Source organism: Bacillus sp. LUNF1 (assembly GCF_011008975.1).
Lineage (GTDB): Bacteria > Bacillota > Bacilli > Bacillales > Bacillaceae > Bacillus > Bacillus velezensis.
In genome coordinates, this window is record NZ_CP048876.1 from 3491955 (window position 1) to 3549169 (window position 57215).

Consider the following 57215-nt stretch of genomic DNA (forward strand, 5'->3'; position numbering starts at 1 on the left):
TTGAACAAGCGCCGTGTCTCTCGTTCTTGTCCACCCCTGGTCGAATACGAAGTTGCCCAGGCTGTAGAAAATAACGGTGCCGTGGTACATTTCGATCGGTTCTAGCACGTGCGGATGGTGTCCGACGATAATATCCGCTCCGGCATCTGACATTGCTCTTGCCAATTGGCGCTGTCTGTCATTCGGATCATTATCGTATTCCTGTCCCCAGTGTGTTTGAACAATGACAAGATCGGCTTTCTTTTTGGCTTTAGAAATCATCGGAATAAACAGCTCTGGATCGGCCGGAAGCACCCCCGGCGCATTTCGTTTAGCTGCAAAGCCTTTTCCGGAAACATCAGTGAAACCCAGTGTTGCGATTTTGATTCCGTTTACATCTTGATAAGAAATGTTCTGCTCGGCTTCCTTCAGCGTGAGGCCTGCGCCGACAAGTTCAAGATTTTGCTTTGAAAACTCTTCAACCGTATCCCGCATTCCTTGAGGGCCGTAATCCATCGCATGGTTGTTGGCTGCCGTGAGAACGGTGAAATTCATGTCCTTCAATACTTTTACGGCATCTTTGTTTGACTGAAGGTGGATATTTTTTTCTGCTTCTTTGTAGTTCTTTTTATATGTAACCGGGTTTTCAAAGTTCCCCGACACATAGTCGGATGCTTCGAAGAATGGCTTTGCGTAACGGAAGACACTCTCCGTGCCTTTATGCTTTGTCACTTTCTCGACATTCCGGCCCATCATAATATCTCCGACGAATGAGGCTGATACAAGGTCATCGGCATTTCTTTTCACACTCGGCGTTTCCGCCTTCCCTGTCAGAATGCAGACGAACATCAGACAAAAGACGATCGGCAGCGCGATAAAAACGTGAAGATTGGTCTTCTTTTTCTGCTGTTTGGTCAGCTTCAGCAGTTTTTCTTGAAAGCTTAATTGTTTTTTCATCGTTTGACACACCTTACATTAGATTAAGTAGTAAGCAAACATAATGGCAAAAGTTGCGCCGCTTAAGAACAGCGTGCTGGCAAATGTAATCGTTAATCCCTGTTTTTGAATGGTATTGGCGATCAGACCAGGTACGATGATACCGATTCCTCGGAATTCTGATATCTCAAACGGTACGATCGGGTAAAGGAAATCAAGGGCGATTTTTAAGCAGATTCCCGTTATCAGCATAGCTGCGAATTTTCTGCGTCCGTACAAAATCATAAATCTGGATAAACCGTATTTGACGATCACGTATGTAAGAAGACTCACCAGCAGTACGAGTAAAATAAAGACCGGCTGGTTAAAAACGAGCCCTAAATAACCCGGCACAACTAAACCGGCAGGTACGATACCTGTTTTTTCCGCGAAAATTAAACTGATTAACACGCCTAAAATAAGTGAGATGTATAAATCTGATCCGAACATTTATCCTTTTCCTCCTAGCTAACGAGCTGTTTCACCTTATACTCTTGAATTTTTTCAATTAATGGTTCCGCTGAACCGTGGATATTGCCGACGCCATATATGACACGGTTTTGCATTCTTGTTTTCAGCACGTCCATGATTTCGTCTGTTGATTTATATTCCAGATCGTGCAGTGTATCGGCAGGAATCTTGCCTTCTTCATAAGCTCTGACGATCGGTTCAGTCGTCTCGCCGATGAGTATGAGTTCCTTCGTTTTAATGTACGGAAGCACGTCGTTTGCGAACTGAATCGTTCTGTCCACACGGTCGGCGCGGCAGTTCATGATAACGATCGGTTCATCTGTCGGGTAGCCGATTTCCTTTACACGTTTCCATATATTTAAAGTAGAAGATGCATCATTTGCGGCAAAGCCGTTTACGAAATGACCGGGCTCCTTCGTGCTGAGCAGCGGCAGGATTCTCATGGCGCCAGGATCAGGCGGCGCATTCAGCATTCCTTTAAACGCCGTTTCTTCATCTATCCCAAGAGCCTGGGCAACGCCGAGCGCAAGGGAAGCGTTATCAGGAAAGACCATATATTCAAATTTACGAAGGTATTCATCTGTAATTTTAGAGTTATCCGCAATAATGACCTCGGTATTTCGCTCTGCGGCTTTTTCTTTAAAGAAGTCTGTGTATTCACTGTCTGTAATGACAAGGTGACCGTTATACGGGATCGTCGCGGTAAATGCTTCAGCGATTTCATCAAGCGTCGGCCCCATGACGTCCATATGGTCTTCAAGCACATTCACGATGACGCCGATGTTGGCTTGAAGGAGTTCTTCCTGAAAGATAATCTGATAATCCGGGTTTACCGCCATACATTCACTGACAATGGCATTGGCGCCCCGTTCTACGGTTTCCTTCATTACTTCTTTTTGCTCGCCGATATTCGGGCCCTGCGGTTTCCGTTTGATCGGTTTCTCCTCAGGTGTATCCCAATAAATCATCCTTGCATCTGTTCCCGTCGTTTTTCCGACTGTTTTGTAGCCCGCCTCCATCAGTATTCCGGTCGTCAGCCTCGTTACGGTTGACTTTCCGCGGATACCATTAATATTGACGCGTACTGGCAGAGCATCGATATTCTTCTGATGCCGCCTTTTTTCAATGATTCCGATGATTAGTACGGCAGCACAGGCTATAATGAGTAACCACATTGATTTTTGACATCTCCTTCTGTATTGATAAATTCATTCATCAGTATATAGCTTCACTATGAATTCTCAATCGGCATTATGTAACATAATGTTCCCGCTTTCACTGAGCCAAACTTCTCTATTAGTGACGCTATTCTTCCTATTATCGAATTGCTTTTTTTGGGAATAGGCAGGACTTCAACCTTACTTCAATTTTTCAAAAGAAAAATGAATGCGTTTACATTTGCACAAAGAAATTCATTTGGACCAATGGAACTATTCGCGTTCCGGAAGAAAAAGATGTAATGATAATCCATCTTTTCCAGCCCGTTTGTATCAGCGTTTTTCGCACTGCGCATACGTTTCGGGACTCTCTGTCCGCTGTGTGCAGACTGCCTGTTTTGTTAAGGATAAGGTCATAAAGTCATTCATTTTCCCCCGTATCCTGCTTTCAGTCCCATTCCAAAATAACTAGCGGAATGACTGGTACATGACAGAATAAGACGGGTCCGGAGTGTTTACAAGAAATACACATTTTATATGCGGAAAGCCTTTCTCCTTTTAAACCATTTACAGGACATTTATCCCTCTTTTGAAATAATTTTAATAAATCTTTATATTCGTTCAAGAAATATTCATCCATAAATGTGAAGTTCTTGGTAAAACATCGAGGAGCTCCTCTATTTTATAAAATGCATAAAAAAGGAATACCCGCTGAAAACTACAGATAACCGGGAAAGGAGGCGGTCTGATGTCTGCGGATAAACAAAACAAACGGATTCCCGGCGATTTTGAATCGGCTGTACGGGAAATGCAGGAGCTGATGTGTGTTTGCGGTGATTTTAAAATACGAAGGATCAAACTGCAGGACCGTCATACCGCTTTCTTTTATATTGAACAAATGATAGAAGAACAGAAGCTGAATGAGTTTCTGTTAAGCGACACCCTGCAGAACGGCCCGCTCGAGGAAACGATGAATGCCGTCAGCAGTGCGGAAACGGATGAAACCAGAAAACTCATTGACGGGATTTTGGCCGGGCAGGTTGTTTTTCTCAGCGATGCATCGAGGAAAGCGAAGCTGTTTTCCGTCGGGCAGAATCCGCTACGTTCCATTATGGAACCCGAATCTGAAAGTATCATCCGCGGCGCCCATGACGGGTTTGTGGAAAGTTTGGAAACGAACATTCATCAGCTGCGGTTTCACATACAGGACCGCCATCTCTCCGTTCATTATATGGATATCGGAGAAAGAGCCAAATCAAAAGTTGCGGTTATCTTTGTTGAGAATATCGCCAATCCGGAGATTGTGGAGGAAGTGAAGCGGCGCCTGTCATACCTGCGTATAGACAGCGTGCTTGCGCCCGGGATTATCGAGGAATCAATAGAAGATAATTCGTTTTCCATTTTTCCGCAGATCATTCATACGGAACGTCCGGATAAAGCAAAAGCATGCGTGATGGAAGGCTGTGTACTGATCATGATGGACGGGAGTCCGTCGGCTTTGATTGCGCCGATCACATTCTTTTCTTTTTTTCAATCTCCGGATGACTACAGCACGAGATGGATTTCCGCCAGTTTTTTAAGAGTGCTGAGATTTTTCGCCTTTATGATCGCGATTACGCTGCCCGCTTTTTATATCGCGCTGATTGCGTTTCATTTCGAAGTCATTCCCAACGATCTGATTATCACCATGAAAAATTCGATTGTTGATATTCCCTTCCCTCCGCTGATAGAAGCCATGATTATGGAGATTACAATTGAACTGATCCGCGAAGCCGGTATCAGGCTGCCGAAACCGATCAGTCAGACGATCGGCATTGTCGGCGGTCTCGTGATCGGTGACGCAGTCGTTCAGGCGGGACTCATTTCTAATATGATGATTATCGTCGTAGCCGTTACGGCCGTATCTTCTTTTGTGCTTCCTTCATATGAAATGAGCACGTCCATCCGAACGCTCAGGTTTCCGCTTATGTTTCTGGCATCGTCGTTCGGTTTTATCGGCATCGCACTCGGCTTCGGGCTTATTCTGATGAACCTGTGTAAGCTTGAATCACTCGGCGTTCCTTATTTATCATCTCTGACGCCGTTTCATTTCAGCGACTTGAAGGATGCATTTATCCGGCTGCCGGCTTGGTTTATTAAAAGAAGGCCGTTTTATTTGAGACCGCAAGACTCAAAGCAGATGAAACATGTTCGGGGGTGGAGAAAAGATGAAGCCTAAAAAAATAAGCCGGCTTCAAGGCGTGTTTTTCATTAATCAGACGCAGATCAGCATCGGCATTTTGGCGCTGCCCCATTTACTGATGATGAAATCGGGAAGCAGCGGATGGATTTCCATTCTGCTTACCGGATTGCTCGTCCAGCTTACATTCAGCCTGTATATGATATTATTTCACCGGTTTCCGAAGCTGAACCTGTACGAAATGCTGGAGGAGGTGTTCGGAACACTTGCCGGCAAAGGGGTGCAGGTGCTGTATATTTTATATTTCGCGTTTCTCTGCACGCTCATTCTTTCTGTATTTACACGGATATTGGATATCTGGGTGCTCCCGCAGACTCCGAATTGGGTGGTCAGCTTAATGCTGATCCTCGGTTCTGTCTATATCGCCCAAGCCCCGCTGAATGCGATCGCCAGGTTCAGCTTTATCTTAACACCGTTTTTGCTGCTGATCTCTCTGCCGATTTTATACACGCTGGGAAAAGCCGATATCACATACATTATGCCGATTTTTCACGGAACCGCAAAAGACATGCTTACCGGGGTGCAGCAAACACTTGTCAGCATTACCGGCTTTCAGGCGGCGCTCGTAATCGGGCCCCTTATCAACTGCACCGTCAGCCAGCGCTACAAAATACTGACGATTTCAAACATCTTGATTATCCTTTATTACCTGTATATCACCCTTGCTTGCTTTGTCACAATCAGCCCCGAAGAAATAAAAATGATCCCGGAGCCTGTGCTGTACCTGTTAAAAACCGTTTCATTCAGAATTATCGAACGGACGGATCTGCTCTTTTTGACGTTTTGGTTCGTGACCGTCTTTTCAACGCTGGCCAACGTGTTTTACTTGGCAAGCACCGGCATTGCCAAGCTGTTCAATCAAAAAGACCACAGCCGGTTTGTTTATCCGCTGGCCCTGCTCGTCTTCCTTCTGTCTATTTGGGCCACAAGCACAGATAAAACGATACAGCAGCTGGATCAGTTTTTCCGCATTTCCGATATTGTGTTTGTGTATTTGTTTCCGTTGTTTATGGTATTGATTGTCCTTGTACGCAAAAAGGGTGTCCGCCATGCGCATTAAAAAAGCGGTTCTTATCAGTCTCATGTGTGCAAGCCTGACACTTGCGGGCTGCTGGGATCAAAATTTGCTGAAAGATATTTCTCTCGTGCTGACCGCAAGCCTTGATGTTGATCATGACGGTAAAAATAAAATCGGCATCACCTATCGGAAGGTTCAGTCCTCCCAGGCGGAACAGGAAACGGGCGGCTCATTCATTACGACGGTGCTCAGCGCTTCCGGGCATACCATCCGTGAAGCGCGGTTTCAATTGGATAAGCTTGTCGATCAGCGCATTGACACGTCCAAGCAAAGAGTCTTATTAATCGGTGAGAAAATGGCGGAAAAACCGCTTTTTCCTTATCTCGATGTCTTTTACAGAGATCCGAAAAGCCCGCTTCTCGCTCATCCGGCGGTTGTCAAAGACGGTGAGGCGATTGAAGTGCTGAAGCTGATCGTCCGGCAGAAATTGATCGTCAGCAAGTATTTAACGAATTTATTAACAAGCGCTAATGCGGAATCAAATATCAGCATGGAAAATTTGCAATCCATCCGTTCAAGCATGCTGACGGCTGATAAGGATTTCGCCCTTCCTTATTTATCGATTAACGGACAGACGATAAAGATAGAGGGTTCTGCCCTGTTCAGCGGCCAGCGGAAAGTGACTGAGGTGCTCGGTCAGGATTCAACCCTCCTGACCCTTTTAAGCGGGCAATTTAATAAATCGGCTAATATTAATCTGAAGCTGTGGGACAAATACAAAATGGATATTGAAAATTATCTTTCTCTCGGCATCACGGATGCCACGCGAAAGATTGTATTTATAGATACAGATCCGCAGCATATAAAAGTGAAAATCCGTTTAAAACTGAATGCACGCGTCTTGGAATATCCAAAGGACAAGCTGAATTCTTATACGGCAATCGACCAAATGAACAAACAAGCATCAGCAAATTTGAACAGCCAGGCCAGATCGGTGATCAGCCATATTCAGGAGCACAACTCGGATATCCTCGGCATCGGCCGTAAATATCAAACCCATTATTATGAGCGGGGCAAGCGGCTCAATTGGCGTGAGGTCTATCCTTCCATCGAGATAATCCCTGATATCAAAGTGAATATCTCACAAATCGGCATCGTGAACTAAAAGAGACCCCGGTCTCTTTTTTTGTTGCCAACCGAAATGATTCGTGTTACTCTTTTTATGTAAACGGTTACATAAATGAAGGAGGAGTGTTTGTTGGCAACGATTAAAGATGTCGCAGGCGCTGCCGGCGTCTCTGTTGCCACGGTTTCGCGTGTCCTCAATGACAACGGCTACGTGCATGAAGATACACGAACGAAGGTCATGCTTGCCATGGAGAAGCTGAATTATTATCCGAATGAAGTTGCCCGCTCTCTTTATAAAAGAGAATCCAGACTGGTCGGGCTTTTGCTTCCGGATATTACGAATCCCTTTTTCCCTCAGCTTGCCCGCGGCGCTGAAGACGAGTTGCAGCGGGAAGGATACCGGCTGATCATCGGCAACAGCGATGAAGAATTGGAAAAAGAACTCGACTACCTGCAAACATTTAAACAAAATCAAGTTGCCGGTATTTTGGCGGCCACCCATTATCCCGACCTTCCCGAATACAGCGGCAGCCTTTACCCGGTCGTATTTCTGGACCGGACAAAAGAAGGCGCCCCATCCGTATTCAGTGACGGGCGGGCAGGCGGAAAACGGGCGGCTGAGGAAATGCTTCGCGGCAAAAGCACAAGCATCACGCTTGTCAAAGGCCCAGCCCACCTTCCAACCGCTCAGGAACGTTTTAACGGCGCACTTAACGTGTTGCAAAAAGCGGGCGCGCCGTTCAATGTCATCTCCGCCGCTTCATTTTCCATCAAGGATGCCGCCATTTTAGCAGAAGAATTGTTTGCAGCATACCCGGAAACCGACGGAGTCATTGCCAGCAACGACATTGCGGCGGCTGCCGTCCTCCATGAGGCGCTGCGGCTCGGCAAAAAAGTTCCGGAGGAGATTCAGATCATCGGATACGACGATATTCCGCAGAGCAGGCTTTTGTTCCCGCCGCTTTCAACCATCCGCCAGCCTGCATATGAGATGGGAAAAAAAGCGGCAAACCTGCTGCTGCAATTGATAAAGAAAGAGCCGCCGAAAGAGACGGCCATTCAACTGCCCGTGACTTACATAAGAAGACAAACGACGAGAAAGGATGATCACCATGAGTGAAATTTGTGTTATCGGAAGCTGTTCTATGGATCTGGTCGTCACATCTGAACGGCGTCCGAAAGCCGGAGAAACCGTACTGGGCACAGACTTTCAAACTGTGCCCGGAGGAAAAGGCGCAAATCAGGCCGTAGCCGCTTCCCGCCTGGGCGCAAACGTATATATGGTAGGAAAAGCAGGCAATGACAGCTACGGAAAAGCGATTATTGAAAACCTGAAGGCAAACGGTGTCAATACGGACTATATGGAAACGGTTACACATAAAAAAAGCGGAACGGCTCATATTGTGCTCGCAGAAGGAGACAACAGCATCGTCGTCGTAAAAGGCGCAAACGATGACATCTCCCCCGATTATGCCAAAAGTGCGCTGGCAAAACTTCCCGGCATTGATATCGTGCTGATCCAGCAGGAGATTCCTGAAGAAACCGTTGAAGAAGTGTGCAGCTACTGCCGCGCTCAGCAAATTCCGGTTATCCTGAATCCCGCGCCGGCCCGGCCGCTGAAACAATCGACGATTGAGGATGCCGCATATCTTACGCCGAACGAACATGAAGCATCCATTTTATTTCCTGACCGGACGAAAGAAGAAGCGCTCGCCGGCTATCCCGGCAAACTGTTCATTACCGAAGGAAAACAAGGCGTACGCTACTCAGACGGCACCGCGGAACGGCTTGTTCCCGCCTTCCCTGCAGAAGCGGTCGACACGACGGGAGCCGGCGATACCTTTAATGCGGCACTTGCCGTCGCACTCGCGGAAGGTCGGGACATCGAGCAAGCGCTCTTGTTTGCCAACCGCGCCGCCTCCCTGTCCGTGCAGCACTTCGGCGCCCAAGGCGGGATGCCGGCCAGAAAAGAAGTTGAGGAGCTGCTGTCATGAAAAAACACGGAATGTTAAACAGCCACATTGCCAAAGTATTAGCCGATCTCGGGCATACAGACCTCATCGCAATCGCCGATGCGGGTCTCCCCGTCCCTGACGGTGTCCCTAAAATTGATTTGTCTTTAACGGCGGGCGTTCCCGCCTTTCGGGACGTAACCAGCCTGGTAGCCGGGGAGATGGCAGTCGAAAAGGTGATGGCCGCCTCTGAAATCAAAGACGCAAACCCTGAGAATGCAAGTTTCATAGAAAGCCATTTCTCAGCGCAGACGATCGAGTACATGTCCCACGAGGAATTCAAACGGCTCACACAGAAAGCAAAAGCCGTCATCCGAACGGGTGAAATGACACCATACGCCAACTGCATCCTGCAGGCGGGTGTGATTTTCTAGAAAGAAGGGATCCAGCATGCACATCGGCATGACAGACATTCATAAAGCATTCGGCAAAAACCAAGTGCTCTCCGGCGTCTCATTTGAGCTTCTGCCGGGAGAAATCCACGCTTTAATGGGAGAAAACGGAGCGGGCAAATCGACGTTAATGAATCTGCTCACCGGGCTCCACCGGCTCGACAAGGGAAACATTACGATAAACGGAACAAATATGAGCTTCTCCAATCCAAAGGAAGCCGAAAAGCACGGAATCGCCTTTATCCATCAGGAACTGAATATATGGCCGGACATGACGGTGCTTGAAAACCTTTTTATCGGCAAAGAGCTGACGACGGCGTTCGGCGTTTTGGAAACGAAGAAAATGAAAGCGCTAGCAAAATCACAGCTTGAAAAACTGGGAGTCTCTCTTCCTCTTGACCGGGAAGCCGGACAATGTTCCGTCGGCCAGCAGCAGATGATTGAGATTGCCAAAGCGCTGATGACAAACGCCGAAGTCATTATTATGGACGAACCGACCGCGGCGCTGACCGAACGGGAAATCAGCAAACTGTTTGACGTGATGACGGCGTTAAAGCGGGACGGCGTATCCATCGTCTATATTTCACACCGAATGGAAGAGATATTTTCGATTTGCGACCAGATCACCATTATGCGGGACGGCCTCACTGTCGATACGACGCATATTAAAGATACTAATTTTGATGAAGTGGTCAAACAAATGGTCGGGCGGGAGCTGACCGATCGGTATCCGACTCGCACGCCGTCACTCGGCGATAAGGTGCTCGAAGTGAAAAACGCCTCAAAAAAAGGAAGCTTTTCACAGATCAGTTTCCATGTGAGAGCCGGAGAAATCCTCGGCGTTTCCGGCTTAATGGGTGCCGGACGGACAGAAATCATGAGGGCGCTGTTCGGAATTGACCGGCTCGATTCCGGAGAGATCTGGATTTCCGGCCGAAAAACCGGCATTCGGGGTCCGTACGATGCCATCCGCAAGGGACTCGGCCTGATTACGGAGAACCGCAAAGATGAAGGGCTGCTGCTGGATACGTCCATTCGTGAAAATATCTCATTGCCGAACCTGACCAGCTTCTCTCCGAAAGGCATCATTGACCGAAAACGCGAGGCGGAGTTCGTTGAGCTGCTCATCAAGCGTCTGACCATTAAGACCGCATCTCCTGAAACCGCCGCCCGGCATTTATCAGGAGGGAACCAGCAAAAAGTCGTCATTGCCAAATGGATCGGAATCGGCCCGAAAGTTCTCATCCTTGATGAACCCACAAGAGGCGTCGACGTAGGCGCGAAAAGGGAAATCTATTCATTAATGAATGAACTGACCGATCGCGGAGTCGCCATCATCATGGTGTCTTCCGAGCTGCCGGAAATTCTCGGCATGAGTGACAGAATCATCGTCGTCCACGAAGGGCGCATCAGCGGAGAAATCAATGCGGCCGGCGCAACACAAGAACACATCATGACACTTGCCACGGGAGGGCAGCAGAATGAAAACTGAACCAATGACATCAACTGAACAAAAGCGATTTTCCATTCATACCTTTACGCAAAAACTCGGTCCGTTTCTCGGCTTACTGATTCTTGTGCTGATCGTTTCCGTTTTAAACCCGAGTTTTCTTGAACCCCTCAATATTCTCAACCTTCTTAGGCAGGTTGCGATTAACGCTCTGATTGCTTTCGGAATGACGTTTGTCATTTTAACGGGAGGCATTGATCTCTCTGTCGGAGCCATCCTCGCCTTATCGAGCGCATTGGTCGCAGGTATGATGGTCTCAGGCATCGACCCGATCTTAGCCGTCATCATCGGCTGCGTGATCGGCGCCGTACTCGGCATGATAAACGGATTATTAATCACAAAAGGAAAAATGGCGCCGTTCATCGCCACTTTGGCGACAATGACCGTCTTTCGCGGACTGACCCTCGTCTATACGGACGGAAATCCGATTACGGGGCTCGGTTCAAATTACGCATTTCAATTGTTCGGGCGCGGTTATTTTCTCGGCATTCCCGTACCTGCCATTACGATGCTGATTGCATTTGCGGCCCTGTGGGTTCTTCTGCACAAAACACCGTTCGGCCGCCGGACATACGCCATCGGCGGCAATGAGAAAGCGGCGCTGATATCGGGAATCAAAGTGTCCCGCATCAAGATCATGATCTATTCTCTGACAGGTTTATTATCGGCGCTGGCGGGAGCGATTCTGACATCACGCTTAAATTCCGCACAGCCGACGGCCGGGGAATCATACGAGCTGGACGCCATCGCGGCGGTCGTTCTCGGCGGAACGAGCCTGTCCGGCGGTCGAGGGCGCATCATCGGTACGCTGATCGGGGTTTTGATTATCGGTACGCTGAACAACGGCTTGAACCTTCTCGGCGTATCATCTTTTTATCAGCTCGTCGTCAAAGGAATCGTCATTTTAATCGCGGTGCTGCTGGACCGCAAAAAATCGGCATAATAGGAGGACCATTATGAAGAAAGCCATCATCACGATCGCGGCATTATCACTGTTTTTGCTGTCCGCCTGTTCACTTGAACCGCCGCAATGGGCAAAACCGTCAAACACAAAACATAAAAAAGAATTCACTATCGGGCTCTCCGTCTCCACATTGAACAATCCGTTCTTCGTTTCATTAAAAGAAGGCGTTATAAAGGAAGCCAAAAAACGGGGCATGAAGGTCATTATTGTCGATGCTCAAAATGATTCATCTAAACAGTCAAATGACGTAGAAGATTTGATACAGCAAGGAGTCGATGCGCTGCTGATCAATCCGACCGATTCATCAGCGATTTCAACAGCCGTCGAATCGGCAAATTCCCTCGGCATTCCTGTCATTGCGCTTGATCGTTCAGCCGAACACGGCAAAGTCGAAACGCTTGTCGCCTCTGACAATGTCAAAGGAGGAGAAATGGCGGCCGACTACCTCGCCGATCAGCTCGGAAAAGGCGCCAAAGTGGCTGAATTGCAAGGGGTGCCGGGCGCATCCGCGACACGGGAACGCGGAACGGGCTTTCATCATATTGCCGACAAAAAGCTGGATGTCGTAACAAAGCAAGCGGCGGATTTTGACCGTACAAAAGGATTGACCGTCATGGAAAACCTGCTGCAGGGACAGCCGGATATCAAAGCCGTGTTCGCCCATAATGATGAAATGGCACTCGGGGCGCTCGAAGCGATTAACAGCTCGGGCAAACACATTTTGGTCGTCGGTTTCGACGGAAATAAAGATGCGATTTCTTCCATTAAAAACGGAAAGCTGACAGCCACGGTCGCCCAGCAGCCGGAGCTGATCGGAAAACTGGCGGCCGAAGCGGCGGAGCAGGTGCTCAAAGGAGAAAAAGTCAAAAAAACCATTTCCGCTCCATTGAAACTTCAAACACAAAAATAACCGGCCGATGTTTAGACTTCCGGTAAAACGTGAAAGGATGTAGTAAAAGGAGAGATACAGATGAAGAAAACAGCCAAAGCGGCATCCATTCTGACCCTTGCAGCGGGAATATCAGCGGCTTCAGCTGCCGGAATAACGCCTCTTCCGGAGACACACGCGCAAGAAGCGGTCAAAATTGACGATCTGTACAGCTACCCGCTTGACTCTTATCTCGTTTCCGCGGAAGCATTGAACGTCAGAACAAAAGCATCAGCAGCCAGTCCGAGAGCTGATACCCTTCATTTAGGCGACAGCTTAAAGATCGTTTCGTTCCAGAACGCTGACTGGGCAAAAGTACATTATAAAAACGGAAAAACAGGATTTGTATCTACTCATTATATTGTTAAAGAAGCAACAACCGTAAAAACGACGGCAAAAACAAAAGTATATACAGACAAACAAGCGGTCAAAGCTTCCCTTGCCAAAAACACGAGCGTTTCTTTCCTCAGATGGAAAAAGACAGCCGGCGGCGGCATTGACTTCGGCTGGGCGCTTGTCGATTACGGGGGCGCCACGGGATATATCAGCACAAAAGATCTGCAAAAACTGACATAATATCAAAACGGATTTCGCAAATTCAGCGCGAAATCCGTTTTTTTCTTTCTTGGCAGTCAGAAGCGTCTAAGGTTCGAAATATTTCTCAGGAAATATTGTCGGATGAAGATGAATGCATACGACTCTAAAATGGCTTCTTTACGTAATCCGCCAGGCGTTTGGCATTGTCACGGATAGCCGCAGCATCGGCGCTGCTTACCCCGTACATCGCGAAAGCCGGCAAATAGGTCATACCCGTAAAATTAGCCATTGCCTGAAACGGCCTTAAGAGCTCGCTCAGTGAAAAATGGTTGGACCCGCCTGCCTGATATGCATCCTCTCCGGCACCTACGGAAACAGCCAGCAGCAATTCTTTGCCGTGCAGCGCCTTTCCTTTAGAACCGTAAGCCCAGCCATACGCCAGCACATGATCCATCCATGTTTTTAAAAGCGGAGGCGCACTGTACCAGTACAGCGGGAATTGAAATACGATCCGGTCATACTGTTCACACAGCTGCCGTTCCTTTTCCGCATCTATTTTCCCGTCCGGATATTCTTTATAAAGCTCACGGACCGTGATTTCATCATGATTTTTTAATTCTTCTGTCCACGCCTTATTGACCGCTGAGTTGTCCATGTCAGGATGAACCGCTAATACCAATACTTTCACAGCTACCACACCTTTCCCTTTTGACTGTATTTTACCTAATCTTTGCCGGTTCAGCCAAATAAAAAGAAAGCCCCCGAGAAAAATGAGGCTTTCTTTTTTAATTTATTCCGGGCTTCCTTCGGTTGTTTCGATATCCTTCGCAAAATTCGGATTATCTAAATTTGCGTTGAAAAAGTCCGCCGTATTCGGAAGCTTGAGGTTCATATTCATTTTTTGAGAAATGGTCACTTTACAATCTTTAATGACATAGTCAAACACGTGTCCGCCGGAATTGCGTCCTTCATCAATGAAGTGCAGGTGATATCCGGAAACAGCGATGCCGTTTGCGTAACCCGGCGTCCAGAAGCCGGCGATTGTCCCCTGAATGTCGTCAAAGTTGAACACAGGCTGTGTTTTCACCGCTTCGATCATCGGAACGTACGGTTTCTCCTGGCGTTCTACCGTTCTTGTCTGCACCTTTTTAAATACGCCGTCTAAACGGATCGCATAAAATAAGTTTTTACTAGGCAGAAGGCTGGCGATTTCCTGCTCGAATTCTTCACGGGTCATTTCGCCGTCGATCGTATGCGTCATATCCGGCGTGAAAAATGTGAATGAGCAGAATGGTGACAGGTCTCCGCCTTTAACAGGCGTAGCCGTTCCGTCGCCGCGCAGACGGTAAAATTCTCCGTCAAATCCGATTAATTCGCCGTCCAATTTGTTGAACGTGCCGATTCCGAAATCACCGAACTTCGGAATGTCAGCCATATCAAAATCTCCGTCATATACTCCGTCCAGCAGAGATGTCATTGTTGAGACTTGATAGATCTGATCCTCAGGTGAGCCTTTTTCTCCGCGGCTCATCATATGGATGTCGCTTGCGTTTTTCATATTCCCTTCACTCCTTTTAAATTGGGCTGTTTTAGAAAACAGGTCATGGTGCGCAGAGTGCTAGAGAGCTTTTGCTTTCATTTTTTCTTTGAATTGCTTCGGAAGCATGTCGCTTGATAAATGGACATTGTCACTGTAATCGACAGGAATGTCAATGATGACAGGGCCTTCTGTGTTCAAGCCTTTTTGCAGCACGTCTGCCAGCTGTTCCGGTGACTCAACGCGCAAGCCGGTGGCGCCGAAGCTTTCTGCATATTTTACGATGTCAATGTTTCCGAAATCTACGCATGATGTACGGTTATATTTTTTCATTTGCTGGAATGCGACCATATCATATGTGCTGTCATTCCATACAAGGTGAACGATCGGCGCTTTTAAGCGGACTGCCGTTTCCAATTCCATTGCAGAGAACAGGAATCCTCCGTCTCCTGAAACGGATACGACTTTTTCACCCGGATTCACCAATGTGGCGGCAATCGCCCAAGGAAGCGCTACGCCCAATGTCTGCATGCCGTTGCTGATCAACAGTTTCAGCGGCTCATAAGCGCGGAAGTAGCGGGACATCCAGATCGCGTGAGAACCGATATCGCAAGTGACGGTTACGTCGTCGTCAATTGCATTGCGCAGTTCTTGGACGATTTGCAGAGGATGCACTCTGTCAGATTTATGGTCGCTTGGCGCCTTCTCGCTGTCTGTGAGCATCTGTTTTAATTCGCTCAGCACTTCTTGTTCACGGCTGCCCATATCAAATGTCACAGCGTCGTGTTCAATTTGTTTAACCGTAGCGGCGATATCGCCTAATAATTCTAATTCCGGCTGATAGGCATGATCGATATCGGCCTGGATTTCGTCAAGATGGATAATAGCACGGTCGCCGTTTACGTTCCAGAACTTCGGATCGTATTCAATCGGATCATAACCGATCGTTAATACGACATCCGCCTGTTCAAGCAGAAGATCGCCCGGCTGGTTGCGGAACAGTCCGATCCGGCCGAAATATTGGTCTTCCAGCTCTCTGGACAATGTGCCGGCCCCTTGGTACGTTTCTACGAAAGGCAGTTTTGTTTTGGCAAGCAGTTTGCGGATTTGTTTTACCGCTTCCGGTCTTCCGCCTTTCATGCCGACTAACAGAACGGGAAGTTTCGCCGTCTGGATTTTCGCGATAGCCGCGCTGACCGCTTCTTCCGGTGCAGGGCCTTGTTTCGGCGCCGGCACGTTGCGTACGTTTTTCACGTTTGTGATTTCATTCACAACATCCTGCGGAAAGCTCACAAAAGCCGCGCCTGCCTGACCTGCTGACGCTGCCCTGAAGGCGTTTGTTACCGCTTCTGGTATATTCCCTGTTTCCTGTACTTCTACACTGTATTTTGTAATCGGCTGAAATAGTGCCGCATTGTCCAATGATTGGTGTGTCCGTTTTAACCGGTCTGCGCGAATTACGTTACCCGCCAGCGCCACTACCGGATCACCTTCTGTATTAGCCGTTAACAAGCCGGTCGCCAAGTTGGATGCCCCCGGGCCTGAAGTAACGAGACAAACGCCTGGTTTTCCAGTCAGTCTTCCGACAGCCGCAGCCATAAATGCAGCGTTCTGTTCGTGACGGCATAAAACCAGTTCAGGTCCTTTATCTTTTAACGCATCAAATACTGCATCAATTTTTGCACCCGGAATGCCAAAAACATGTGTGACACCTTGCTCCACTAAGCAATCAACAACAAGCTCCGCCCCCCGATTTTTTCCAGAGGTTTTTAGTTCATTTGTTGCTTTTGCCAACACCCTCACTCCTTATTATGCATATTAAATATAAAATTTTAAGTAATTTGTGATATTATTCACTATACACTCTTTGGAAATTGACCTCCAATATCAATTCGCCGTATGATTAATATGTTTCACGAATAATTAACAAAGAGAAAGGAATGGATAAGGATGGAGCTTCGCCATCTTCAATACTTTATTGCCGTTGCCGAAGAACTTCATTTCGGCAAAGCTGCGCTTCGGTTAAATATGACACAGCCGCCTCTCAGCCAGCAGATCAAACAGCTTGAGAAGGAAGTCGGCGTGACCTTATTAAAGCGCACGAAACGGGTTGTAGAGCTTTCAGCTGCCGGAGAAAGTTTTTTAAAACACAGCAGAAACGCGATCGAAGAAATAGACAAAGCGATTGAAATGGCGCAGAGAACGGCGCGGGGAGAGCTCGGCCGCCTTGTCGTCGGTTTTGTCGGCTCGGCCACATATGAATTTCTGCCGCCGATCATTCGGGAATTCCGCGAAAAATTCCCCTCCGTCAAGCTTGATCTGCGTGAAATTTCTTCTTTCAGACAGCAGGAAGAACTTCTGAAGGGGAACATTGATATCGGCATCCTTCATCCGCCTTTACAGCATTCCGCGTTACATATGGAAAAGGTGCAGAGCAGCCCGTGCATTCTGGCTTTGCCGAAGCAGCACCCGCTTACCGCTAAACAGACAATCGACATTCAGGATTTAAAAAATGAACCGATTATCACACTGTCGAAAGAAACATGGCCGACTTTATACCTAGAGTTTGTAAACTACTGCGAGCAGGCGGGCTTCAAACCGAAAATCGTTCAGGAAGCGACGGAGTATCAAATGGTGATCGGATTGGTTAGTGCCGGCATCGGTGTGACCTTCGTGCCTTCTTCTGCTAAAAAGCTGTTTAACCTCGAAGTCGCCTATCGCGGCATTAATCAGGTGCAGCTCACAGCCGAATGGGTCATTGCCTACCGCAAGGATAATCAAAATCCGATTCTGAAACATTTTCTGGATATTATGAATAAGCGCCAGGCTTTATTGCAGGCGGATAAGGAAAATGCATAAAAAAGAGTGCCGCCGAAAGCAGCCTCTTTTTTTTGTGCTTTTATGGATTTTTACTAAATTGGTAGAAACGCTCAGTACACCTTACGACCTGTACCCGTATACATACAGTACAACTGATCAGGAGGGATAAAAATAACGGGGCGGCAATGACCCATCTAAAAGGAGGCAGAACACATTACACATATTACCGTCATTTTGACCCTGATTTCTTTCTTTGTGACCATTATCTTTATATTTTGGAGACCCGGGGGATTAAATGAAGCCGTTCCGGCGTCGCTGGGCGCCATTCTCGTTTTGTTATGCGGAACCGTTTCCTTTCATGATTTGGGGGATATAGGGTCAAAAGTCACCGGAGCATCAATCACCATTATCTCCACAATGATTATGGCAATCGCGCTGGAAAGCTTCGGTTTTTTTAACTGGGCGGCGGCCAAACTGCTTCACCGCGCCAAGGGATCGGGCATCCGGCTTTTTTGGCTGACCAACCTGCTCTGTTTTTCAATGACGCTCTTTCTGAATAATGACGGCAGCGTCTTAATCACCACTCCTATTTTACTGTTGGTCTTACAATATCTCGGACTTAAAAGACATCAGAAAACACCGTATTTAATTAGCGGCGTATTAATTGCGACGGCGGCAAGCACCCCGATCGGCGTCAGTAATATCGTCAATTTGATTTCTCTCAAAATGATAGGCATGGACCTTTATTTGTACACCAATATGATGTTTATCCCCGGCACGCTGGGACTGGTGTTTATGGCCTTTCTGCTGTTTGCCGTTTTTTACCGCCGTTTGCCGAAACAGCTCCCCGATATTCCGGTTCACTTTGACTCGCTGGAACACAAACGATATCATCCGCTTCAGCCTCCGCCAGACCCGACCCAAAACGGCCGTACGAACATCATGTTTTGTGTTTTGGTATTTGTATTGTTCGTCCGGATCAGTCTGTTTGCAGCTTCTTACAACGGCATACCCGTTTCGCTCGTGGCTGTCATCAGTTCAGTCATCCTGCTTGGCTGGAGATGGTTTTATTTAAAAATCGGACCGGCAGACTTATTAAGGAAAGCGCCTTGGCATATCTTTATTTTTGCCTTCACGATGTACATTATCATCTACGGACTGCATAATATCGGACTGACGGCGCTGCTTGTTCAGTCTATTGAGCCGTATGTCTCACAAAGTATTGCCCACGCTGCATCTATTATGGGCATTGCTACATCCGTCCTCTCTAATTTGTTCAATAACCATCCCGCCTTAATGATCAGCACTTTGACATTAACTGAAATGTCCATCGACCCATTAACCGTAAAAATCATTTATCTGGCTAATATTATCGGCAGTGATATCGGATCATTGCTTCTGCCGATCGGGACATTAGCCACGCTGATCTGGATGCATATCATCAGACAGCACGGCGAAAAAGTTTCTTGGTCAGAATATATCAAAACGACCATTATCGTTGTCCCTCTCACCGTCGTGTTTACCATTACCGTTTTATATGTTTGGATCAGTTGGATTTACCTTTAGCCCCCATGAAAAAAACTGCCTGCTGTATAAGAGAGGCAGTTTTATCATTTATGGCAGGTGCATGGTTTTTAAATGATTCAATTTCCAAAAAACAGTATCGCCGTCTGCATTGGTCAGTTCAAGAATATTATCTGAGACATCCTGCAACAGCCCCACTTTATTCGGTATATCTCCTAAATCCAGAATAATCAGCTTCCCGATATATCTTTTTAATTGCTCCTCAAAATTCCGGACAAGGGGCACATTAGCGGGAACAACCGGCAGCTCTGAACTGTTTAATGTATACGGCGTCTGCTCATCGGAATAGGGTGTCAGCCATTTCAAATGATGCATCGAGATGAAAAGAGTCTTATAAACCGGAGAGAAGAAAACAAAATAATCATTTAAAACACTTGTCACATACCCATGAATGGAACGGTCTCCCGTAACAAATATTTCTGTGAATCTGCCTTTTATATGCTGGAGGGTATTCCGGTAAGAAAAGGAATGTTCCTGTTTTTCGGGATGCGGACTTTTTTTTCTTGCGTACGGTTCTTTATTCTCTTCGTCCGGGAGCGTCAATGTCATCCTCTGAAGATGCAGCAGCGGAATATAAAGAAACGTCCGGCCGTCATGAATCACAATGATATCCTGACCGATATCCAAAAGAGTTCCTGAAAATGTCGTATTCCCCGATATCTCAATATCGACTTGTTTATCCAGAAATCTGCTTAATCCAGCCATTTCATTCCCCCCTCTCCCGCGTTTACGGACAATCTTTCCAATCATTTACGGCCGTGTTTCCACCGATAATCTATTGTCCTTAATACAGTGGCGTAGCTATAAGAGTTCTCTTCCTCCCGTTTTGAGGATCGAACGGATCTTGATGATCTTTTCGACTTTTTAGAGGAAGTACGCTGCTCTTCGCGTGATTCTTCTTCATGCGGCTTTTCTTCTTCGGCGCTCTCTTTCTCACCTTTATTCTCGCCGTCTTTATTCTCCTCTTTTTTAGCTGCTCCTTTTGCCCCTTCGCTGATGCTCTTGATATGAAAAGGATAGATCCGCAGCACTTCTTTATCTTTCACAAGAGTGTAGTGGCCGTCGGAATTATCCACAAGTATACCTTCAACGGCTTCAGGACCTCCGCGGTTGATGGATACCCATTTGTGGATCAGGCGTTTAAATATGCCGTGAAAATCATCAGCCATTTCAAATTCCGGGCGCTCCTCCTCTTGGCCGTCCTCTTCTTGTTCCGCGCTGATGCTTTTGACATGGTCGGCGTTAAAATATACAATTCCGTCATCTTCCGTTTCCAGCACGAGAAAATCATCCCCTGTTTCGTGAAGCTTTCCTCTTTTCGATTCCGGACCTCCCTGATTCAATTGCACCGTGCGATTGGTCATCCGGCTGATCAGGTCTTGAAAATCATCAGCTTTTTCACATTCTGCCGCTTCGGCCGGCGATATGGTTTCACTCGTATTTTCCGTCACACTTTTCACATGTTTCCATTGATAATAAACGATTTTATTATCAACCTGAAGAGCGATATAATCCGATTGAATGTCTGCTAATCTCCCTGTCTTGGACTCCGGGCCTCCCCGGTAGACAGTAATTACTTTTCCTTCCATCGCATGCAAAAAGTTGTCATCAGACCGCTGCCGCTTCGTATTGCGTTTCATCTATTGTCCTCCTAGTCATTTTTCTCATAATGTAAAAAGCATAATGCATATATACGTATCACGATTATTTTCGGGAACTGATTCACCAGCCTATTTGTAAAAAATCTTGCTTCTTTCCCAAATCAGATATTCCACCGCTCTAACTCACTGCTGATGAAGGCGGACCGCTCCTTAATGTATTCGCAAATCACTTCAGGCTCCCGGTCAAAGCTATCAATCTCCTCTTTCTTATAAGGATCCTTCGCGACATGCGGCCTGATCTGCTCATACAGTGACATGACCTTCGGCTTCATATGTTCAATGGTAAACCGGGTCTGAAGCGTCTCTTCCAAAAGCCGTTTGTACGCTTTGCGGAAATACGGTTCATCCAGAAGCCTTGCAGTCAAGGTATTAAACCCTTGTATTCTGACATAATCGGCCTCCATCCGATCACCATGAATGTCTCTTCCCCACGTCGCATCGTAATCCCACGGAATGACTTCAAAAAGTCCCGTTTCATGATTCCGGTACAAAGCGTAATTATGAACAAATCCATCGTAGTTTGAGGTAAACACGATGCCCGCAAGCCACCGCAAATACTTATCGGCGTCCAAGTGTTTGACGATCTCCCCCTTGAACTCTGACTTCGGCACGGTATTAATTTTATAGATCATATCCTGCAAGTATAAATCGTCTTCTTTCGTTCCCGTTTTCTTTTCATAACCAAGTTCGAGCGATGTTTTCGTATCCCGCTCCAGATCACTGACGAGGGAGAAATTGGCGTCGTCATCAACCGCGTAAAAAACAGCGCCGTCCGCCAAATTCCGTTTCGCCAGAAAATATTCATCCACTGACTCCAGCTCAAGATACACCCCCTCATGTCTGCCATTGATTTGCAAGGTTACGAAATTCGCCTTTGGTGACAGCGTCCCAAGCTCCGCGAAGAAATCGAGAGACAGCTTATTCCGCATCATCGACGGATCTTTGTATTCAGCGTTTAAATGTATCTCTTTCGCCCTGCGAAATGTTTTCGGCGAATAAAAAGCGATGTGATACGATTTTTTCTTGAAATCTCTTATATGAGAGCCGCGGTACGCCAGATCAATGTCAAGCCGTTTTTGATTCACTCTCAGCACCGCGGGCACCGGATCCTCATCCCAAATGTCTTTTTTCAGCTCCATTAAGTCTTTCGGGTGAATAAACAGCTGGTATAGAGGCAATGTTGATTGGTCTTTCATCAGTAACCCTCCCTGTATTAATTTAGGCTGTGCTTTTTATATAAAACTCAGCGAATCACACATACACTTTTTTCATTCATGCGTACTATGTGGTAGTAAGGATCGCATCCTTAAAACATATATCATGAGGAGGTTTCAAAATGGGCCACTATTCCCATTCTGATATCGAAGAAGCAGTAAAGTCCGCAAGCAACGAGGGATTGGAAGATTATTTGTACCAAGAACCAAAAAGCAGTAAGAAGAGAAAATCTCGCAGCCGTAAAAAATCATGCCGCTCTCACAAAAAATCTCGCAGTCATAAAAAATCGTGCCGCTCTCACAAAAAATCTCGCAGCCATAAAAAATCCCGTTCTCACAAAAGATCTCGCAGCCATAAAAAATCCCGTTCTCACAAAAAATCTCGCAGCCATAAAAAATCCCGTTCCCACAAAAAATCTCGCAGCCATAAAAAATCCCGCTCTCACAAAAAATCTCGCAGCCGTAAAAAATCATGCCGTTCTCACAAAAAATCTCGCAGCCACAAAAAATCATGCCGCCGCAAGAAAAAACGCACGCAGAAAAAACCTTATCGTCCTCATAAAAAAGACCCTTGCAAAAAAGACGATTACTGCAGCAAAACAGAGTACTGGAAAGACGGGAACATCTGGGTTGTAAAGAAAAACTACAAGTAACACCGTTCGTAAATAGGCTGCCGGCTAAACGGAAGCCTTTTTCCTCAATCAGATATATGCCACGTGATAAGATATGCAGCCGGTTTTCTTTTGTTGTGTTTCCGAATTTTCTTTCTGTATAATCAGGTCATACGATAAAGAAAGGCGGCCGAAATCATGCATATCTTACGAGCAGACGAACTGAACGCAAAAGACACTTACAAATTGCTTTCGGGCACAGTCGTTCCCCGGCCGATCGCATTTGTCACTACGCGGTCATCCATCAACGGCGCCGTAAACGCGGCGCCCTTCAGTTTCTATAACGTTGTCTCCGCAGAACCGCCGCTTCTGGCCATCTCAGTCAGCCGCGCGGACGGACGGCAGAAAGACACCGCGAGAAACGCAATCGCTCATCGGGAATTCGTCGTACACGTCAGTGATGAGTCCATTATTGAAGACATTAACAAAACGGCGGCAAGGCTTGATCCTGATGTCAGTGAGCTTGGCATGACAGACCTTTCTGTGACAGACAGCGCTTGCATCAGCGTTCCCGGTATAAAAGAAGCAAAAGTCAGGTTTGAATGTATACTCGAACGCCATCTTACGTTCCAAAATGACAGCGGAGAAACGACGACAGACCTCATCATCGGCAGAGTCGTTTGTTTTCATTTGAATGACCAAGTATATGACGCCGATAAAGGCTACATACGGACAGATGAGCTGAAGCCTGCGGCAAGGCTCGCGGGGAATGAATACGCCAGACTCGGGAAGACATATACGCTTGTCCGCCCGACCTGAAGCAGGAACCTTTATAATAGAAGAAACTAGTCAAAAAGACCCCTTTCAAAAGGGGTCTTTTTGAGTCTTTTACCATTAAACTCAGCCTAATGTCTTATAGAATGGCGAAACTTACAAGCCCCTCACCCGTATGAAACGAGTGACACATTTTTAGGAGGCAGACAGTTACTGATTTTTTCAGCCGTATTTATTTTGCTCAGCCTTATGTTTCAAGTATTTGCCGTCAAAGTTCTCAATTTGCCAAAGCCTGTTAAAAAGCAGAAGCCGATAAACGGCACACATCGATTAATCGAAATCACACTGCTTATTACGGGCATCGCAGCGGTGAATTTTTTCAATGAAATGTACGTATTTGCGGGAGTTGTTTTCATGCTATTTTGCTGCACCGGCATAATGGAATGGCGGCACCGGCGGGAGGAAAAGCAATATGTGTACGATTCGTTTTACGCGGGTCTTTCTGCCGCGCTTGGCGTGCTTATTTTTTTATCAGTTAGCGCAGCTCTATACTCCTGCGGCCGCTCCGTCGCCGCGCGGGTCGGCACCGCCTTGGAGAAAGCCTTCTTCATCAATGACGATCGCTGCCGCATGGCCCATAAGCCCGTCAAAATCACCAACGGTCTCGACGCGGTGGCCGCTCTGCCTTAGGGCTTCTCTCGTTTCAGGGCTGATTCTGCTTTCAACCCTCAGCCCTTCATACTCCTCTCCCCATGTCCGTCCCCAGACCCAGCGCGGCTCATTGATCGCCTGCTGGGGGTCCATTTTGTAATCAATGATGCGCGTAATCATCGCTGTCTGAGTTTGCGGCTGGCCTTCTCCTCCCTGGGTTCCGTACAGGATGTGAGGCTTTCCTTCTTTACAGGCCATCGCCGGCATGAGGGTGTGGAACGTCCGCTTGCCGGGTTCAAGTGTATTGACATGGGATTCATCCAGCGAAAAAAATGACCCGCGGTTTTGCAGCAGAATGCCCGTCTCCCCCGCTGTAACGGCAGATCCGAACTCGAAATAGAGGCTCTGAATAAAGGAAACGGCATTTCCTTCCGCATCGGCGACGGCGGCATAAGCTGTGTCGCTTCCGACCGGCCGGCTTACCGCCGGCGCAGCCACGTCACCGATTTCTTCCGCAAGCTGCTTTGCATACCGTTTATCAAGCAGCCGATCCAGCGGAATATGAGAAAATGCCGGATCAGTCAGCACTTCATTCCGGTGCTGAAAACTCTTCTTCAGCGCCTCGATCAGCAGATGATAATAGTCAAAGGAACCGTGTTCGATCTGAGAAAAATCATAGTTTTCCAATATATTGAGCGTCATTAAGCCTGTAAAGCCCTGTGAATTCGGCGGAGCCTGATAGATTTTGCACCCGCGGTAATCGGAGGATACCGGGTTCGTCCACTCGCCGCGGTGGGCTTTAAAGTCATCAAGTGTCAGACGGCTGCCGTTGTTTTGCAGAAAGGATATGATGCGTTGAGCGAGATCTCCTTCATAAAAAGCGCTTCTGCCTTTCTCGGCAAGCTGCTCCAAGCTGGCCGCCAGATCCTTCTGGACAAACCGTTCACCGGGCATGGGCGCTTTTTTGTTTCTCGTAAAAATGGCCGAGGTGTAAGGCGTCGAGGCTAAAAGAGCGAGATTGCGTTCTGTGTGGACGCACTGGTCGGCGGACACCGGAAATCCGTTTGCCGCATAATCAAGAGCTGGCTTCAGCACCTCAGCGAGAGAAAGACGCCCGTACGCCGAAAGCACGGCATCCCAGCTGTCCGCCATGCCCGGAACGGTAATGGCGCTTTCTGTCCCGCGCAGAGGGATCGCTTCTCTGCCCCGATACAAGTCTCTCGTCACATGCTTCCCTGAACGTCCGCTCCCGTTATAAGCTTTGATTCGTCCCGTTTCTTTATGGTAAGTGAGCCAAAATGAATCCCCGCCAAGACCCGTCATATGCGGATACACGACTGCCAGACAGGCGCTGACCGCCACTGCCGCGTCAAACGCGTTTCCGCCCTTTTCCAGAATGCCGGCCCCCGCCTGAGAAGCGAGATAATGCGGACTGACGACCATTTGTTTCGTTCCGATGGTTGAAGTATTCATGACAAGCCCCTTTACAAATTTTCTCAATTATAAAAAGCGGCTTCGCGGCCATCCACATTCCTGAAAGAAAATCTCACACACTATTTACTTTTCGATAAGAAATGATTCTAAGTTATTACATATCGAAAACAATAAAAAATTTCTCCCTTCATACCGTAATGTTTCATGATACAATAATGTCTACCAAATGAAGGAAGGTGAAGCGGGTTGGAACATGAATACAGCATTCCGAATCTTGTCCTTGATGAAACGGATAAACAGATTCTTTCGATTTTGCACGAGGAAGGGAGGATTTCCTATACAGACGTAGGAAAGCGGGTTAACCTGTCGCGAGTGGCGGTTCAGCACCGCATTCAGCATTTACTGGATGCCGGCGTAATTGAAAAATTCACCGCTGTCATCAACCCGGCGAAAATCGGCCGTCATGTGTCCGTGTTTTTTAATGTGGAGGTGGAGCCGCAGTATTTGGAGGAAACCGCATTAAAGCTTGAAAAGGAGCCGGCCGTGACAAGCCTTTATCATATGACCGGACCGAGCAAGCTGCATATGCACGGCATTTTCGCAAATGATCAGGAGATGGAAGAGTTTTTGACAAAACGGCTCTATACGCAAAAAGGCGTCGTCAGTGTCGACTGCCAAATGCTGATTAAACGGTATAAAAGCAGAACGGGCATGAAGCTGTAAGGAGGACATAGCCATGAAACATCCCTATTGGGACATTACGGCGGCGATGGTCCGAACGGGCATTCTCGGATTCGGGGGCGGCCCGTCGGTGATCCCGCTCATCCGCCATGAAGCCGTCAATAAATACAAATGGATAGATGATGATGAATTCGGAGAAATATTAGCGATCGCTAATGCGCTTCCCGGACCGATTGCCACAAAAATGGCTGCGTATCTGGGCTTCAAGCTGAAAGGCACGTTAGGCGCAATCTTGGCAACCCTCGCCCACATTCTGCCTACATGCCTTGCTATGGCGGGCTTGTTTGCGGCTGTCAATGTCTTAAGCCGCTCAGCAATTGTTGCCGGCATGATTGGCGCTGTAACACCGGTGATCGCCGTCATGCTCGGCATTATGGCGTACGAGTTTGGCCAAAAAGCGCTTAAAGGTTTCGGCTGGGTCACGGGCATCCTGTTTTTTATCATCGCTTTTATCGGCCTGCAAACGCTGCAGATCAATCCCGGCTTTGTCATTATCATTTTCTTGGCGTACGGCGCGTTTCATTTTAAATTAAAGGACAAAATCACAAATAAACGTTCAAAAGATAAAGGAATGTCGGCCTCATGATCATGATCTATTTATTTATGGCGTTTTTTGTCGCAAACGTACTCGGATATGGAGGCGGACCGGCGTCGATCCCGCTGATGTTTGAAGAAGTCGTCAACAGATACAGCTGGCTCTCAAACGATCAGTTCTCAAATATGCTCGCACTTGCGAACGCATTGCCGGGCCCGATCGCAACCAAAATCGCGGCGTATGTCGGCTACAGCGCAGGCGGGTGGCCCGGGTTCCTGATTGCGCTGATCGCTACCGTCGTACCGTCGGCGCTCGCATTGATCGTCCTCTTGCGCATCATTCAGCGCTTCCGCCAATCCCCCGTCATCAAAGGTATGACGCTGTCCGTCCAGCCTGTCATCGCCGTCATGATGCTCATTCTTACCTGGCAAATCGGCGCAGACGGCATCAAAGCGATCGGCTGGGTTCAAGCGATAGTGATTGCGGGGATTTCCCTCCTTGCCTTGACAAAATTCAAGATGCATCCGGCCTTCCTGATTATCGCGGCGTTTTTGTATGGAGGGCTTGTGGTTCCTCATTTATAAAGAAAAGCACCTGGACAGGTGCTTTTTTATTTTGGCCCGGAAATACCATTTGATATGACAACTGTTTCTTCGCCTGCATCACTCTTGATGATTTGCTTAACTTGCAGCGTTGCGCCTGCCATTCTCACAAATTGCTGAACCTGAGGCGAATTGGTTTCAGCCTGTATCCAAACAGAAGTCGGCGCTTTCCAAGCTAAAAAGAGTGCAAGAATCAACATACCAGAGATAACCAGCAGCAGCTTCATAGAGCATCACTTCTTTTCAATAAGCTGCTCGCCGCGCTCAGCGCCTGATGATCGTGAAGAATATCACCGGGACGATTGCCTTCTCCCAGCACATAGCCTTTAAAGGACATCCCCATAAAATGAAAAATATGTTCAAATTGCTGAATCAGCGGCAGCCCTTTTAGTTTAGGATTGTCTCCTCCCACTGCTGTTACATATGCCTGCTTCGCTGACATTTGCTGTTTAAAATCAGGAAATCTCGGATCTCTCAGCGTCTGTGACCAGCGATCAATAAACAGCTTTAATGTCCCTGACATGCCAAACCAATAAATTGGGGTGGCGAATACAAGAATATCGCACGGCAATATCCGCTCAATAATAGAATCGCAGTCATCTTGAACAGGACGAAAGCCGCCTTGAGCGTGACGCAGATCTTCAATTGGCTGAAGCCGATATTTCCGCAAATGAATGTGCTCCGCATCGAATCCTTGAACAGCCTTCTCCGCAAGAATATCCGTATTTCCGCCAGGCCGAGTTCCGCCGTTAATAACCGCAATTTTCATGATGCATCTGCTCCTTTGTTTACGAATGATTTTCTTCATCATATAATGGATTCATCAATCAATACAGATGATTATTTCGATTATTCCAATCGGAAAAACCGATTTAGAAAGGGCGAGAACTTATGGAATTGAAGCAGCTGATCACCTTTATTACCGCAGCAGAACATGTAAACTTCACCCTAACCGCCAAGATGCTTAACTATGCACAATCAAGCGTTACCTCTCAGATCAAATCACTTGAAGAAGAAATCGGGACTCCTTTATTTGAACGGCTCGGCAAGCGGCTCATCCTGACAGAAGCCGGCAAAACATTCAAATCCTATGCGGAGAAGATCATTGCGTTAACAGAAGAAGCAAAAATGGCCGCAAATCAAGTAAGAGAAACAACCGGAACCTTGAAAATCGGCGCGACGGAAAGCCAATGCACATACCGTCTTCCGCCTATCATAAAAGAATTCAAACAGGCTTTTCCTCAAGTAAAGCTCATATTCAAACCGTATATTTCCAACGAACAAGCGAAAGAACAGCTCTTACAGGGCCAGCTTGATATCACTTTCATTTTGGATGTGAATCGGACGGAAGACGCACTGCACGTTGAATCTTTGATTCAGGATGAAATCAAAATGGTAGCCGCCAATGACCATCCTTTTCCAGCAGACTCACCAGCAACATTGAAGGATCTTCAAAATGAAACCCTTCTGCTGACAGAGGACGGCTGTTCATACCGCACGCTCTTTGAGAACACTTTACATGACGCCGGAGTCTATCCTAACAAATTAGAATTCGTCAGCATAGAAGCCATCAAACAATGCGTGATGGCCGGACTTGGAATTGGACTATTGCCTGAAATGACAGTAAAAGACGATATTGCCGAAGGACGGATGAAAGAACTCAATTGGCAGAATGAATGCCCTGTTTTTACTCAACTAGCATGGCATAAGGACAAGTGGATGTCTGCGCCATTAAAGGCTTTTATCGATTTGACGCGAAAAACATTCAAATAAAAACCTATCTGCAAGGACGACAAAGTTTTTAATAAAGCAGACACCAGGCATACAAAAAAAACACTTGGTGGCTTAAAGCCCCAAGTGTTACACGTGATTTTCCCGATAAAACGTTCGCAAAACATGCGTTTCAAGGTCAGCCAGACGGACAGGGATCGGCAGCCTGCTTTCTCGATTGATCATTTTCATTGTGATCTGATAGCTGCTTTCTAAATCAATGTTATGTCCGCAAGACAAGAAGATAGGCTTCACGTCCCGCCGTGTCCGAAGCGCCCGGCCATATACCTCGCCGTCAATGAGAATATCGGTGTAGGCGCCGACTTCATTTTCAGGCATCTTGAAATCGCAGCCTTTGATTTTGAGATAGGTTTTCGCAATCCCTATCGTCGGCTTACCCAGAAAAAAAGCCGCATGGGTGGCAACGCCCATATGATTGTAATGCAGATACCCGTTGCCATCAAACAAAAACACATCCGGCTCCGCCTCCAGCTTTTCGGCCGCTTCAATGATCAGCTGCAGCTCGCGAAACGCAAGAAAACCGGAAACATACGGCACGCTGATTTTCCCCATGCTGTGCACTTTTTCAATCACTTCTTTTGTATCAGCGTCAATCACGATGATACTGCATACGCCGTACGGTTCCCCGTCCCGCTCCCAATAAGCGAGGTCGACGCCTGCGCAGGTGTTGACGGAGTCTGGATGGATGACGGGGGATAGGTTGATTTTATGTATAAGGGATTGTTGTGTTTGAACAAAATCCGATTCATCTTTTAGATCAAAATCGTGAATTTGATGTATTTTCATTTCACTTGTTTTCCTCTCTAAAAATAGTCTTCGTGCTCAATCGTCCTGCGTTTCGATCTAACGAAGACTCCTTCAACAAATTATATCTTTTATTAAAATTCATTTTTCATTTCTTTCATAAAAATAAGGTCCAATTGTTTAAGTAATTCTTTAAGTTCAGTACACATAATATCTTCTAAAGGATTTTCCCAATCTTCGTTTTTTATCAGTTCAATGCCATAACTGCCGGTTGGATCGCCTTCTGGGTACCACCCTACATCAAGCAGCAAATTTTTAGTTTTATGAGAAATCTGCAGGAGGTCTTGATTAAAGTCAAATAACCAAGCATCATCATTTTCCTCTAGAGTTTTAGGGTCAGTATCTTTTAATGTAATATAATCAACAGTCCAGCCCGCCGGTATCTTAAGCCTTAAGAAATTGGGAACATGTTGGCTTAGCTGTTGCAAACCCTCTAAAACCCCGCTTCCCACAGTCCAGATTTGATATTCTAGCTCTTCCAATAATTGTTCCATTTCATTAAAAGAGTCTTCTTTATAAATCTTATCTGCTTTTAAGCCCGCTACTTTGACATGATATTGATCATTTTCAAATATTGCCTTAATAACAGCATTACGTTTTTCATTTTGTAGTTTTAGCAGTTCATATTTTTCTTCCATTCTTTTTTCTGAATTTAAATTGTTCTGTACTACAGACCAGCCATTACAGATTTTCAATGGCTGCAATTGAGAAATTTGATTTCTGTCCATCCAGTTTCTCCTTGTACTCCACATTGTTATACTATCTATAAAAAAACTTGCCGATGACAACAGGGCAAGCTCTTAACTATAGCAATTCTAATACATCAGTAAACAAGGCATCTCCTAATGTTAATCTCCTATTGAAAGACTGTATATGGGGCAATTCACTCCCCTCATACACAGTATCGTAGTAATCATACAAATACTGAGTTCGATAAACCCTTTCTCTTGCATTACTTTATTGATATAGTTCGTTCCCTGAATGAATTCTAAAGATTCAGCGGTACCTACAATATCATAAGCCCCGTCGATTAATTCATGTCTAAGGGAATAACTATAATCTGGTACATAAACAGGAACCAGATTAGATACTTTCATATTGTTTTGCTGTTCTAGATGAAATCCATTTTCCCCAGAAAGATCTTGCATGTGGATATTGATTTTTCCAGAAGGATTGTTTAAATCTCTAACTTCAATTTTTTTAGACTTTTTATTTGACTAAATTCATCAGGCACTTTTATTTTATCTGCACATTTGTTCTTGTACCATTCGTCTAATTCCCTATTCACAAATAGACGGTTAAGCAGTTCACCGATTTCAGGGTATTCATTAATAAATCTGATTCCATGTTCGAACTATTCCAGCCATTATTATTTAACTACTTCCACCAAGTTGTTGTTACTTGTTTTAAATAATATTCAATATATAAAATTACTTTTTTATAATCATCTGATGAAAATTCTTTAATAGGATCTTCCCAATCATTATTTTTGACTATTAAAACCAGATAGTTACCTTCAGGTGAAATGTCAGGAACCCAGCCTAAATCAAGCGTTATTGAGGATTGTTCATGATAAAGCTGCAACAAACTGTCTGTGAACAAAAACCAGGAATCATCATTCGGTTCTAAAGTTCTTGGATCTATTTCAACAAAATGATTATAATTCACTTTCCAACCTTGTGTTATTCTTAGGGGATGTAAATTTGCTTTTGGAACATCTAACTTAACATATTTTACCATTAACAGAACCTCTTTAGTTTTGTTTTAAACTATTTTCATGGTTTACCTTAGTAAATTCTAGCCTATTATTTTTTCTCCCTTTAAATTGGGTGTTTGTTGTTGAACCTATTCCATGACCAGCTTGATGCTCATTTGGGAATTTTGTAGAGTGGACAGCAGCTTTTTTTCCATCCGTTAACCAGAGTTTCCGTAGCTATCCATGTGAAATATAAAAGAGATAATGAAGGCGTTTCTATTTTGCATTAAAACCTTCAAGATTTTTCAACTATACTATTAATTCCTTCAAAAATAATATCTCTCATAACTTCATTATTACTTTTAAAATTTCTTTCATTTTTTATTTTATTAAAAACTTGCTTGATAACCCCATCAATCATTATTGTTTGTTAACCCTTCAACGTCCTCTTCATCGCCTTCTTTTTAAACATTTCATTCAATATAATTAACTTCTGTTCTTGCGACATTACATTCTCTCCTTTACATTTTCGAATCATTTTATTTCACTTTTCACAAAACTTAATCTTTAATTTTTTTCTCTATAAATCAACAGTTTTGAATTAGTTTTACCATTAATCCTGTAAAAGCTTGATCATTTGTAATGTTTTTTGCTTTCAAAAGGTAAAAACTAAAAAAGCAGGTACAATATAACTACCTGCTTTTTTACTTAAATTTTATTATCAAAGTTAATTTCTTTTACAAGGATAGCTTCGTTTCCGTACTCTTCAATGTCGGCCTTTAGCCAACTGCTTTCCTCTTCTCTATATTTATAAAATCTAAGTGTCGCAAAACCTTCATCAATACTTATAATCACAACAAATTTATGTTCAGGAAATTTTTCTTTTAAATGTTGTTCCCAACCGTCTACTATCTGAAACGCATAAAGTGAAATCTCTTCATCAGACAAATCACTGTAGTCTAAATAATCGTTTATGCGGAGCTCATTACACGATGCTTCATACCCCGTTTTATCCCCGTACATTTTCAAAATTCTATTCCAATTTATCGTTGTCTTATCAGTTAACTCATACTCTAGATCTAGAATATAGCAATCGTCTACTTTAACTATATTAGGTGAAATAATATCCTTTAAATTAGATAGGTCAACTTTATTTGCATTGCTCAGATCTTCAAGTCGTTCTTTTAGTCTTTTCATATTTTTATTTGTATATTCCATATATAATCTTCACTCCTATACTAAAATACAGGATCCTCACCTAAAAATTTCAATCCCTTATTTATAGCTTTCTGAACACTCTTGTCTTTAAGTACTTTTTGAATTTTGCTAGGTGCATCTTCACCTGTTTTTTGGTCATAAAACTTTTTTGTTTCTACATCAAAATACCATTTTTTATTGTTTGGCTCGTGATAGTGAATTTGACCTTCTCTTTGCCCTGGATTTGGGTTTTCAATGTCTATTCTTTCTGTCTTCCCATTTTGCCATGTTGTCTTACTTGCAATTTGAGTTCCATTTTGACCGAAAAGTTTCTTACTATTCCCGCCACCACTACCAGCCATCTTCACAATCCCAAGATCTTTCACAGCTTTGGTTTTCACATCAGCATGAATGATTGGGAAAGTTGCGCCATCCGGTGTGACAGTCTTGTGGACACGAATTTTTACATTCGTCGGTACTTTGAATTCTTTTACTTGGTCTAGAATCTTTTTCCCTTTTTCAACTTTTGATGCTTGTGGCGATTTTGCAAGCGGTATGCCTTTGTTTACATGCTTCGCCAATGCACCCGCTCCAACCAAACTCAGCGCAGCTTCCAGCGCCCCTTGCTTCCGCTTCTCCTCAGACACTTTGTTTCCGAACATATCTCTGCCTGTGACGGCTTCTGAGAATCCGTTTGAGGCGACAAGGCCGTATGCGCCCATTTCTGTCATTTTGAGAATGTCTAAGGATTTTCCGGTTTTATAGGCATCTAAAGCATGTTCTGCGGCAATGACGGTTTTTCCGGTTTTGTAAATGGCTTTTCCGCCTTTGAAAGCGCGGCCCGCCCAGCCGACGACCGGTATGAATCCGGCGGCGGCCATCGCTCCTGCTGTGACGCGTTCTGCGGTGGAGAGTTTTTCGCCGGTCACCGGATCAACGCCTTCGGCTGCTCTTTTATAATCATAATAGCCGGTGACTTCGCCGGTAAAGTTGCAGATGCCGTCCCATGTTTTTTCGTACCATGGTTTATTGGCTTCTTCTTCAGCCTTTTCCTGAAGCCGTCTTGCTTCGGCCTGCTGGGCTTTTGCGTCAATATAGTCCGTGCCCTGTTTTTCTGTCGCCATGACGCTTTTGTAGATTTCATTGCTGTGGAAGGCTTTTTTGTCATAGTACATAGGGGATGCGCTTTTCCCGTTGCTGGTGGCCTGCATGAGAACGGAATATTTGCTGAGCACTGCGTTGTCCAGAGATTCTAAGTTTTGATATTCAGCGGTCAGGGATTCATCAAGCGTATCGACTGCCGTGATCGTATCGCGTCTGGTTTTCTGGGCATCGCCCATTTTATCAGCGTAATCATCCAGCGTATATGTGTCGAGATGAATAATATCGCTGATGCCTGACAAAATTGAATCGATTTCTGCTTTATGAGCGGAGACAATCTCTGAAGCTTTCAAATCCGCGTTGGGCAGCTCATGCTCCAAAAATGAAGTCTCCGCATATGTATCGCTGAGTTCTTGATCTTTAATGTCACCTGAAATGCCATTTAAAAACGCAATTTGAGCAGAGACAAGCGTCAGCCAGCTGTCGGCGATTTCCGCTTGTCCCTGAAAAAAATCTTTTATATTGTCTGCGCCTTTCCCTTTCAAAGCATCACCCAGATCGGCCACGCCTTGAAAGGCTTGTTTGAGCGCACGCAGCTGCTCTTCAAGGGCTTCGTATTGTTTCTTTCTCTTATCTGCTTCGTCCGTTAACGATTGTGATTCAAACACTTTGCTCATCGGCAAGTCCTTTCTTTCGTTATTTTACGGCGATCGCCTCGTCCTGTTCTTTCAAAGAATCTACGTTGTCTTTAACGTCCGCGATATTCTTATGAACGGCCTGCTTGTATTCGCTGATCATCGATACAAGCTTTGCCTCGCGGGATTGATATTTGGAGGTATAGTCGAGCTTGTTTTTTCCGTTTGAACCGGCGTTCCCGACCGAAACGGCCTCCAAAGCGCTGCTGACGGATTCAAGCTGCTTCATGACAGCTCCGTATTTGAGTTTTATTTCTGCCATTAAAACCAACTCCAGCTTCTTTTGATTGATTGTATTTTTTCTCCGACTGTGTCAAGGGCTTCTTCTCCCAGCGTCAGCAGGTGCTCTGCCTCTCTCGCGATGCTTCTGGCGGCAAGGAGCCCTCCTTTTTCAATTTCAAGCTGTGTCATCTTTAAGCCGATTCGGTAAATATAACCGTCGTATTTGTCTGTAACGATTCTGTATGCTTCTGTATGGGCCTGATCGCGCCGGTCATCAAATTCTTCAGCAAAAGTGCCGGTCCAATGATGATCCAGGTGCGGCCTGAGGATGTCCCTGATTTCAGACACGCCCTCTTCCTGCAGAGATTCTATCTCTCTTTTCGCTTCTTTTAATTTATCAATTTGGTCTTCAACCTCGCCCAGTTTATGGCTGATTGTGCTGTTAATATGGCTTAATGTGCTTGAATGGCTCATCTTTTTCACCTCGTCTTACGCAAAAAGTCGTACAAAAAGCACAGACTTTTCCATACTATATTTCCATATATTATATTTTAAAATAGACAGAAAGCGGCTTAAATAGGTTAAATGGCTTATTTTCAGCAGCCGAGATGTTCATCATTAACGCCAAAAGACTCACATAAACGGCATATCCATTCATTGATCTCCTCTATGTATCCATGATAAATTCCCTAAAAAAAAGGAGACAGTGATGAACCGTCTCCTTTGCCTTGTATCATGATCATCATACTGTCGTTAACTGCAGTCCCAGTTGTACAAAACGTTTGAGAAATCTTTTTTCTTCAAATCTTCCGGTCTGATAAAGAAATTGGCGATTCCCACATCTCCCCACATCGAATCAATGTCATCATCTGAATCAATTTGCAAAAGCAGAATCGTATGGTTTTGATGGGAGTAAGACCGCGGATCTTCCTGGGTGAAGGACGCATAGCCGCCGATTTTATGGCCGAATGCGTTCGCCGTATATTCGTCATACACCTCATCGTCAAAATGCTCGAAATAGTCAAAGGCATCCATCCCGGCATACTGCCTGAATTGAAAATCAGACGGGAGCACCCATTCAGCAGACAGCTCAGGGGTGATCAGCGCTTCGGATTGAATCGGAAAATCGTACTCCTCTTCAACCTGAACGAAAGAAAAATCATCCATGAGCTCCGCTTCTTCTGCTGTCACATGTTCAAAATATTTAACGCAGAAACCCGTTTGCGCGCACCCGTCGTCAAAATTCAAACCGTATACGTCATCACTGACCGATATGTAAAACTGAAGAATGCCGGTGTCCGGAAAATCAGGAAGTCCGGGCATATCCGCAAAATTGATTTGAGCGAGAAGCTTCATCGGCCTGCCGCTTTCATCTTCAGGGTATGGTTCATGTTTCGGAAAATAGGGGTCTCCGGCAATTTTACTGTCATACCGACCCGTTTCAGCTTTTTTGACGTGCAGTTTAATAAAGCGCCGTGCTGACGTTTCCAGCAGACCGCGGGATGATTCCATTTGCTTCGGCAATTTCCATGTGTTTTCCACGATTAATATCTCCTTCGTCTCTAATGATTGTATGATAAAAGGCCGGCGCGGTCCGCCGGCCTTTCAAGTGACAGAATCAGTCTGAGGCACGACGGCTCTTCTTCCGATTGAGATATATTCCACGCCCGCCTGTTCCGCTTCCTCAAGCGAGTGGCAGTTTCTCCCGTCGAAAATAACCGGGGTTTCCATCAGCTCTTTGTACGCATCAAGCGGGAAGTGTTTAATTTGTTCCCAATCTGTCAGAATCAGGACGGCATCCGCTCCCCTGACGGCTTCTTCTATGGACTCCCGATAGGAAACCGCAGCCGGAAGCAGCCCGGAAGCCCGGAATGAAGCAATCGGATCGTACGCTGTCATCCGGGCATCAAGAGCCGCCAGACGATCCGCAATGACAATGGACGGCGCGTCCCGCATATCATCTGTATTTGGCTTAAAAGACAGCCCTAATAACGCGATGGTTTTCCCCGTCACACCGCCGAGCCTGTTCAGCACTTTATCAACCAGCATGGACTGCTGGTTATTGTTGACCTTAATGACGGACTTCAGCAATTCAAAATCATGCTCCACATGTCCCGCGATCTGCACGAGGGCGTTTGTATCCTTCGGAAAGCAGGAACCGCCGTAACCGATGCCGGCTCTTAAGAATTGATTGCCGATCCGTTTATCCAATCCCATTCCGTGTGCGACTGATTCCACATCCGCACCGACTTTTTCACATATATGAGAAATCTCATTAATAAAACTGATTTTTGCGGCTAAAAAAGCGTTTGACGCATATTTGATCATCTCAGCGCTTCTGATGTCCGTATGATATACCGGAATCGCAAGCGGCGCGAAAACCCGGTCAAGCGTTTCCCGCGTCTGCCGGTCTTCAGCCCCGATCACGATGCGGTCGCCGTGAAAGGTATCGTGAATCGCTGAACCTTCACGGAGAAATTCCGGATTCGAGGCGATTGAAATGTTCACGTCCGCTTTCAGCCGTGAATGAATAACTTCGCTGATCCTGTCATTCGTTCCCACGGGAACCGTGCTTTTTGTCACGACAATCGCATCTTTACAAATATGTTCGGCAATCCGTTCGGCGACATTTTCAATATAAGTAAGGTTTGCGTGCCCGTCTTCTTTTTGCGGCGTTCCGACCGCTATAAAAATAACGTCCGCTTCCGCAAGCCCTTTTTCGTAGCTTGTTTCAAATGCCAGCCGATGCCGGCCGATATTTCGTTTCATCATATCTTCAAGGCCCGGTTCAAAGATAGGGGACAATCCCTTTCTCATCTGCTCAACCTTACGTTCGTCAATATCTATGCATGTTACGTCATGGCCGATTTCTGAAAGAGACACTCCTGTCACAAGACCGACGTAGCCTGTTCCGATCACTGTTATTTTCATCGTGTTCCCCCAACCGTTTAGAAATTGCTGCTGGGCAGCTTACCGTTATTATCATATGATCCCGGCGCCGGCTGAATGCCGGAAGCCTGAGGTCATGATAGGAAAAAACGGTGCCGGCCGCTGATAATAGCATAAGCATAAAAGAATCATCTTGCAAAACAGCCGCTTACGCTTCATTTAAACGGGATGGAGACGACGATTAAAAAAGACCCCAGCGCTTACGGCGGGCCACAGGCAGCGGAGGTTCCTTATAAACGGCTTTGTTTTCAGCGAGAAGCGCCGCATTTTCCGTGAACATGTAAATCAGCTCTGTCCCTGCTTCTTTTTTCAGAACGCCGAGCGCCTCCTGATAATAAAAATTTCTCGGTCCGAGATTATGGGCGTCAGATGCGAGAAAGTGGATCAAATTCGCTTCAATCAGCTGCAGCGAAAAGGATTTCGCTTTCCGCCCGAATGCTCCGGCAATGCAGCCGGCCGTTACTTGGGCGGCCGCGCCTTTCTTCACAAGACTGTATAGGACGGAAGGGTTTTCGCGAATTTCTCTGTTCCGCTCCGGATGGGCAATGATGGGGACATATCCGTTCAGCTGCAGTTCATAAAACAGCCTTTCAGCGTAGGCCGGGACATGATCCGCCGGAAATTCCGCCAGCACATACTTCGTATTATGGAGCGGGACAAGCGAGCCGCTTTGAAGACCTGCCAGCAGATCTCCGTCTATTCTGATTTCCTGGCCGGGCAGAACAGTCAGCGGAATGCCTTCCTTGTTCAAACGTTTGTTTAACAGGGTGACCGCTTCGTTGACCGTATGCCGGTCCGTGTCATAGCGGTATTTCACATGATGCGGCGTCGCGATGATCGTATCAATCCCCTGTCTGACCGCTTCTCTCGCCATCTTCAGACTTTCTGTATCATCCGCCGCGCCGTCGTCTATGGAAGGAAGGATGTGACAATGGATATCTATCATATTTCAATCCCTCCTTAAAAAGAATGGACCGCGCCCATTGTGACATTATTGTCCGTAGTAGGCGTAGTCCGAATGTTTCGTTTGTTTCTTCCCGTTCATCACGGCCCCAAGGAGCTTGCACGGGCAGTAATCGAGTGCTTCTTTCGCCTTGGCCGCTTTTTCCTTGTCCGTTTTCCCGCTCGAGATCACCATAATAGCCCCGTCAGTGTAACTGCCTAATATTTTCGTATCGGCTACGGCCAAAACGGGAGGCGTATCCAAAATCACTTTATCATAAACTGCGCCGGCTTCTGACAGAAGATCTTTCATGGCACCCGTCGATAAAAGCTCCGCCGGATTGGGCGGGATCGGCCCGCTCGTTAAAATATCCAGGTTTGCTTCATCAGCCGGCAGGACGGCTTTCTGAAACGGCATCTGTTTTAACAGCAGCGACGTTAATCCGGTTCCGTTGTCCAATTTGAAGGTGAAATGAACCGTCGGTTTGCGCAGATCCGCATCAATTAAAAGCACTTTTTTCCCCTGCTGTGCAAATACGACGGCAAGGTTGGCCGCGGTTGTCGATTTTCCTTCTTCCGGACCGGCGGATGTGATCAAAAGGGACTTCACCTCCGTATCAACGGAAGAAAATTCAATGTTTGTGCGGATCGTGCGATATTGTTCTGAGTTGATGGATTTCGGCTCAGACATCGCAATCACGCTTCGTTTTCCGAGTTTGTCTTTTTTACGCGTCAACATGTCCGCCCCCCGCTTGTTTGGTTTCCGCCATCCTCAAGTTTTTGGCAACGCTGTCTTTAGTGCTGATTGAAGTAACCGTTCCCAGGACCGGGATGCCGAGCAGTGATTCCAGCTGTTCTTCCGACTTGATCGTATTATCCAGATGTTCCAGCAAAAAGGCGAGACCGATTCCGCCCAAAAGTCCGGCGGCAAACGCAATCGCGATGTTCAGCTTACGGTTAGGCTCTGCCGGTGACTGGCTGTCCGCCGCTTCGGCCTTTGAAAGGATGCTGACATTATCCACGTTCATGATGGCGGTGATCTTGTCCTGAAAAACGGCTGCAACCGCATTTGCCATAACGGCCGCCCGCTTAGCATCCGTATCCCTCACGGCAATCGTCACGACTTGTGAATCCTGCTCGCTGGACACCGTGATTTTCGATTCCAGCTCTTTCGAAGTCATGGACAGATTCAGCTGTTTAATCACCTCATCGAGGATGACCGGGCTTTTGATGATGACATTATACGTGTTGATTAATTGGAGGTTGGTTTGAACGTCATTGAATTGGACTTCTTTTTGATTGTTTTTGGATTGACTGACCAAAATTTGAGTTGAGTTTTCATAGACCGGCGTAAGAGCGAAGAAACTGATGAGTCCGCCTGCGGCAGATGCCGCCGCGGTAATAATAAGTATAAACAGCAGACGCTTTCTCAGTATTGCGAATATTTCCTTTATGCTTGTAGATTCTCCCATATAACCTCCATATCACTTTCCGCGTATTCCCATTCCCTCCAATGATCTTTTCCAATTATGATTATACAGCTTTAAACTGTCATTTCTAACCTTTTCAAATGACAAAATTCGACAAAAATAGACAATCACTTCAATTCGTTTTATTTTTGTAAGCGCTTTAAACAATGGTGTTACAGGAAGATTAAAAAATCCCGCGGTCAAGAGCCTGCGGGATTTTATGTTGCATATCCATTTTTAATATAAGAAATCAAATTCTCAAGCATTTCTTTTGTGGTCATCTCAGAGGACTGCTCACCAATGTCGTGCGCATGCATTAAAATCTTCAGAAACTCCTCTTGATCTAACTTCGTTTTCTTCATCATTCGTTTCCTTTCGGCTTCCATTAAATTGAAAACAAGATTATTATATGCTGTCGGGTGCTGTTTTGCAATCTCTAATACATCATTCGACACATCCGGGTTTTTATGTCCTTTTTTAGGAAAAACTTTTTCCGAGCCATGTGTTGCGATATAATAGAGGAATTGGAATCTTTTTATTTTGTGACTCGTTAGGAGCGATAATCATGCTTCAGGATATGATTGCTAAAGAAGATGTGCTCGCAGCGGCTGAACAGCTTAAAGAACTTCTTCCTTACAATGAAGACAATGTTCAGCTGATGAAGAAAGCACTCATTTTATATCGGCAGGATTCCGTCTATCGTATACAGGTTCAAACCCCGACAGAGATTTCCGCATATGTGCAGGATGTTGTGCCTGTAAGGGTCACGCTGAACTTATTTTTCATGGTGAAAAGCGGCTGCGCATGCCCGTCTGAGGCGATCTGCCGCCACGTGCTGGCCGTTTTTCTTTACGTATATGCCCAATTCGAGCGGGTCGGTACCTTTACCGAACATTGGCTGGAAAGAGAAAAGCTTGAGGAAAGCAGGGAGCTTGTCCGCCGGCAGTTTCAGGAAAAAGTGCTGCCGAATGAAGAGTCGCTGTCAAGCTGGCTCGCTTTTTTTGATTCGGAATTCTCGCTGTGGGAGGCGCGGACGCCGGCCGGAAGCCAGACGATGCAGGGCCTTTATTACGGCTATCTGTCAGCGCTCAAAAAGCACGCCCCGAAAAAACCCGAGCTTAAAAGCTTATATCAGATTCATTCGGCGCTTGCCGTCTGGCTTCACATGTTCACTTTGATTGAGTCAGGCAGATTGGATGCCGAAAAAGATTATTACAGCATCAATCCATACGTGGAACAGCTGATGGATACAATTTATTCCTCCATTGACAGACTGAAAACGTACGCCTTGTCTTTTTCACTCGATCCTTTTTTAGACCGGACGCCTCCGGTGCTCCGCAGACTGCTTGTGAAAGAAGAGCTTTTTCAATACGAACGCCTCCGGGTATTCGGTGAAATGTGGAGCGCGCTTTTGAACCGGCCGAAATGGGTCGCGCGTGAACAGGAGATTCTCGCACAGGAAAGCGGGCGCCGTTTTTCACCGGAAGTGCGGTTCGGACGGCTTCATCTGGCCTTTTTACAAAAAGATGATGAATCTGTCTTTGAAGATATGTCCCGCTTCCCTCCTGAAGCGCTGCCGTATACCTTTCAATGGCTCGGTGAACTCACCGCGAAAAAAGACTGGAAACGGCTGAAAACATGGTATGGCCGGATCGAGCCGCTTGCCGTGAACTATACGAAGCTTGATAAGCCGTTTAAAGAAATGCGCGACATTATCGGAGAGCTGTTTGCGCTATTGGCGGATTATGCGCGGCACTCACGGGATGATCAGCTGTTTGAACGGTTTGCTTCCGGCTGCCTTCCCTATACCTTTACCGAATACAGCCAGTACCTGTACGAAAAACGGCGGTACGCGGAGTGGGTGGAGATTCACAGCCTCGTCGGTTTTTCCGTCTGGGAAATCGAAAAGGACATCCTGAAGGAAATTGCCGCCAGTGATCCGGAAGCGCTCATCCCCTCCTATCACCGGGCGGCGGCCTTTTTTATCGATCAAAAAAACCGCAGCGCCTATAAAGAGGCTGCACGCCATCTGAAAAAACTGCGGACGCTTTATAAAAAGGCAAAAAAACAGCAGGTATGGGAGCGGTATATCAGCCGGCTGAGCGCAAGTTACAAGAGGCTGCGCGCCCTTCAAGAAGAATTGCAGAAAGGAAAGTTGATTGATGGCGAGTCTTAAGGAAATTTTCATTCATGTAGAACAAATGGAAGATTGGACATTTACGCTGTCAAGCCATGATGAGAAGGAGCAGCCGCTTACTCTCAGTCAGATGAAGACTCATTTGTTCCAATGGCATGAGTCCACCTTTTACGGAACGTTTCTTGAAGACGTCAGCTTCATCGGCACCCCGGCCGTTCTGCTCAGCCCGTGGATGACCGTCGAGCTGCTCGGAAAAAACTCGTTCAATTCATTCAGCACCGTGCAGCTGACAAAGGAAACGGAACCGTTAATTGAAGCGGCTTCGACGATATACGAATTTATTGCCGACGGCGATTTTCTTCCGGATTATGAGGCTTGGCAAAATGGTGTCCTGCGCTTCAAAGACCGCGAGCTTTTGCTGGAGGGCTTTACGGCAGACTGGTTCTCAGCCGCGGTCCAGGACTACATTCAGTACAATGATGACCTGCTGGAAAAATGGCGGCAGATCGAAACCCGCTCACCGGCCGTTCATACGTTTAAAGGCTCCTTTTTGGATGAAGATGATTTTCTCGAGGGAATCGGCTGGCATGACGATCTGACGCCGTTTACCGTCGGGCTCCGATTAAACGAGCCTGATTTTGACGGTGACGACTGGAAAATCGAAATGTTTTTACGTGAGAAAAAAACCGGCTCCATCACCTTTTTCGACGGACTGAAGGGACTGAAAAAAGCGTGGCAGGCATACGGCGGAAAAATCGCGCGCGAACAGGACCGCTTCCGCAGAACGGTTCCCTGGCTTTCGTTTGATTCAGGAACGACGCTGATTTCTGAAGAAGAGGCTTGGATCTTCTTATCGGAAGCGAGTGAGACGCTTGTCGATATGGGTGTGGAGATTCTTCTCCCATCATGGTGGCAGATTGTCCGGGACAGCAATATGATGCTCAAAGCGAAAGTGTCATCCTCCCCGCGGGGCGAGTCCTTCGTCGGCATGAATGCTCTGCTTGATTTCAACTGGAGATTCGCCACAAACGGAATTGAGCTGACAGAGGATGAATTCAATGAGCTCGTCGCAAACAACAGACGTCTCGTCAACATCCGCGGCCAATGGGTGAAAATTGATCCTCAATTCATTAAACAAATGAAAAAACTGATGGAAAAAGCGGAATCTGAGGGCCTCCACATGTCCGACGTGCTGGCGCGCGAACTGATGGATCACGGGGAAAACGGAGCCGAGGACACAGACATCATTGACTCATCGGCATTTGCCGGGATCAAGATCGAATTATCAAAGCAGCTCAGAAGCCTGATCCGCAAACTGACGGAAGCCCGGGATCTGCCGGAGCATGAAGTCAGCGCCGCGTTTCAGGGCCAGCTCCGCCCTTATCAGATGTACGGCATGAACTGGCTTCTGTTTTTACGGAAAAACGGCTTCGGCGCCTGTCTCGCAGATGACATGGGACTTGGAAAGACGATTCAGATGATCGCTTATTTTCTCCATGTGAAGGAAAGCGGCCGGCAAAAAGCGCCTGCCTTAATCATTGCGCCGACATCTGTGCTCGGCAACTGGCAGCGTGAGCTCCAGACTTTCGCGCCGCAGCTGAAGGCCATGCTTCATTACGGCCCCCGCCGGCCGAAGGGGGAAGCATTTGTCCCGGCCTATCAGGACGCGGATGTTGTTCTTACTTCTTACGGCCTGTCGCACGCCGATCAGGAAGAGCTTTCTTCCGTGACATGGAGCACCATCTGCCTTGATGAAGCGCAAAATATTAAAAACGCGCATACGAAGCAGTCCCGCGCGATCAGAAAGCTGAAAGGCGTCCATCATATCGCGCTGAGCGGAACACCGATGGAAAACCGCCTGACAGAGCTTTGGTCGATTTTTGATTTTATGAACAAAGGCTATCTCGGCAGTCTGACCGGCTTTCATAAACGCTATGTGCTGCCGATTGAAAAAGACCGTGACGAAAAAAGAATCAACCAGCTTCAGCAGTTAATCCGGCCGTTTTTACTGCGCCGGACAAAACGGGATGAAGAAGTAGCGCTTAATCTTCCTGACAAGCTGGAACAAAAAGAGTTTATCCCGCTCTCAGCCGAACAGGCATCCCTTTATGAACAGCTTGTCAAAGATACATTTGAACATATGGCTTCTCTGACCGGGATGCAGCGGAAAGCGCTGATTCTGAGCATGCTCGGCCGCTTGAAGCAAATATGCGATCATCCCGCGCTCTATTTGAAGGAAGAACAGACAGAGCTGTTAAACGGGAGATCCGTCAAACTGGAAAAGCTGCTTGATTTAATGGCGGCGATCCGCGGACAAGGGGAAAGCTGCCTCATTTTCACCCAATACATTCAGATGGGCAACATGATGAAGCGCCTCCTGGAAAAAGCATTCGGAGAACCGGTTCAGTTTTTAAACGGAAGCCTATCCAAGCAGGAACGCGATTCTCTCGTCGAACGGTTCCAGAAGAAAGAATACCCGACGCTGATTTTGTCACTGAAAGCGGGCGGAACCGGCCTTAATCTGACGGCTGCCAATCATGTCATTCACTATGACAGATGGTGGAATCCGGCGGTGGAAAACCAGGCGACCGACCGCGCCTACCGAATCGGCCAGGAACGGTTCGTCCATGTTCACAAACTCATTACGACGGGAACGATTGAAGAAAAAATTGATGCCATGCTCGAAACGAAACAAACGCTGAACGATCAGATTATCCAAAGTGAAAATTGGATTACCGAGCTGTCATCCGCTGAGCTTGAAGAATTATTCACCCTCAGCGCATCAGCGCAATCACATTAAACGCAAAAAGACCGGCTCTCTCAGAAGAGCCGGTCTTTTATGTCGTCCTTACTGTTACGCCGCATTTGCCATGAATGCGTCACGCCAGTCATGAACAGTATCGCCATACCTTTCACAGTAAATTCCTGATCATATGCGCAACGCCGTTTTGATCATTTGTCAATGTAACGGCATCAGCGATCTCTTTAATATCTTCTCTCGCATTCCCCATCGCTATGCCTTTTCCGGCCGCCTGAAGCATTGAATAGTCATTTAAGCTGTCACCGACCGCGGCGGTTTCAGCCATCGGAATGCCAAGCTTTTGCGCCAGCCGTTTGAGCGCCTGCCCTTTAGAGGCGTTTCGAGACGCCAGTTCAAAGTTGTGATCGGCAGAGCTGACAAGGGTGAGATCTTTCTGACCGCTGAATCGGTCCCAGCCCGCTTTCAGCTTCCGCTCATCAAACGAAAATCCGAGAATATTATAAAAATCCAGATGCTCTTCTTTCTCAAAGAGCTCACGGTATGAATGAATGTAAGCAAAGCCGGACTGGCTGTATTGCACTGAAGCCGCCTGTTCCAAAACGGAAAGATCGGTTTCCGGATTGGCGCTTTTCACCCGGTCCATTTCGATATCGAGCAGCTGCCTGCCGGTTTCAGGCGTATAGATGGCTTTGTTTGTAAACACCTCATAGTAATATTGATTCTCTTCAAGCCATGACAAAATGCCGCGGGCTCTTGTTTCTGCAATCGCATCACAGTGGTACAGGCTGCCGTCAGGAGCATGAATGGCGGCTCCGTTTGCGCTGATAATCCATGTTTTTATGCCGAGCGGTTCGAAGATGGAGTGCACGTCAAAATGCGCGCGTCCCGTGGAAACCACGATTTCAATTCCCGCTTGCCGGGCTTCCCTTAAAGCCCGCTCATTTTCATCGCTTACTTGATGACTGCTGTTCAGCAGTGTGCCGTCCAGATCTATGGCAATCAGTTTCACATGTCCTCATCCTCTTCTTCAGATTCAGTTACAAGCAATTCTACGCCGTGCCGGTCGAGCAGATCGCAAAAATCCTGATCAGGCAGCCGATCGGTAATCAGCAGGTCAACCTCGTGCAGGTCTGCATACTGATAAAAACTCGTACGGCCAAGCTTGGAGTGATCGCTCAGCGCAATCACCTGTTCCGCCTGTCGGATCATTTTACGCTTTACCATGCCGTCTTCTTCATGCGGGATCGTCAGGCCGTTTTCCGAGATGCCGACAACGCCGATCAGCACCTTATCGGCGTGATAATCCCCCAGTTTTTCTACGACGGAAGCCCCGTATAAAAACCGATGTTCCTTCTGGAGCTTTCCGCCGAGCAGATGAATATCAATTCCCTCTTTTGCGGAAAGGATATCGGCCTGATTGATCGAATTTGTAATAACAGTGCAGCCGGTGACATTTAAATGCTCCGCGCAGGCCTGCACGGTTGTCGAGGTGTCCAGAATGATCCGGTCTCCTTTATGGATCAGGGATGCGGCCAGCTTGCCGATTTTGTTTTTCTCTTCAGAAACAGTTTTCAGCCGGCCCGAATAGCCAGGAACCTCCTGATTCACCGACGGCAGAATCGCGCCGCCCCGTGTTCTGATAATGGCCCCGCGCTCTTTCAGCTTTACAAGGTCCCTTCTTGCGGTATCTCTTGAAATATGAAGCAGCGAACATATCTGTTCAGCGGTAATCCGCCGATGCTGTTTCAAATATTCCATTATCGCAATCAGTCTTTCTTCTTGATACACGTCCTCATTCCCTTTTTCGTCACTTATCTGTAAGTAATTATAAGTTTTTATCCCAATATATTCAATGTTTTTAAGTATTCATAAGCGAAATCACTTCTTTTTAACCATTTTTCAGCTCCCGCACAAAAAAACCAGTCTTTCGACTGGCGAGTGGGAAGGTGGTATTGCGGGGCCCGCTGAAAGGCGGGAAATCGAGGAAAAAAGCATGCTATTCAGCCAGCGGCTCTTTCCGTTTTTGATCCATAAACCGAACGGTATCAGCCATGACCTCGGTCACATAAACTTTTACGCCGTCTGTCTTTTCATAACTTCTCGTCTGGATTCTGCCGCTTACACCGACCATTGACCCTTTTTGGCAGTACAATGCCGTGTTTTCAGCGTTTTTCCTCCAGATGGTGCAGTTGACGAAGTCGGTTCCGGTTTCACCCGACGCGCTTTTAAAATTGCGGTTTACCGCCAACGTAATATGAGCGACGGGAATGCCCGCTGATGTAAAACGGAGCTCCGGGTCTTTCGTCAGCCGGCCGACAAGCATAACGTGGTTAAACAAGCCGTCTCCTCCTCTCTTTTTCGAGGCTGGCTTCATTGTAGTACAAGGGCTCGTGAAAGCAAAAAGCGGATAAAGCCGTTATTCGTTCAGGCTGCTCTTATGTTTTCGTTTTTCTTTCTGATAAAAAAAACTTTTGTTTTTGACCGCTTATGTAATATGTATTTTTGAGCAGCCGCGAGAAAAGTTTCGTTTTAAGCCAGTCTTTCTCAAACATGCGGACAAACTTTCCGCCGTCCCATGCGAACCAGTAAAAACTCAGCTTTTTATCAGTCAGTGAAAGCTGAATTTTATACTGTTCCATGCGGTCTTTTGTTTCATATAAAAAGACGACATTTCCCCTTCTGTTAAGATGCACCTCACAATCTTCCTTTTTGCATACCAAGTAGGAATGATCGTCTTTTCGCCTTGAACCGTCTTCTATATAGATTTCCTTCAGGCGCAATTGATTCATAAGCATCTCTCCATGACCATATTCTTTTACATTATAATGAAAAAATAGAAATGATTAAATGTTGACCGCCTACAAAAATGATGAAGCATGTCTTACAGCATTTTCCCGGGAAAAATGATATGTGTTATAATAAATGAACGAAAAACATGGACAATAGGGGTGAAAATAAGAGATGAAAACCTTTAAACTGGTTGATCTGAATGTGGAACGTTTAGATAAAGACGATCAGCCGATTGAACAGTTTCCCCTTTTAGACGGATTGATTATTAACAAAGAGGACGGAGAAAATCATTGGTTAATTGAAGCACTGGTCCCGGCCGAACACTTGTCTTTTTTTAACATGCTGATGAAAAGCCAGAAAGAAGCGAAGGTGTTTGTAACGATTACGAAAAAAAGCAACCGCCCCGCCCAGCTGACGGGAAGCATCAAAAATATCGTGGAGCTGGAAAAGAGTATACAAGTTTTAATTTACGGTCAAATGGTGTCAAGAAACCACCCCGGATCAGAAAGCATTCTGGAGTCGCTCGTGAAAGAAGGCTACTCGGGCAGCCGGCTGATTGAAGCGTTTAAACAAAAATTATAATCATATGAAAAAGGCCGGACGTTAATCATCCAGCCTTTTTTTGTGCCCTAGTCATTGTGAGGAGCCCGCTGTTTCAGCAGATCTCTGATTTCAGTCAGCAGTTCTGTCTGCTGATCTGTTTCTTCTGCTTCTTCAGCCTCTTCTTCTGCTTCTTTTTTACGTCTCAGCTTGCCTATTGTGCGGATCACGATAAAAATAGAAAATGAAATAATGAAGAAGTTCACAATCGTTTGAATGAAGCTTCCGTACTTGATATGAGCATCGCCGAATGTCACGGCCAGCCCTGAAAAGTCAAGACCGCCAAGAAGCAGGCCGACCAGCGGCATGATGATGTCTTCAACGAGCGACGTCACGATTTTGCCGAAAGCGCCGCCGATGACGACACCGATAGCCAGATCCATGATATTGCCCCGCATCGCAAAGCTTTTAAATTCTGACCACATTACATTCACCTCTTTCTATACAAAATGGGCTTTTTTATAAGCCCATTTGTTTGTTTTTATTCTCCGAGCGCAAAGGTTAATTCAGCTTCACACACGAGCTCGCCGTCAACTTTGGCAACGCCTTTGCCGCGTCCGATCGTACCGCGCGCGCGGGTAATATCAACCTCAAGCTCCAGCTTGTCACCCGGTTTTACCTGCTTTTTGAAACGGCAGTTATCAATCCCCGCAAAAAATGCGAGTCTGCCCCGGTTTTCTTCTTTAATCAGCATCGCAACCGCTCCGACCTGCGCCAAAGCCTCTACAATTAATACGCCCGGCATAACAGGGTATTCAGGAAAATGGCCGTTGAAAAAATCTTCATTCGCCGTCACATTTTTATATCCCGCCGCCCGTTTTCCTTCTTCGACTTCCGTAATTCTGTCTACCAGAAGAAACGGATAGCGATGGGGAATAATTTCTTTAATTTGCTGAGTATCAAGCATTCTCTTGACATCTCCTTCATCGACAATAGTATGTATAGAAGGCATATGTGGCAACCAATCTGTACATTTGGAAGTATATTATGAATCAATTTCTTTTTCAACCGCGCTGTAAACTGTAACCAGCTGGCAATGAGCCTCGTCCATTAATGTGTTATGATAAATAAAGATTTTTACCCTATGCAAAGAGGTTGGAAGATGATTGCTAAGTTTACTGAAAAACGTACGCTGGTGATGCTGAATGAGTGGTATGACGCCATGGGAAAACGCCAATTCGATCTAGCCCGTTCCCTTCACGAACAAATCAATCAGCATCTCCCCAAATTACAAAAGAATGCAAAGCTCAAACTCAGATATCAGCTGTTTTTCGCACGGTTTCAGCTGCTGTTTGAGAAAAAAGACGGTCTGAATAAGCTGTTCTGCGAGCTGAAGCGGCGCAAAGATGAGATGGATCATGAATTAACTTATTATTTCTATTTTTTCAAAGGATTATTCCATATGGTGAATGGCGCTCCGAACCGTGCTGTCTGCCGCTTTAAAGAAGCTGAACAGTACCTGCCGGCCATTCAGGACCGTTTCGAAGCCGCTGAATTTTATTATAAAACAGCGGGTGCATATTACATGATGAAGTCGCCTGCGCTCTCCATTCAATATGTCAATAAAGCGCTGGAAATCTATCAAGATGAAGCCGGCTACATCAAAAAAACGCTCAGCTGCCGGCTGCTTCTCGCCGTGAATTATATAGACGAGGCACGCTATGACGACGCAGAACAGCTCTTTAATGAATCCATAAAGATAACGGACCGGATCAATGACAATAACCTGCTGTGCCACGCCTATTATAATTTTGGTTTTTTAAAGACAGCCCAGAAAAAAGATAAAGAGGCCCTCCCTTTTTACAAAAAGGTATTGGGCAATCAGCGTTTCGAGAAAGAGTCTCCCGTTTCCTACCTGCATTGTGTATACGAAGCGGTCAGAGCACTTTTTAAAACCGGATCTGACGCCGAAGGACAAACCGTGCTGCAGAAAGGTTTATACATATCTGAAAAAGTGCAGAACAAGATTATGAAATTGAAGCTGACCGCGCTCAACATATTGTACACCGCTCAGGAGGACCCGTACGACCGATTGCAGAAGCTCGTGCTGGAGCTGCAGAAAATTGAAGCGTGGGTGGATTTGGAAGTGCTGCTTCAGGATATTACTGATTACTACAAAAAAAAGGGCGATTTTGAGAAAGCCGCATTTTTTATCATGCGCGGCTGATCAAAACGCCCCTTCTTTTATCTGACTGAGTTGATTAAGCCCAGCATTTGGTCTCCCAATGTAATCGTGCGGCTGTTCAGCTGATAGGAACGCTGAGACACGATTAAGTCGGTCATTTCTTTTGACATATCGACATTTGAACCTTCAAGCGCGCCCTGCTCCATGCCGATTGCCTGCCGGTTTGCGCCGGTAAGCTCTTCAATCGCTGAAGCCCCCGCGCCGTTTACGGAAAACAGATTATCCCCTTCCGCATGAAGCGCCTGAGGATTATTGACATTGACGATGCCGAGATTAAACGTCTGCGAACGGGTTCCCGCCTGGTCTGAAGCAGTCAGCGTTCCGGTTTTGCTGATTTTCAGCTGAGTCAGCGAACTGTCAATTTGTATGGGCTGACCGTTCTCATCGAGAATGGGATTGCCTCCCGCTGTCATCAGCTGAAGCAGCCGGTCATTTCCGCCGGCCGGCTTGAGGGAAAGTGAGCCGTCCCTTGTATACACCCGCCGTCCGTCCGCTTCTGCCTGAAGATATTGATAAGGTGATGTGAACGCGATATCAAGGTCACGGTCGGTTTTTTTGATGCTTCCCTGCCCTGAGTCCAGCTGCGGAGTCATGACCGTTCCGGCGCCGAGACGCAGGCCGGGCGGCGTTTTCCGCATGTTCGGCGAATTTTCCTTTTTGTCATCTATATGGTCATACTGCTGTCTGATCAGCTCGGAAAAGCGGGAGTCCCTCGCTTTATAGCCTGTCGTATCACTGTTTGAAAGGTTGCTGCTGACTGTATCCATCTGCTGCTGAAGCTGATTTAAGGCTGTTGAAGCCGTCAGCATTGATCTGAGCATCATAATTGAATGTCCCCCATTTTGTTACACTTTGCCGATTTCATTTGCGGCTTTATCCATGCTTTTATCGTAAGCCTGAATGACTTTTTGATTGGCTTCAAATGATCTGTATGCTTCCGTCATTTCTGTATACGTGCTCGTCACATCCACGTTCGAAAGCTCCGAGACGCCTTGCTTTAATGAATACGAGACTTGGGGATTCGCCGCCGCGCTCGGCAGTTCAGAGCCGTCGGCCGTGCTGTATAGGTCATTGCCGTCCCGTTTCAGATTGCGCACGTCTTCTTCCATTCTGATGTCAATCTGCCCCGCCGGCCGGCCGTTTGTCGTGACCGTTCCGTTTTCTGATACGGTGAATTTTTCATTGTTGGCTGTAATCGGCTGTCCGTTTGTTGATAACACAAGGTTTCCGTTTATCGTAAGCTGATTGTTTTCATTTAATGAGAAAGTGCTGCTTTTTGAATAGCGGACGCCGCCTGCGGTCTGCACGGGATAAAACAGCTCGGCGTTTTCATTCGTTTCGGCATTCTTGGGAACCTGATTCTCCATCAGTGCGATATCCGTCGGCTGATCGGTCGTTTTCAGGCTTCCCTGCGTAAACAACGGTTTCAGCTCCTGCATGTATACGCCTGTGTTGACGGAACCGATTTTCGTTTTTTTGTCGCCTTCTATTCGGCTCAGAAGCATCTCGGGAAAGGCGCGGATTGAACCTTGATCCTCTTTGTACCCTGATGTATTCGCGTTTGCGATGTTATTTGACAGCATTTCCGTTCTTCTCTGCTGTGTAATCATTGCGGACGTTGCGGTATATAATCCTTTTAACAAGTCTTCCACCTCTGAAATAGCATTATTTCCAGTTGCCTCACCGGAACATTTGTTCTATAATGAAAATCAGCATTTTTTCTTATTATCGGATTTACATTCCCGTTCGTGAAGGGTTTGACAGAAAAAAACCCCATTCTTTTTCAGAATGGGGTTTTATCATCAGCTCAGTTTGCGTTTTGGAAGCTTGTCCATGTTATCCAGCATGACGCCGGTTCCGACCGCAACACAATCCATCGGGTTCTCAGCGACAAGAACAGGCACCCTCAGCTCTTCGGCAAGAAGCTGGTCAAGCCCGTTTAACAGCGCTCCCCCGCCGGTAATGATAACGCCGCGGTCGATGATGTCAGCGGACAATTCAGGCGGTGTTCTTTCAAGAACCTGCTTGGCGGCCTGCACAATGACGGCAACTGATTCACGAAGGGCTTCTTCTACTTCTTTGCTGTTTACTGTAATCGTTCTCGGCAGACCGGAAACCATGTCACGGCCGCGGATGGTGATTTCTTCATGACGTGCGTCTGGGAAAACCGTTGCGACCTTCACCTTAATATCTTCAGCGGTACGTTCACCGATCAGCAGCTTATACTCGCGTTTGATATAATTTAAGATTTCCATGTCAAACTTGTCCCCAGCCATCTTAATAGAAGAGGAGGTGACAATATCGCCCATAGAAATAACTGCGATATCTGTCGTACCGCCTCCGATGTCAACAACCATGTTACCGCTCGGCTGGAAGATTTCCATACCCGCGCCGATAGCGGCAACTTTTGGTTCCTCTTCAAGGTACACATGCTTTCCGCCGCTTTTTTCAGCTGCTTCTTTAATCGCTTTTTGCTCAACGGATGTAATATTCGTCGGGCAGCAGATCAGCATGCGCGGTTTTGAGAAAAGTCCTTTTACATTCAGCTTATTAATGAAATGTTTCAGCATGGCTTCTGTTACTTCGAAGTCTGCGATTACGCCGTCTTTCAGCGGACGGATCGCAACAATATTCCCAGGTGTACGTCCAACCATTCGTCTGGCTTCTTCACCGACAGCCAGCACTTTGCCGCTGTTTTTATCAAGTGCCACAACGGAAGGCTCATTCAGAACAATTCCTTTTCCTTTTACATGGATCAGTACATTTGCAGTACCGAGGTCAATTCCAATATCCCTTGCAAACATCTATTTATATCCTCCTTGATATCTGTTTCACAGTAAAATATCCACATTGTGCCCTAATTATATATATTATCATAATTTATCAAAAAAAAGCTGCTGAACGATATAAGTTCTTGACAAAATTTTGCGGATATTCGCGAAACCGCCCGGGAGGAGAAAAAAGGGCCCGGCAGACGTCAGGCGCTACGGCTGCTGAACGGGCTCCCCTTCAAGAATTTCATCCTTCTTGTACTTTAATTTCGTCGCCTCTCCCCCTCTTAAATGTCTGATGGATTTATGATAATCGAGTATTTCTTTTACTTCATTCGCCAAGTCAGGATTGATTTCAGGCAGGCGCTCTGTCAGATCTTTGTGTACGGTACTTTTGGAAACACCAAACTCTTTCGCAATGACACGAACGGTTTTTTTCGTCTCCACGATATACTTACCAATCTTGATTGTTCGCTCTTTGATGTAATCGTGCACACCACTCGACCTCCCCAGTTGGATGTGAGAAGTGTGAAATGAGATCCGTATTCTGTAACAGATTCACTGATGATGCAGCTTCTTCGTTGTCCGATTATATAAGAAGGTTTTAGAAATATGCCCACGATCCCTCACCTCAAACACTCTCTTTGATAGGTTTGTAACAGTGTATTAGCAATGAATTGGGAATATGCTAAAAACTCAATAAGGACAAGGGGCGGGTCATAATTTTCTGCTTTTTGATCGGGGGGTTTACATCCGCGCGATCCTGCTGTAGAATGAAACAGCGCAATTAGTTACTTAGGTAAGTTTTTTGAAAAGGAGAACGGAAATGATCCACGTCAACAGACGCCTCATTCATCAAATCAATCAATGCGCCCGCCTGATTACGAAGAAAGCCAATGAACGGCTGGAACCATTCGGCCTGTACTCCTCTCAATGGTCAATCCTATATTGCTTAAAAACGATCGGACCGATGACCCAAAAAGAAATCTGGTCCTATCTGAACGTTGAGGCGCCGACCGTTACCAGAACGATCAAACGCCTTGAAGAAAACGGCTGGATTCAGCGGGAACAGGGAGAAGACAAGCGGGAAAAGCTCGTCGTCCTGACGAAGGAAGCTGAATTGAAATACGACAGCATCAATCAAGAGATGCTGAAGTTCGAGGAAGACATGCTTGCGGATTTCCAAGATGGAGATAAGGAAGCTTTTTCTGAGTTTCTGAATGTGTTTTTAACGAAATAATAAAAAGGGAAGTGCTGTACTTTTGAGTAAATCTGACTCGATCTGGACCAAAGATTTTATTATGGTCGTACTCGTGAATTTATTTGTCTTTGTGTTCTTTTATACATTTTTGGCCGTGCTGCCTATCTATATGATTCAGGAGCTTGGCGGCAGTGAATCGCAAGGAGGGCTTTTGATCAGCCTGTTCCTGTTATCTGCTATTATCACCCGTCCTTTTTCAGGGGCGATTATTGAACGGTTCGGCAAGAAAAGAATGACGATTGTATCCTTGGCGCTGTTCGCCCTGTCTTCTTATCTGTATTTGCCGATACACAATTTCTATCTGCTGCTCGGACTGCGTTTTTTCCAAGGCATCTGGTTCAGCATTTTAACGACGGTTACGGGCGCAATTGCCGCTGACATTATTCCCGCCAAGCGGCGCGGCGAGGGGCTCGGTTATTTCGCGATGTCTATGAACCTTGCCATGGCGATCGGTCCGTTTCTCGGGCTGAGCCTTGTGAAGGTCATTTCGTTCCCGGTTTTCTTTACGATTTTTGCCGTATTTGTTTCTTTAGGCTTGCTGATTGCTTTTATGATTCGTGTGCCGGATCAAAACAACAGCGGAACGACTGTCTTCCGTTTTTCTTTCTCCGACATGTTTGAAAAAGGCGCGCTTAAAATCGCGATTGTCGGGTTGTCCATTTCTTTCTGTTATTCAAGTGTGACTTCATATTTATCCGTTTATGCAAAGACGATCCACCTGTTGGATGTCAGCGGCTATTTCTTCGTCTGTTTCGCCGTGACGATGATGGCCGCCCGTCCTTTCACAGGAAAGCTGTTTGACAGAGTGGGGCCGGGAATCGTCATCTATCCGTCGATTATCGTGTTCTCCGCGGGGCTTTGCATGCTGGCGATGACAAACAGCGCCCTCATGCTTCTCTTGTCCGGTGCCGTAATCGGTCTCGGATACGGCTCTATCGTACCGTGTATGCAGACGCTGGCGATTCAGAACTCGCCCGGACACCGTTCAGGCTTTGCGACGGCTACCTTCTTCACTTTCTTTGACAGCGGGATTGCCGGCGGGTCTTATGTATTCGGCCTCTTCGTCGCTTCGGCCGGATTCCATTCGATTTATCTGGCCGCGGGGCTGTTCGTCCTGATTGCTTTACTCCTGTATGGCTGGAGCCAGAAAAAAAGAACGCCGCTTGAAGCGGACGGAAACGTTTCAATCGCAGACTGATATGACAAAAAGCCGGGGGCAGCCCCGGCTTTTTTTATTCGGCCGCTCTTTCCCGCGCGATTCGTCCCGCCGCTTTTACATAAGGAGGATGAATATACATAAGCGCCGTATAACCGAGACATGACAAAATGACACCCGCAAACCAGGAGATATCATAGATGCCGGCGAACGCCGGGACGTACATCCCGATTAAAGAAATAAACGCGCCGAGAAAAGTCGCGGCAAAGGCCCGGTAATTATAGCCTTTGTAATAAGTATACTGTCCGGTTTCCGAATAAAGGTCTTCAACTGAGAGCTGCCTTTTTCTGATGATAAAATAATCAGCCATCATCACCCCGGCCACCGGTCCGAGCATCCCGCCGATGAGCCCGAGAAACGCATAAACATTCGTGGCGCTCTCCATCAGCTTCCACGGTATTGTGAACAGGGCCAAAACGGCGGTCAAATACCCTCCCCTCCTGAATGTAATATACTTCGGCAGGACATTCGCCAAGTCATAGGCCGGTGACACGATGTTTGCCGCCACGTTAACCGAGACGGCGGCGATGCAAAGTGTGATGACCGAAAGAGCGATAACAAAAGGATTATCAAACCGGGCCAAAATCTCCACCACATCCCAAATCGGTTCTCCGAATGCTACCTGTGATCCGGATGTCACTGTAATGCTCGCAAACGCAAACAGCGCAAACGTTCCCGGCAGGCCGTAAAACTGGCCGCGAATCTGTTCTTTTTGCGACGCGGCGAACCGGGTGAAGTCAGGAATATTCAGAATCAATGTCGCCCATATCCCGATAATGCCCGTCACTCCGGCGGCAAACGGCCAAAACGTTTCAGAAAAGGTATGGAACTTTCCCGGCTGTGAGTAAATCGGTCCGAGCCCGCCGGCAATATCTATCGCCCACCAGACCATGCCGCCGAAGACGAGATAAACAAGCGGGCCCGCCCACACTTCAAATTTTTTGATTGATTCCATGCCGTGCCGCAGCACAAGCAGATGAATGCCCCAAAAGAAAATGAACGACAGAAAGCCCGGCAGATGAAGCCCGAATATATTCCAATCTCCTCCGAGACTCCCCCAGCCCGGCCATATGTTCAAAAGCAGAATGTGTAAAGCCGTGCTTCCGGCAAATGTTTGAATTCCGAGCCACATGATGGCTGTAAACGCCCTGAGA

The 57215-nt window shown here is 46.5% G+C and carries 60 protein-coding genes and 2 pseudogenes (2 of these 62 cut by a window edge); 25 read left to right on the plus strand and 37 right to left on the minus strand.

The features are described 5' to 3' along the window. The 3 genes in view from G4O42_RS17285 to pgsB are tightly spaced (at most 18 nt apart) and all read right to left on the minus strand, a layout consistent with a single transcriptional unit that may run on beyond the window. On the minus strand, positions 1-936 hold the 5' portion of the coding sequence (locus tag G4O42_RS17285; protein WP_007614174.1) for a CapA family protein. 213 nt of this gene lie to the left of the window's left edge; only the first 936 of its 1149 coding nucleotides appear in the window; it begins with the start codon at positions 934-936; its stop codon lies off the left edge, out of view. Between the two features lie 18 nt (positions 937-954). After that, the gene (gene pgsC / locus G4O42_RS17290) at positions 955-1404 is read right to left on the minus strand and encodes a poly-gamma-glutamate biosynthesis protein PgsC (protein ID WP_003151340.1); all 450 of its coding nucleotides are present in this window, start codon (positions 1402-1404) and stop codon (positions 955-957) included. A gap of 14 nt (positions 1405-1418) precedes the next feature. Further along, complete coding sequence (gene pgsB / locus G4O42_RS17295; RefSeq protein WP_003151337.1) at positions 1419-2600, minus strand: poly-gamma-glutamate synthase PgsB; 1182 nt, start codon at positions 2598-2600, stop codon at positions 1419-1421. Between the two features lie 730 nt (positions 2601-3330). Here pgsB and G4O42_RS17300 point away from each other — a divergent pair. From G4O42_RS17300 to G4O42_RS17345, 10 genes are all read left to right on the plus strand, one after another. After that, on the plus strand, positions 3331-4800 hold the full coding sequence (locus tag G4O42_RS17300) for a spore germination protein (protein WP_032876084.1): 1470 nt from the start codon (positions 3331-3333) through the stop codon (positions 4798-4800). Next, positions 4790-5881 (plus strand): GerAB/ArcD/ProY family transporter, encoded by a 1092-nt coding sequence (locus G4O42_RS17305; RefSeq protein ID WP_032876081.1) that lies wholly within the window; start codon positions 4790-4792, stop codon positions 5879-5881. The genes G4O42_RS17300 and G4O42_RS17305 overlap by 11 nt, the downstream gene beginning before the upstream one ends. Then, entirely contained in the window at positions 5871-7004 is a 1134-nt protein-coding gene (locus G4O42_RS17310; RefSeq protein WP_007614183.1) for a Ger(x)C family spore germination protein, read from the plus strand. The genes G4O42_RS17305 and G4O42_RS17310 overlap by 11 nt, the downstream gene beginning before the upstream one ends. Positions 7005-7097: 93 nt before the next feature. Continuing rightward, positions 7098-8087: a LacI family DNA-binding transcriptional regulator gene (locus tag G4O42_RS17315; RefSeq protein ID WP_032876078.1), complete on the plus strand. Its 990-nt coding sequence runs from the start codon at positions 7098-7100 to the stop codon at positions 8085-8087. Next, positions 8080-8961, plus strand: coding sequence for a ribokinase (rbsK, locus tag G4O42_RS17320; RefSeq protein ID WP_007407520.1), 882 nt, complete (start codon positions 8080-8082; stop codon positions 8959-8961). Before G4O42_RS17315 ends, rbsK begins: the two co-directional genes overlap by 8 nt. After that, on the plus strand, positions 8958-9353 hold the full coding sequence (rbsD, locus tag G4O42_RS17325) for a D-ribose pyranase (RefSeq protein WP_020956442.1): 396 nt from the start codon (positions 8958-8960) through the stop codon (positions 9351-9353). The genes rbsK and rbsD overlap by 4 nt, the downstream gene beginning before the upstream one ends. Positions 9354-9369: 16 nt before the next feature. Further along, a complete protein-coding gene (locus G4O42_RS17330) occupies positions 9370-10863 on the plus strand; it encodes a sugar ABC transporter ATP-binding protein (RefSeq protein ID WP_032876074.1) in 1494 nt (497 codons plus the stop codon). Further along, positions 10853-11824, plus strand: coding sequence for a ribose ABC transporter permease RbsC (rbsC, locus tag G4O42_RS17335; protein WP_032876071.1), 972 nt, complete (start codon positions 10853-10855; stop codon positions 11822-11824). The genes G4O42_RS17330 and rbsC overlap by 11 nt, the downstream gene beginning before the upstream one ends. A gap of 13 nt (positions 11825-11837) precedes the next feature. Continuing rightward, positions 11838-12755, plus strand: a complete 918-nt coding sequence (gene rbsB / locus G4O42_RS17340; RefSeq protein ID WP_032876068.1) for a ribose ABC transporter substrate-binding protein RbsB — start codon at positions 11838-11840, stop codon at positions 12753-12755. A gap of 60 nt (positions 12756-12815) precedes the next feature. Continuing rightward, positions 12816-13349, plus strand: coding sequence for an SH3 domain-containing protein (locus G4O42_RS17345; RefSeq protein WP_032876065.1), 534 nt, complete (start codon positions 12816-12818; stop codon positions 13347-13349). A 124-nt stretch (positions 13350-13473) separates the two neighbouring features. Here the strand turns inward: G4O42_RS17345 and G4O42_RS17350 are convergent, their stop codons facing one another. The 3 genes from G4O42_RS17350 to alsS all read right to left on the minus strand — a co-directional run bounded on the left by G4O42_RS17350 (position 13474) and on the right by alsS (position 16641). Next, positions 13474-13998 carry an NAD(P)H-dependent oxidoreductase gene (locus G4O42_RS17350; RefSeq protein ID WP_007614216.1) on the minus strand — a complete coding sequence of 175 codons (525 nt, stop codon included), beginning with the start codon at positions 13996-13998 and terminating at the stop codon, positions 13474-13476. A gap of 102 nt (positions 13999-14100) precedes the next feature. Further along, positions 14101-14868: an acetolactate decarboxylase gene (budA, locus tag G4O42_RS17355; RefSeq protein ID WP_003151318.1), complete on the minus strand. Its 768-nt coding sequence runs from the start codon at positions 14866-14868 to the stop codon at positions 14101-14103. 60 nt (positions 14869-14928) lie between these two features. Then, entirely contained in the window at positions 14929-16641 is a 1713-nt protein-coding gene (alsS, locus tag G4O42_RS17360; RefSeq protein ID WP_032876061.1) for an acetolactate synthase AlsS, read from the minus strand. A gap of 156 nt (positions 16642-16797) precedes the next feature. Between alsS and alsR the strand changes: the two genes are divergently transcribed. Beyond that, positions 16798-17706, plus strand: a complete 909-nt coding sequence (gene alsR, locus G4O42_RS17365) for an acetoin biosynthesis transcriptional regulator AlsR (RefSeq protein WP_007407528.1) — start codon at positions 16798-16800, stop codon at positions 17704-17706. A gap of 195 nt (positions 17707-17901) precedes the next feature. After that, on the plus strand, positions 17902-19233 hold the full coding sequence (locus tag G4O42_RS17370; RefSeq protein WP_032876058.1) for an arsenic transporter: 1332 nt from the start codon (positions 17902-17904) through the stop codon (positions 19231-19233). A 48-nt stretch (positions 19234-19281) separates the two neighbouring features. Here G4O42_RS17370 and G4O42_RS17375 read toward each other — a convergent pair whose 3' ends face one another. From G4O42_RS17375 to G4O42_RS17385, 3 genes are all read right to left on the minus strand, one after another. After that, a complete protein-coding gene (locus tag G4O42_RS17375) occupies positions 19282-19956 on the minus strand; it encodes a hypothetical protein (RefSeq protein WP_007407530.1) in 675 nt (224 codons plus the stop codon). A 41-nt stretch (positions 19957-19997) separates the two neighbouring features. Continuing rightward, positions 19998-20891, minus strand: coding sequence for a hypothetical protein (locus tag G4O42_RS17380; RefSeq protein WP_032876055.1), 894 nt, complete (start codon positions 20889-20891; stop codon positions 19998-20000). A gap of 122 nt (positions 20892-21013) precedes the next feature. Beyond that, positions 21014-22108: a CotH kinase family protein gene (locus G4O42_RS17385; protein ID WP_032876052.1), complete on the minus strand. Its 1095-nt coding sequence runs from the start codon at positions 22106-22108 to the stop codon at positions 21014-21016. Positions 22109-22248: 140 nt separating this feature from the next. Between G4O42_RS17385 and G4O42_RS17390 the strand changes: the two genes are divergently transcribed. The 3 genes and pseudogenes from G4O42_RS17390 to G4O42_RS17400 form a co-directional block, all read left to right on the plus strand. Further along, positions 22249-22779: a CotG/ExsB N-terminal domain-containing protein gene (locus tag G4O42_RS17390; protein WP_032876049.1), complete on the plus strand. Its 531-nt coding sequence runs from the start codon at positions 22249-22251 to the stop codon at positions 22777-22779. A 156-nt stretch (positions 22780-22935) separates the two neighbouring features. Further along, positions 22936-23556 carry a flavin reductase family protein gene (locus G4O42_RS17395; protein ID WP_032876047.1) on the plus strand — a complete coding sequence of 207 codons (621 nt, stop codon included), beginning with the start codon at positions 22936-22938 and terminating at the stop codon, positions 23554-23556. Between the two features lie 204 nt (positions 23557-23760). Continuing rightward, a pseudogene (locus tag G4O42_RS17400) lies at positions 23761-24039 on the plus strand (DUF4181 domain-containing protein); the annotation flags it as partial. Between the two features lie 18 nt (positions 24040-24057). On the opposite strand, the gene ggt reads toward G4O42_RS17400, so the two are convergent. Then, positions 24058-25635 (minus strand): gamma-glutamyltransferase, encoded by a 1578-nt coding sequence (gene ggt, locus G4O42_RS17405; protein ID WP_032876044.1) that lies wholly within the window; start codon positions 25633-25635, stop codon positions 24058-24060. A 207-nt stretch (positions 25636-25842) separates the two neighbouring features. On the opposite strand from ggt, the gene chrS reads away from it, so the two are divergent. From chrS to chrA, 3 genes are read left to right on the plus strand one after another with little or no spacing between them, the layout of a single operon-like run. Further along, positions 25843-26319 carry a chromate efflux transcriptional regulator ChrS gene (chrS, locus tag G4O42_RS17410; protein ID WP_007407537.1) on the plus strand — a complete coding sequence of 159 codons (477 nt, stop codon included), beginning with the start codon at positions 25843-25845 and terminating at the stop codon, positions 26317-26319. 13 nt (positions 26320-26332) lie between these two features. After that, positions 26333-26923, plus strand: a complete 591-nt coding sequence (chrB, locus tag G4O42_RS17415) for a chromate efflux transporter subunit ChrB (RefSeq protein ID WP_032876041.1) — start codon at positions 26333-26335, stop codon at positions 26921-26923. Beyond that, positions 26920-27456 carry a chromate resistance efflux protein ChrA gene (gene chrA, locus G4O42_RS17420; protein WP_032876039.1) on the plus strand — a complete coding sequence of 179 codons (537 nt, stop codon included), beginning with the start codon at positions 26920-26922 and terminating at the stop codon, positions 27454-27456. Before chrB ends, chrA begins: the two co-directional genes overlap by 4 nt. A gap of 26 nt (positions 27457-27482) precedes the next feature. On the opposite strand, the gene G4O42_RS17425 is transcribed toward chrA, so the two are convergent. Then, positions 27483-27701, minus strand: coding sequence for a hypothetical protein (locus tag G4O42_RS17425; protein ID WP_017418770.1), 219 nt, complete (start codon positions 27699-27701; stop codon positions 27483-27485). Then, positions 27698-28243 carry a flavodoxin family protein gene (locus G4O42_RS17430; protein ID WP_032876036.1) on the minus strand — a complete coding sequence of 182 codons (546 nt, stop codon included), beginning with the start codon at positions 28241-28243 and terminating at the stop codon, positions 27698-27700. Before G4O42_RS17430 ends, G4O42_RS17425 begins: the two co-directional genes overlap by 4 nt. A 122-nt stretch (positions 28244-28365) precedes the next feature. Between G4O42_RS17430 and G4O42_RS17435 the strand changes: the two genes are divergently transcribed. Further along, positions 28366-29247, plus strand: coding sequence for a LysR family transcriptional regulator (locus G4O42_RS17435; RefSeq protein WP_032876033.1), 882 nt, complete (start codon positions 28366-28368; stop codon positions 29245-29247). Positions 29248-29334: 87 nt separating this feature from the next. On the opposite strand, the gene G4O42_RS17440 is transcribed toward G4O42_RS17435, so the two are convergent. The 14 genes and pseudogenes from G4O42_RS17440 to G4O42_RS17505 all read right to left on the minus strand — a co-directional run bounded on the left by G4O42_RS17440 (position 29335) and on the right by G4O42_RS17505 (position 40702). Continuing rightward, entirely contained in the window at positions 29335-30051 is a 717-nt protein-coding gene (locus G4O42_RS17440) for an endonuclease V (protein WP_032876029.1), read from the minus strand. A 92-nt stretch (positions 30052-30143) separates the two neighbouring features. Beyond that, a complete protein-coding gene (locus tag G4O42_RS17445; RefSeq protein WP_032876026.1) occupies positions 30144-30797 on the minus strand; it encodes a hypothetical protein in 654 nt (217 codons plus the stop codon). A 76-nt stretch (positions 30798-30873) separates the two neighbouring features. Next, positions 30874-31411 (minus strand): annotated as a pseudogene (locus tag G4O42_RS20040) (hypothetical protein). 35 nt (positions 31412-31446) lie between these two features. Continuing rightward, positions 31447-31809, minus strand: coding sequence for a hypothetical protein (locus G4O42_RS17455; protein WP_022553898.1), 363 nt, complete (start codon positions 31807-31809; stop codon positions 31447-31449). Between the two features lie 664 nt (positions 31810-32473). Beyond that, the gene (locus tag G4O42_RS17460) at positions 32474-32983 is read right to left on the minus strand and encodes a hypothetical protein (RefSeq protein ID WP_032876023.1); all 510 of its coding nucleotides are present in this window, start codon (positions 32981-32983) and stop codon (positions 32474-32476) included. A gap of 20 nt (positions 32984-33003) precedes the next feature. Beyond that, the gene (locus tag G4O42_RS17465) at positions 33004-34740 is read right to left on the minus strand and encodes a ribonuclease YeeF family protein (protein WP_032876020.1); all 1737 of its coding nucleotides are present in this window, start codon (positions 34738-34740) and stop codon (positions 33004-33006) included. Between the two features lie 19 nt (positions 34741-34759). Then, on the minus strand, positions 34760-35020 hold the full coding sequence (locus tag G4O42_RS17470; protein ID WP_032876017.1) for a YwqI/YxiC family protein: 261 nt from the start codon (positions 35018-35020) through the stop codon (positions 34760-34762). Then, positions 35020-35454 carry a DUF5082 family protein gene (locus G4O42_RS17475; RefSeq protein WP_032876014.1) on the minus strand — a complete coding sequence of 145 codons (435 nt, stop codon included), beginning with the start codon at positions 35452-35454 and terminating at the stop codon, positions 35020-35022. Before G4O42_RS17475 ends, G4O42_RS17470 begins: the two co-directional genes overlap by 1 nt. Positions 35455-35733: 279 nt before the next feature. After that, a complete protein-coding gene (locus G4O42_RS17480; RefSeq protein ID WP_049589297.1) occupies positions 35734-36522 on the minus strand; it encodes a YwqG family protein in 789 nt (262 codons plus the stop codon). A 63-nt stretch (positions 36523-36585) separates the two neighbouring features. Then, entirely contained in the window at positions 36586-37911 is a 1326-nt protein-coding gene (locus G4O42_RS17485) for a UDP-glucose dehydrogenase family protein (RefSeq protein ID WP_032876011.1), read from the minus strand. Positions 37912-38110: 199 nt separating this feature from the next. Next, on the minus strand, positions 38111-38875 hold the full coding sequence (locus tag G4O42_RS17490; protein ID WP_032876008.1) for a tyrosine-protein phosphatase: 765 nt from the start codon (positions 38873-38875) through the stop codon (positions 38111-38113). 45 nt (positions 38876-38920) lie between these two features. Continuing rightward, positions 38921-39610, minus strand: coding sequence for a CpsD/CapB family tyrosine-protein kinase (locus G4O42_RS17495; protein WP_021494829.1), 690 nt, complete (start codon positions 39608-39610; stop codon positions 38921-38923). Further along, positions 39597-40343, minus strand: coding sequence for a protein-tyrosine kinase activator TkmA (gene tkmA, locus G4O42_RS17500; RefSeq protein ID WP_032876005.1), 747 nt, complete (start codon positions 40341-40343; stop codon positions 39597-39599). Before tkmA ends, G4O42_RS17495 begins: the two co-directional genes overlap by 14 nt. Before the next feature lie 215 nt (positions 40344-40558). Further along, positions 40559-40702 (minus strand): YwzD family small protein, encoded by a 144-nt coding sequence (locus G4O42_RS17505; RefSeq protein WP_003151259.1) that lies wholly within the window; start codon positions 40700-40702, stop codon positions 40559-40561. Positions 40703-40905: 203 nt separating this feature from the next. Here G4O42_RS17505 and G4O42_RS17510 point away from each other — a divergent pair, with 203 nt between their 5' ends. After that, entirely contained in the window at positions 40906-42516 is a 1611-nt protein-coding gene (locus G4O42_RS17510) for an SWIM zinc finger family protein (RefSeq protein WP_032876002.1), read from the plus strand. Then, positions 42503-45277 carry a DEAD/DEAH box helicase gene (locus G4O42_RS17515; RefSeq protein WP_032876000.1) on the plus strand — a complete coding sequence of 925 codons (2775 nt, stop codon included), beginning with the start codon at positions 42503-42505 and terminating at the stop codon, positions 45275-45277. Before G4O42_RS17510 ends, G4O42_RS17515 begins: the two co-directional genes overlap by 14 nt. 112 nt (positions 45278-45389) lie before the next feature. Here G4O42_RS17515 and G4O42_RS17520 read toward each other — a convergent pair whose 3' ends face one another. The 4 genes from G4O42_RS17520 to G4O42_RS17535 all read right to left on the minus strand — a co-directional run bounded on the left by G4O42_RS17520 (position 45390) and on the right by G4O42_RS17535 (position 48027). Next, positions 45390-46247 carry a Cof-type HAD-IIB family hydrolase gene (locus G4O42_RS17520; RefSeq protein WP_007614285.1) on the minus strand — a complete coding sequence of 286 codons (858 nt, stop codon included), beginning with the start codon at positions 46245-46247 and terminating at the stop codon, positions 45390-45392. After that, positions 46244-47026: a transcriptional regulator GlcR gene (locus tag G4O42_RS17525; RefSeq protein ID WP_003151250.1), complete on the minus strand. Its 783-nt coding sequence runs from the start codon at positions 47024-47026 to the stop codon at positions 46244-46246. The genes G4O42_RS17520 and G4O42_RS17525 overlap by 4 nt, the downstream gene beginning before the upstream one ends. A gap of 208 nt (positions 47027-47234) precedes the next feature. Beyond that, on the minus strand, positions 47235-47576 hold the full coding sequence (locus G4O42_RS17530) for a single-stranded DNA-binding protein (RefSeq protein ID WP_003151249.1): 342 nt from the start codon (positions 47574-47576) through the stop codon (positions 47235-47237). Positions 47577-47673: 97 nt separating this feature from the next. Continuing rightward, on the minus strand, positions 47674-48027 hold the full coding sequence (locus G4O42_RS17535) for a hypothetical protein (protein WP_003151247.1): 354 nt from the start codon (positions 48025-48027) through the stop codon (positions 47674-47676). 172 nt (positions 48028-48199) lie between these two features. On the opposite strand from G4O42_RS17535, the gene G4O42_RS17540 reads away from it, so the two are divergent. Next, on the plus strand, positions 48200-48610 hold the full coding sequence (locus tag G4O42_RS17540; RefSeq protein WP_032875997.1) for a YwpF-like family protein: 411 nt from the start codon (positions 48200-48202) through the stop codon (positions 48608-48610). A gap of 47 nt (positions 48611-48657) precedes the next feature. Here the strand turns inward: G4O42_RS17540 and mscL are convergent, their stop codons facing one another. Together mscL and fabZ are read right to left on the minus strand one after the other, a co-directional pair. Further along, a complete protein-coding gene (gene mscL, locus G4O42_RS17545) occupies positions 48658-49053 on the minus strand; it encodes a large conductance mechanosensitive channel protein MscL (RefSeq protein ID WP_003151243.1) in 396 nt (131 codons plus the stop codon). Positions 49054-49109: 56 nt separating this feature from the next. Next, positions 49110-49535 (minus strand): 3-hydroxyacyl-ACP dehydratase FabZ, encoded by a 426-nt coding sequence (gene fabZ, locus G4O42_RS17550; protein WP_003151242.1) that lies wholly within the window; start codon positions 49533-49535, stop codon positions 49110-49112. Between the two features lie 195 nt (positions 49536-49730). Here fabZ and G4O42_RS17555 point away from each other — a divergent pair, with 195 nt between their 5' ends. After that, the gene (locus G4O42_RS17555) at positions 49731-50795 is read left to right on the plus strand and encodes a tetratricopeptide repeat protein (RefSeq protein WP_032875994.1); all 1065 of its coding nucleotides are present in this window, start codon (positions 49731-49733) and stop codon (positions 50793-50795) included. A gap of 17 nt (positions 50796-50812) precedes the next feature. Here the strand turns inward: G4O42_RS17555 and G4O42_RS17560 are convergent, their stop codons facing one another. The 4 genes from G4O42_RS17560 to spoIIID all read right to left on the minus strand — a co-directional run bounded on the left by G4O42_RS17560 (position 50813) and on the right by spoIIID (position 54079). Next, entirely contained in the window at positions 50813-51634 is an 822-nt protein-coding gene (locus tag G4O42_RS17560; protein ID WP_032876942.1) for a flagellar hook-basal body protein, read from the minus strand. 24 nt (positions 51635-51658) lie between these two features. After that, the gene (locus tag G4O42_RS17565; protein ID WP_032875991.1) at positions 51659-52456 is read right to left on the minus strand and encodes a flagellar hook-basal body complex protein FlhO; all 798 of its coding nucleotides are present in this window, start codon (positions 52454-52456) and stop codon (positions 51659-51661) included. A 159-nt stretch (positions 52457-52615) separates the two neighbouring features. Next, the gene (gene mbl / locus G4O42_RS17570) at positions 52616-53617 is read right to left on the minus strand and encodes a cell shape-determining protein Mbl (protein ID WP_003151237.1); all 1002 of its coding nucleotides are present in this window, start codon (positions 53615-53617) and stop codon (positions 52616-52618) included. 180 nt (positions 53618-53797) lie between these two features. Beyond that, positions 53798-54079 carry a sporulation transcriptional regulator SpoIIID gene (gene spoIIID / locus G4O42_RS17575; RefSeq protein WP_003151236.1) on the minus strand — a complete coding sequence of 94 codons (282 nt, stop codon included), beginning with the start codon at positions 54077-54079 and terminating at the stop codon, positions 53798-53800. Between the two features lie 331 nt (positions 54080-54410). On the opposite strand from spoIIID, the gene G4O42_RS17580 reads away from it, so the two are divergent. Both G4O42_RS17580 and G4O42_RS17585 read left to right on the plus strand, forming a co-directional pair. After that, positions 54411-54824 (plus strand): MarR family winged helix-turn-helix transcriptional regulator, encoded by a 414-nt coding sequence (locus G4O42_RS17580; RefSeq protein WP_007407562.1) that lies wholly within the window; start codon positions 54411-54413, stop codon positions 54822-54824. A gap of 22 nt (positions 54825-54846) precedes the next feature. Continuing rightward, entirely contained in the window at positions 54847-56043 is a 1197-nt protein-coding gene (locus G4O42_RS17585) for an MFS transporter (RefSeq protein WP_014419077.1), read from the plus strand. Positions 56044-56077: 34 nt separating this feature from the next. On the opposite strand, the gene G4O42_RS17590 is transcribed toward G4O42_RS17585, so the two are convergent. Then, positions 56078-57215, minus strand: partial view of an NCS1 family nucleobase:cation symporter-1 gene (locus G4O42_RS17590; protein WP_032875989.1) — the 3' portion only. It continues 317 nt past the right edge of the window; the window shows 1138 of its 1455 coding nt (coding positions 318-1455); its start codon lies off the right edge, out of view — the gene reads right to left on this strand; its stop codon occupies positions 56078-56080.

What these genes read in the sequence shown, in the direction of transcription:
- G4O42_RS17445 (WP_032876026.1), bottom strand. Translation starts at nt 30,797, where the DNA reads ATGGACAGAAATCAAATTTCTCAATTGCAGCCATTGAAAATCTGTAAT.
- G4O42_RS17330 (WP_032876074.1), top strand. Translation starts at nt 9,370, where the DNA reads ATGCACATCGGCATGACAGACATTCATAAAGCATTCGGCAAAAACCAA.
- G4O42_RS17535 (WP_003151247.1), bottom strand. Translation starts at nt 48,027, where the DNA reads ATGAATCAATTGCGCCTGAAGGAAATCTATATAGAAGACGGTTCAAGG.
- rbsK (WP_007407520.1), top strand. Translation starts at nt 8,080, where the DNA reads ATGAGTGAAATTTGTGTTATCGGAAGCTGTTCTATGGATCTGGTCGTC.
- mscL (WP_003151243.1), bottom strand. Translation starts at nt 49,053, where the DNA reads ATGTGGTCAGAATTTAAAAGCTTTGCGATGCGGGGCAATATCATGGAT.
- chrB (WP_032876041.1), top strand. Translation starts at nt 26,333, where the DNA reads ATGAAACATCCCTATTGGGACATTACGGCGGCGATGGTCCGAACGGGC.
- G4O42_RS17300 (WP_032876084.1), top strand. Translation starts at nt 3,331, where the DNA reads ATGTCTGCGGATAAACAAAACAAACGGATTCCCGGCGATTTTGAATCG.
- rbsD (WP_020956442.1), top strand. Translation starts at nt 8,958, where the DNA reads ATGAAAAAACACGGAATGTTAAACAGCCACATTGCCAAAGTATTAGCC.
- G4O42_RS17580 (WP_007407562.1), top strand. Translation starts at nt 54,411, where the DNA reads ATGATCCACGTCAACAGACGCCTCATTCATCAAATCAATCAATGCGCC.
- G4O42_RS17505 (WP_003151259.1), bottom strand. Translation starts at nt 40,702, where the DNA reads ATGAAGAAAACGAAGTTAGATCAAGAGGAGTTTCTGAAGATTTTAATG.
- G4O42_RS17395 (WP_032876047.1), top strand. Translation starts at nt 22,936, where the DNA reads ATGCATATCTTACGAGCAGACGAACTGAACGCAAAAGACACTTACAAA.
- G4O42_RS17465 (WP_032876020.1), bottom strand. Translation starts at nt 34,740, where the DNA reads ATGAGCAAAGTGTTTGAATCACAATCGTTAACGGACGAAGCAGATAAG.
- G4O42_RS17385 (WP_032876052.1), bottom strand. Translation starts at nt 22,108, where the DNA reads ATGAAAGACCAATCAACATTGCCTCTATACCAGCTGTTTATTCACCCG.
- pgsB (WP_003151337.1), bottom strand. Translation starts at nt 2,600, where the DNA reads ATGTGGTTACTCATTATAGCCTGTGCTGCCGTACTAATCATCGGAATC.
- G4O42_RS17540 (WP_032875997.1), top strand. Translation starts at nt 48,200, where the DNA reads ATGAAAACCTTTAAACTGGTTGATCTGAATGTGGAACGTTTAGATAAA.
- G4O42_RS17485 (WP_032876011.1), bottom strand. Translation starts at nt 37,911, where the DNA reads ATGAAAATAACAGTGATCGGAACAGGCTACGTCGGTCTTGTGACAGGA.
- G4O42_RS17460 (WP_032876023.1), bottom strand. Translation starts at nt 32,983, where the DNA reads ATGGAATATACAAATAAAAATATGAAAAGACTAAAAGAACGACTTGAA.
- G4O42_RS17380 (WP_032876055.1), bottom strand. Translation starts at nt 20,891, where the DNA reads ATGAAACGCAATACGAAGCGGCAGCGGTCTGATGACAACTTTTTGCAT.
- G4O42_RS17555 (WP_032875994.1), top strand. Translation starts at nt 49,731, where the DNA reads ATGATTGCTAAGTTTACTGAAAAACGTACGCTGGTGATGCTGAATGAG.
- mbl (WP_003151237.1), bottom strand. Translation starts at nt 53,617, where the DNA reads ATGTTTGCAAGGGATATTGGAATTGACCTCGGTACTGCAAATGTACTG.
- G4O42_RS17475 (WP_032876014.1), bottom strand. Translation starts at nt 35,454, where the DNA reads ATGAGCCATTCAAGCACATTAAGCCATATTAACAGCACAATCAGCCAT.
- ggt (WP_032876044.1), bottom strand. Translation starts at nt 25,635, where the DNA reads ATGAATACTTCAACCATCGGAACGAAACAAATGGTCGTCAGTCCGCAT.
- budA (WP_003151318.1), bottom strand. Translation starts at nt 14,868, where the DNA reads ATGAAAAACGCAAGCGACATCCATATGATGAGCCGCGGAGAAAAAGGC.
- G4O42_RS17375 (WP_007407530.1), bottom strand. Translation starts at nt 19,956, where the DNA reads ATGGCTGGATTAAGCAGATTTCTGGATAAACAAGTCGATATTGAGATA.
- G4O42_RS17455 (WP_022553898.1), bottom strand. Translation starts at nt 31,809, where the DNA reads ATGGTAAAATATGTTAAGTTAGATGTTCCAAAAGCAAATTTACATCCC.
- G4O42_RS17430 (WP_032876036.1), bottom strand. Translation starts at nt 28,243, where the DNA reads ATGAAAATTGCGGTTATTAACGGCGGAACTCGGCCTGGCGGAAATACG.
- G4O42_RS17345 (WP_032876065.1), top strand. Translation starts at nt 12,816, where the DNA reads ATGAAGAAAACAGCCAAAGCGGCATCCATTCTGACCCTTGCAGCGGGA.
- tkmA (WP_032876005.1), bottom strand. Translation starts at nt 40,343, where the DNA reads ATGGGAGAATCTACAAGCATAAAGGAAATATTCGCAATACTGAGAAAG.
- G4O42_RS17510 (WP_032876002.1), top strand. Translation starts at nt 40,906, where the DNA reads ATGCTTCAGGATATGATTGCTAAAGAAGATGTGCTCGCAGCGGCTGAA.
- alsR (WP_007407528.1), top strand. Translation starts at nt 16,798, where the DNA reads ATGGAGCTTCGCCATCTTCAATACTTTATTGCCGTTGCCGAAGAACTT.
- rbsB (WP_032876068.1), top strand. Translation starts at nt 11,838, where the DNA reads ATGAAGAAAGCCATCATCACGATCGCGGCATTATCACTGTTTTTGCTG.
- G4O42_RS17310 (WP_007614183.1), top strand. Translation starts at nt 5,871, where the DNA reads ATGCGCATTAAAAAAGCGGTTCTTATCAGTCTCATGTGTGCAAGCCTG.
- G4O42_RS17440 (WP_032876029.1), bottom strand. Translation starts at nt 30,051, where the DNA reads ATGAAAATACATCAAATTCACGATTTTGATCTAAAAGATGAATCGGAT.
- G4O42_RS17305 (WP_032876081.1), top strand. Translation starts at nt 4,790, where the DNA reads ATGAAGCCTAAAAAAATAAGCCGGCTTCAAGGCGTGTTTTTCATTAAT.
- G4O42_RS17495 (WP_021494829.1), bottom strand. Translation starts at nt 39,610, where the DNA reads ATGTTGACGCGTAAAAAAGACAAACTCGGAAAACGAAGCGTGATTGCG.
- G4O42_RS17390 (WP_032876049.1), top strand. Translation starts at nt 22,249, where the DNA reads ATGGGCCACTATTCCCATTCTGATATCGAAGAAGCAGTAAAGTCCGCA.
- G4O42_RS17515 (WP_032876000.1), top strand. Translation starts at nt 42,503, where the DNA reads ATGGCGAGTCTTAAGGAAATTTTCATTCATGTAGAACAAATGGAAGAT.
- G4O42_RS17470 (WP_032876017.1), bottom strand. Translation starts at nt 35,020, where the DNA reads ATGGCAGAAATAAAACTCAAATACGGAGCTGTCATGAAGCAGCTTGAA.
- G4O42_RS17425 (WP_017418770.1), bottom strand. Translation starts at nt 27,701, where the DNA reads ATGAAGCTGCTGCTGGTTATCTCTGGTATGTTGATTCTTGCACTCTTT.
- pgsC (WP_003151340.1), bottom strand. Translation starts at nt 1,404, where the DNA reads ATGTTCGGATCAGATTTATACATCTCACTTATTTTAGGCGTGTTAATC.
- G4O42_RS17435 (WP_032876033.1), top strand. Translation starts at nt 28,366, where the DNA reads ATGGAATTGAAGCAGCTGATCACCTTTATTACCGCAGCAGAACATGTA.
- G4O42_RS17490 (WP_032876008.1), bottom strand. Translation starts at nt 38,875, where the DNA reads ATGATAGATATCCATTGTCACATCCTTCCTTCCATAGACGACGGCGCG.
- rbsC (WP_032876071.1), top strand. Translation starts at nt 10,853, where the DNA reads ATGAAAACTGAACCAATGACATCAACTGAACAAAAGCGATTTTCCATT.
- fabZ (WP_003151242.1), bottom strand. Translation starts at nt 49,535, where the DNA reads ATGCTTGATACTCAGCAAATTAAAGAAATTATTCCCCATCGCTATCCG.
- chrA (WP_032876039.1), top strand. Translation starts at nt 26,920, where the DNA reads ATGATCATGATCTATTTATTTATGGCGTTTTTTGTCGCAAACGTACTC.
- G4O42_RS17560 (WP_032876942.1), bottom strand. Translation starts at nt 51,634, where the DNA reads ATGCTCAGATCAATGCTGACGGCTTCAACAGCCTTAAATCAGCTTCAG.